The following is a 56,583-nucleotide window of genomic DNA, read 5'->3' on the forward strand; positions in this document are numbered from 1 at the left end:
TACCTACAACTGGCATCGTCCGCATGCCAGCCTCGACTACAAGCCGCCTATCTCCAGAATTCCGATGCCTGTGAACAACGTGCTGGCTTTACACACCTAGCTAACTGAAGCGGGCAATTTATTTCCATCCAGACAAAATCTCATCCTGCATTTATTTTTCATTCACAACTAAACTGTGATTGATTGCACTTCTAAGTTAGCTTATTTACTGAATGCAGTAAGCTAATGAATCCAGGACCGGGATTCGAGATCACCGCAACCATTTGATTTTAAAAGCGTGACTGCGGGCAACAAATCAGCGAGTTCAATGAGCCCAGTGCCCGCGCCAACCAATGCTAGGTCACGACTATCCGGGCAGATTTTTGAAACAACCCCATTGACGATTTCGATGCCTGATTTATTGCTGTTTCCATAGTAAACAATGGAAACCCAGCAATGACCTCCCTCCTCATTTCGCAACTAGAAGATTACGCCAGCCATCCCTTCGGCCTGCTCCACCTCAAAGGCCTGTCCATCGGGCGCCTACAGATCGATGAGGCTTGTCTTGGTCTAATTCTGGCGGACACCTCGATAGGGATGATCATCGCCAACGAGGACCGAACACAACATGACATCCCGCCCCCGCAGAAATTTCGACACCGCCTTCAAGCTGCAGGTGGTGCAGATGATCCGAGACCATGGCCTGAGCGTGGGCTAAGTGTGCCGCGACCTGGACGTGGTCGATAGCGCGGTGCGTCGCTGGCTGACTTAGTACGAGCCGAGCAGGCCGGCAGCCGGGACAAGGCAAGCCGCTGACACCCGAGCAGCAACGCATCCGTGAATTGGAGCGGGAGAACCAACGACTGCGTGAGGACAGCTTGCTAAAAAAAGCATCGGCCTTCTTCGCCCGGGAACTGAAGTGATCCAGCAGATGATCGATCAGTGGCAGGAGAAGGCCGAGACCGCCCGCCTGTGCCGACTTCTGGGCGTGAGTCGTTCGGAGCTGTATGCCGCCCGCCGGCGGCGGGCGGCACCGAGATCCTACTCGCTCGCGGCACCTTTGCAGGCCGCCTTCCTGGCCAGCGGTGGCACTACGGTAGCCGTCGGTTGAGCGCGAGCTTGAAAGCCCAGGGCCTGCCGGCCCGGCGCTACCGGGTGCGCCGGCTTATGAAGCAACAGGGTCTGACGGCGCGCTGGAAGCGCAAGTTCGTCCATACCACCGACAGCCGGCACGCGCTGCCGGTGGCGGACAACGTCCTGGACCGACGCCTCAACCCGGAGGCCCCCGATCAGGCCTGGGTGGTCGACATCACCTACATCCGCAGCGAGCGTGGCTGGCTGTACCTGGCTGCGGTGTTGGACCTGTATTCGCGCAAGGTGGTCGGCTGGGCGATGGCACCGAACACGCCGGCCGAACTGGTCTGTACCGCCTTGCAGATGGCCATCGCCCTGCGCCAGCCCAAGCCAGGCCTGATCGTGCACACCGACCGCGGCAGCCAATACGCCAGCCAAGCCCACCGCGACCTGCTGACCAAGCACAAGCTGGTCGCCAGCATGAGCCGCAAGGGCAACTGCTGGGACAGCGCGGTGATGGAGCGCTTCTTCCTGAATCTGAAGATGGAGCGGGTCTGGCAGCGCCGCTACGCCAACTACAGCGGAGCCATCGCCGACATTACCTACTACATCGTCGGCTTCTACAACACCCACTGGCTGCACTCCACCCTCGGCTATCAATCCCCGGCCGACTACGAGAACGCCACCGCCTGAAAATCCCTTATCTACGCGTCCACCAAAACTTGACCACGACGGTCCTTGGACAGCTTCGCCACGCGTTGATCCCTCAACAAACCGAAGAGACGAGCATAGCTGGCGGCGAGCAGAAGGGCGCGCACGCGGGCCAGCGGAAGGTCGTTCGTACGCAACGAGCGCTTGAGGAGATGGCAGCCGAAAACCGGCTTGAGGTCGAGAGGGACGCGCTGGCGAAACGCCCAGCGGCCGGACGAGGATCGAGACATGTGGTGAGGGATACGCATCGGGTTGTGACCCGATTTGTGTCCTGATTCGCCAACACTAAAATCGAAATTTATCTAATAAATCAGATAGATGCGCTGCATTGGCGGAGAGAGTGGGATTCGAACCCACGGAAGGTTTGACCCTTCGGCGGTTTTCAAGACCGCTGCCTTAAACCACTCGGCCATCTCTCCGTTGTTACTGCGCTCCCACACTACACCGCGCTTCGCGCTGTGCGGGTGGATCAGTGCTGGACCTGCGGGCCAGCCCCGCCTCAGGACATTGTCGCACGCGGTGCGCATTGCGCGATGCGCGGCGCGGGGGTCGGGGCGCAATCGCGGGCTTTGCGGTCGCAGTTGCGGCAATCCAGGCTCGAGGCTTCGATCAGCGGGGGCAGCTTCTCGGCCAGGAAGTCGATGAACACCCGGACCGCCGGCAGCAGGCCGCGGCGCGAGGCGAACACGGCGTGGGCGATGCCCTGCGGCAGGTGCCAGTCGGGCAGTACGACCTCGAGTTCGCCATTGCGCACGGCTTCGGCGCACAGGGTCTCGGGCAGCATCGTGATGCCCAGGCCCTGCTTGGCCAGCGCCATCAGCATCGGGAAGTCGAAGCCGGCGACGCGGGGCTTGAGCTCGACGCGACGGGTGGTGCCGTCGGCGGCCTGCAGGTCCCAGCGCTGCTTCACTTCGTCCTCGCCCATGCTCATCGTGGTGTGCTGGCTGAGTTCGTCCGGGTCCTTGGGGCGGCCCATGCGATCGAGATAGCCGGGGCTGGCGACCAGCAGTTCCTGGATCTGGCCGAAGCTGCGCATGACCAGGCTGCCGTCGTCATCGAGCTTGGCGCGCACGCGCACGGCAACGTCGAAGCCCTCGTTGATGACGTCCACGCGGCGGTTGCTGACGTGCAACTGCACGCGCACCTGCGGGTAGCGGGCCAGGAACTCGGGCAGCATCTGGGGAATCGACTGCTGGGCGATGCTCACCGGCACGCTCACGCGTACCAGGCCGCGCGGCTCGGCGCTGAGCCGGTCGACGACCTCACGCGCAGCGGTGGCCTCGGCCAGCATCGATTGCGCATGGCGGAACACGCTCTGGCCAACATCAGTGACGGCAAAGCGGCGGGTCGAGCGCTGCAGCAGGCGCACGCCCAGTTCGGTTTCCAACTGGCTGATGCGCCGGCTCAGCCGGGACTTCGGGATCCCGAGCGCTCGCTCGGCTGCGGCGAAGCCGCCATGCTCGACCACCATGGCGAAGTAATAGAGATCGTTGAGATCCTGCATGGGGAGCCGCCTTGCTATCAGGACAATAGGCGATATTGGACCACTTCCATCCTATTTCCACAACGAATTCCACCGGGCGGCTTCCCGGCGGTTCATCGCGGCCATGCGCCGTCGGCGCCCCGCCGCCGGCCTTCAGCCCAGGCGGGTGGCGCCGCCCATGTACGGCTGCAGCACCTCGGGGACTTCGATCGTGCCGTCGGGGTTCTGGAAGTTCTCCATGACCGCGATCAGCGTGCGGCCCACCGCGAGGCCCGAACCGTTGAGGGTGTGCACGAGTTCGGGCTTGCCGGTCTCGGGATTGCGCCAGCGCGCCTGCATGCGGCGGGCCTGGAAGTCGCCGCAGTTCGAGCACGAGGAGATCTCGCGGTAGGTCTGCTGCGAGGGCAGCCAGACTTCGAGGTCGTAGGTGCGGCGCGCGGCAAAGCCCATGTCGCCACTGCACAGCAGCATGCGGCGGTACGGCAGCCCGAGGCGCTCGAGCACGGTCTCGGCGCACCGGGTCATGCGTTCGAGTTCGGCGTCGCTGTCGGCCGGGCGCACCACCGAGACCATTTCCACCTTTTCGAACTGGTGCTGGCGGATCATGCCGCGGGTGTCGCGGCCATGGCTGCCGGCCTCGGACCGGAAACACAGCGAATGTGCGCTCATGCGCAGCGGCAACCGCTCGGCCTCGACGATCTCGTCGCGGACCAGGTTGGTCAGCGAGATCTCGGAGGTGGAGATCAGGTAGCGCTTCTGTTCGCCCAGCGCGGTGGCGAACATGTCTTCCTCGAACTTGGGCAGCTGACCGGTGCCGTAGAGGCTGTCGGCGTTGACGATCACCGGCACGCTGGTTTCCTCGTAGCCGTGTTCGCCGGTATGCAGATCGAGCATGAACTGGGCGAGCGCGCGATGCAGGCGCGCGAGCGGGCCGCGCAGCACCGTGAAGCGGGCGCCGCTGAGCTTGGCGGCGGCCTCGGCATCGAGCCAGCCGTCGCGGGCGCCGAGCTCGACGTGGTCGCGGACCGGGAAGTCGAAGCTGCGCGGCGTGCCCCAGCGCGCCCGCTCGACGTTGTCGGCCTCGTCGCGTCCCACCGGCACGCTGGCGTCGGGCAGGTTCGGCACGCTCAAGGTCAGCGCCTCGAGTTCGGCCTTGATGCCGTCCAGGCGGGATTCGCTGGCCTTGAGTTCGTCGCCGAAGCCGGCGACCTCGGCCAGCAGCGGGGCGACATCCTCGCCGCGCGCCTTGGCCTGGCCGATCGCCTTGCTGCGCGTGTTGCGCAGATTCTGCAGTTCCTGGGTGCGGACCTGGATCTGCTTGCGCTCGGCCTCCAGCGACTCGATGCGCGACACCGGCAGGTCGTACCCGCGGCTGTCGCGCAGGCGCGCGGCGGTGTCGGCGAGGTGTTGGCGCAGCAGGCTGGGATCGAGCATCGGGGCGTCGTCATCGAAAGCGGGAGCGGCATTATCGCCCGGATCGGCGATGCGCCGAAGCGGCGGCCGCGCGGCGGACGTGTGACAGAATCGGGCGCCCTGTCCGCTGGAGCCCGCCGTGTCCGCACCCTCGCCCGCCTCGCGCCCCCGCCACGCGGTTCGGCAATGGCTGCCGACCCGGCGCGCGTGGCTGATGATCGCGGCGGCCTGCGCGCTGGGCGGCCTGCTGTTCGCGGGGCTGTGGTGGCAGCAGCGCGACACGCGCACCTCGGCCGGCGACATCGCGATCGGCGGTCCGCCGGACGCACCCGATCGAACCGCCACGCCGTTGCCGGCCCCGCTGCCGGCCAGTGTGGACGGGGCCAGCGGACGCTTTGGCCCCTCTGAAAGCGCGCCCCAGGGGCCGCCTGCCACGATCTCGCCGCCGGTCGCGAGCGGGCCGGCACCAGCCCCGGCAGCGCCGCCGCCGGAGGCAACCACGCAGGCTGCCGACAGCACGCCCCGGCCACTGTCCGCGCCACAGCCGCGTTACCCCCGTGCATCGCTGCGGCGGGGTGAGACCGGCGATGTGATGTTGCGGGTACAGGTCGGGGCCGATGGCCGCGTGGCGGGCATCGATGTGATCGCCAGCAGCGGACACGCGCGCCTGGACCGCGCCGCCGTCAGCGCGGTCCGCCGCTGGCGCTTCGAACCGGCGATGCGCGCCGGTCAGCCGGTCCCCGGCGAGGTGCGCGTGCCGATCGCATTCTCCCCCGCAGACGAGTCCTGAGCCCCGCCCGTCGCTGACAAGCTCTCCACATCGGCGGTGGGAGGCTCGGCGCATCTTCCGGCGTGGAGCTACGACGATGAGCGATCCGATGCGGCGTCCTGACGATGTGCCCCCTCCGGCCGCCCCACCTCCGGAGCCGCCCCGCAAGGGCTCCAGCCCGCTGATCTGGATCCTGCTGCTGGTGGCGCTGGTGGCGCTGGGCTGGTACTTCCTGAGCAAGCGCGATATGCCGCAGAGCGAGCCGCTGCCGCCGCCACCGACGATCGGTGATGGCGTCACCCCGCCGGCCGAACGCGAGCCGACGCGGACGCCCGACCGGACCTCACGCCTGTCTGCGACCACCGCGCCTGCGGATCGTCCTGCCCGCGTGGTGGACCAGCCGCGTCCTGACTATCCGGCCGCGGCCCTGCGCAATCGCGAAGAGGGCTCGGTCACATTGCTCGTCCAAGTAGACGCCGCCGGCAAGCCGACCGATATCAGCGTCGAGCAGCGCAGCCGCTCGCGCGATCTCGATCGCGCCGCGATGGAAGCGGCGCGGAACTGGACCTTCGAACCGGCGATCCGCAACGGCAAGCCTGAGGCGAGTTCAGTCCGGGTCCCGGTCGACTTCACCCTCGAAGACCAGCCGGGCACCACCGCGCGCAACTGAGTGCGTCGCGACGTCGACGTCATCGGCCTGCTCCCCGTCACGGGGAGCAGGCTTCAACATCAGCATTGCCAACTCGGCGGGGGGTGACGGCGCTGCCGCGAGTCTGAAACAGCAGGCGTGACCTTGCACGCCGGCAGAACGCCGCCGAGCCCTCTCAGTCGCCCTGCAGGCCGAACCCGGCCCCGCGCGCCAGCCGCACGAACCCGGGGAACGATGTCGCGACGTTGGCGGTATCGCAAATCGCGACGTCGCCAGCTGCGCGCTGGGCGGCCACCGCAAACGCCATCGCGATGCGATGGTCGCCGTGACTCTCGACCTCACCACTGCCGAACACCACCCCGGCCCCGGCGCTGCCAGGAATCGTTGCGCCGTCGGGCGCTTCGTCGATCGCGATACCGAGCCTGCGCAGCCCGGTGGCCATCACTGCGATGCGGTCCGACTCCTTGACCCGCAGCTCGGCCGCACCCGTCACCCGGGTCGGCCCGTCGGCGCAGGCAGCGGCGACGAACAGCGCCGGGAATTCGTCGATCATGTCCGGCACGTGAACTTCCGGCACATCGATACCGCGCAGCGATGCGTGACGCACGCGCAGGTCGGCCACCGGCTCGCCGCCCTGCTCGCCGGCATTCGATGCCTCGATGTCCGCGCCCATCAGTCGCAGTACATGCAGCAGGCCGGTGCGGCGCGGGTTCATGCCGACCCGGCGCAGCAGCAGATCGGAGCCGGGCACGATCGACGCCGCCACCAGGAAGAACGCCGCCGACGAGAAGTCAGCCGGCACGTGCACGTCGGTCGCGCGCAGGCGATGGCCGCCGGACAGCCGTGCGAGCCCCGGCGAGAAGTCGATCGGCCAACCGAACGCGGCGAGCATGCGCTCGGTGTAGTCGCGGGTGGGCCGCGGCTCGTGGATCACCGTCTCACCGTCGGCATACAGGCCGGCAAGCAGCAGCGCCGACTTGACCTGGGCGCTGGCCAGCGCGTTCTCGTACTCGATGCCGGCCAGGCGCTGGCCGCCCTGCACGCGCAGCGGCGGCACCCCGCCTTCACCGGTGTCGATGCGCGCGCCCATGCGCGCCAAGGGCTCGGTGACGCGCCGCATCGGCCGCTTGGACAGCGACGCATCGCCGACCAGCTCGCTGTCGAAGGTCTGGCCGGCGAGCAAGCCGGCCAGCAGGCGCATGCCGGTGCCGGCATTGCCACAGTCGAGCGGACCGTCGGTGGCACGCAGACCATCGATGCCGACGCCGTGGACGACGCGCTCGCCGGTTGCAGGTGTCTCGATGGACACGCCCAGACGGCGGAAGATCGCCTCGGTGGCACGGGCATCTTCACCTTCGAGAAAGCCCGTAATGCGCGAGGTGCCGTCGGCCAGCGAGGCGAGCATGATCGCCCGGTGCGAGACCGACTTGTCGCCCGGCACATCGAGTTCGCCGCGCAGCGGCGCGCCGGCGGTGGCGATCCAGCGGGCGGCGCTCATGGCACAGCCACCGGGTAGGAGCCCAGCACTCGGACATCGCCGGCGAAGGCGTCGATCTCGCCCAGTGCGTCCTTGAGTGGGGACTCGTCGACATGGCCGGCGACGTCGATGAAGAAGGCGTACTGCCACAGCGCGCCGTGCGCGGGCCTGGATTCGATCCGGTTCATGCTGATGCCGCGCCGCGCCAGCGGCTCGAGGATGCGGTAGAGCGCGCCGGGCTGGTCGCGGATGAACACCATCAGCGAGGTACGGTCATTGCCCGACGGCGGAAAGGCGCCGCGGCCGATGACCAGAAAGCGCGTGGTGTTGTCGCTGCGGTCCTCGATCGGCCCCGCGATGACTTTCATGCCGTAGACGTGCGCAGCGTTCTCGCCGGCAATCGCCGCGGCATCGTCGGATTTCCGCGCCCGGCGCACGCCCTCGGCGTTGCTGACCACCGCGTGCTTCTCGGCCTGCGGCAGGTTCTGGCGCAGCCAGCCCTTGCACTGCGCCAGCGACAATCCATGCGAATACACCCGCTCGATCTCGTCGAGCCGGCCCGTGCGCGAGAGCAGATACTGGTGCACGCGCAGCTCGACCTCGCCGCAGATGCGCAGCGGCGAGGTCAGGAACAGGTCGAGCGTGGACTGGATCGTGCCCTGCCCGGAGTTTTCGACCGGCACCACACCGAAATCGGCATGGCCGGCGGCGACTTCGTCGAACACCTCTTCGATGCTCGCCAGCGGCAGACCCATCGCCGAGTGGCCGAACTGCTTGTGCACCGCCTGCTGGGAGAACGTGCCTTCCGGGCCCAGGTAGCCGATCTTCAGCGGCTCCTGCTGGGCCAGGCACGCCGACATGATCTCGCGGAACAGGCGCACCAGTTCGGTGTCCGACAACGGGCCATCGTTGCGGTCGACCACGCGGCGCAGCACCTGGGCTTCGCGCTCGGGTCGGTAGTAGTCGACAGCGGCGGCGAGCTTGCCCTTGGCCTTGCCGACCTGGCGCGCGAACTGCGCGCGTTCGGCGATCAGGGTCTGGATCTGGTGGTCGATGCCGTCGATCTGTGCGCGCACCGCGGCCAGGTCGGGCGGCGGTGCGGCTTTGTCGGCGGCTTTTTTCTTCGGCTTGGCGGCCATCAATGGTCTCTCAGAATCGATGCTGGGATACGGTCGCACAACGCTGGCGCCGACATACCGACGCCGTCCGTGACGCCGCAATGTCGGACGCTCGGGCCCCTGCCCGGCCCTCCATCGCCGGCTTCGCGGTCACTATCGATGCCGGACGACATCGGGGTGGCGGGCCGCTCATCCCCGCCGCTGCTGGAAATCCTGCATGTAGGCGACGAGCGCGCGGACGCCCTCGACCGGCATCGCGTTGTAAATCGACGCGCGCATGCCGCCGAGCACCCGGTGGCCCTTGAGCCCGATCAGCCCGGCCTCGCGCGCGCCGGCCAGGAAGTCGGCGTCGAGCGCGGGGTCAGTGAGGAAGAACGGCACGTTCATGCGCGAGCGCACCTCGCGCGCGACATCGTTGCGGTAGAAGCCGCCCGAGCCGTCGATGGCGGCATACAGCAGCCCGGCCTTCTCGTCGCTGCGGCGGTCGAACTCGGCGGTGCCGCCCTGGTCGAGCATCCAGCGGAACACCAGGCCGGCCAGGTACCAGTTCCAGGTCGGCGGGGTGTTGAGCATCGAGTCGTTGGCCAGATGCGAGGCGTAATTGAAGATGTCGGCGCGCGGCTGGCCGGCGCGCTCGAGCAGGTCGCGGCGCACGATGACGACCGACAGGCCGACCGGCCCGAGGTTCTTCTGGGCGCCGGCATAGATCAGGCCGTAGCGGCTGATGTCGATCGGCTCGGACGCGATGCTCGAGCTGAAATCGGCGAACAACGGGACATCGCCGGTGTCGGGCGCGGGCGCCCCCCAGGCCGGCCGATACTCGACGCCGTGGATGGTCTCGTTGGCGGTGATGTGCACGTAGGCGGCGCCCGGCGTCAGGCGCCAGGTCTCGCGCGCCGGGATCGTGCGGAAGCCATCGGCCTCGCCGCTGGCGGCGACATTGACCGCGACCGCCGGGGTGAGCTGACGCAGCGCCGTGCGTCCCCAATGGCCACTGACGACATAGTCGACGGTGTCGCCGGGCGCCGCGAAGTTCAGCGCGATCAGCGCCTGCTGGGTGGTCGCCCCGCCCTGCAGGAACAGCACCGCGTAATCGTCGGGCACCGCGAGCAGCGTCCGCAGATCGGCCTCGGCGCGCGTGGCCACGGCCATGAACTCCGGCCCGCGGTGGCTCATCTCGACAATCGAGGCGCCGGCATCGCCCCATTCCAGCATGTCGGCCTGGGCCTGTTTCAGCACGCTTTCAGGCAATGCCGCAGGTCCAGGGGCAAAGTTGTAGGCTCGCGCCATCGCTCGACTCCGCTCGTTCGCAGGCCGGCAAGTATGCCGCAGTGCAGCAGCCTTGACGCGCGGCCAATGGTTGCGATGGCAACGTATTCCGCGTTGCCCCATTTGCGGCGCGCACGCGCCAGGAGCCAGCGATGTCATTGCGCGACGCCTTGCGGATTCCCGAATCCGAAATCACCGACGAGGCGGTCTATCGCGACCGCCGTCGCCTGCTCGCGCTGCTGGCCGCGACCCCGGCGCTGGGTTTGGCCGGCTGCGCGGAGGCCGAACCGCCGCCGCCCAGCACCGCCCCGGTCACCCCGGCACAGGCGCGCAGCGGCTTTCGCACCGACGAGCCGCTGACCCGCTACGAGGACATCACCTCGTACAACAACTTCTACGAGTTCGGCACCGGCAAGGCCGACCCGTCGCGCGCGGCCAAGACCCTGCGCACGACGCCCTGGAGCGTCGAGTTGGCCGGCGAATGCGCCAAGCCCGGACGCATCGCGCTCGAAGACCTGCTGCGCGGCATCGCCAGCGAAGAGCGCATCTATCGCCTGCGCTGCGTGGAAGGCTGGTCGATGGTGATCCCGTGGACCGGCGTGCCGCTGGCCGCGGTGCTGCGCCGGTTCGAGCCCACCGCCAAGGCCAAGTACGTGGCGTTCACCACGCTGGCCGACCGCGAGCAAATGCCGGGCCTGCGCTTCCGCTCGATCCGCTGGCCGTATCGCGAGGGCCTGCGCATCGATGAGGCCATGCACCCGCTCGCGTTCCTGGCAACCGGCCTGTACGGCAAGGCGCTGCCGCAACAGAACGGCGCGCCGCTGCGACTGGTCGTGCCATGGAAGTACGGCTTCAAGAGCATCAAGTCGATCGTGCAGATCCGCTTCGTCGAACGCATGCCCAGTACAGCGTGGAACGACCTGCAGCCGTCGGAATACGGCTTCTTCAGCAACGTCAATCCGGCGGTCGACCACCCGCGTTGGAGCCAGAAGACCGAGCGCCGGATCGCCGGCACCAACCGATTGCTTGCCAACCGCATCGACACCCGTCCATTCAACGGCTATGCGGACCAGGTCGCCTCGCTCTACGCCGGCATGGATCTGCGCAAGTGGTATTGAGCCCAGCGCGCGCGCGCCAGCGCCGTGCGACACCGACCGGCATCGTCGCCGGCAAGGCGTTGGTGCACGCCTTGGCGCTCGCACCGCTGGCCTGGCTCGGCTGGCGTGTGTGGGGCGTGCTCGGCGGCGGCAACATCGACGCGCTCGGCGCCGAACCGGTGGTGGCGATCGAACACGAACTGGGCATCGGCGCACTGCGCCTGTTGCTGATCACGCTGGCGATCACGCCATTGCGTCAGCTCAGCGGATGGACCGCGCCGCTGCGCTTTCGGCGGATGCTCGGGCTGTACGCCTTCGCCTACGCCAGCCTGCATTTCGCTGCCTGGCTGGCGCTGGACCTGGTGGGCGACCTGTCGCAGGTGGCCACCGAAATCGCGCGCCGGCCCTACATCACCGTGGGCTTTCTGGCCTGGCTGCTGCTGGTGCCCTTGGCGGTGACCTCGACGCTTGGCTGGATGCGCCGGCTGGGCCGCAATTGGGGCCGCCTGCACCGCTTGGTCTACGCGATCGCCGCGCTGGCAGTGCTGCACTTCTGGTGGATCGTGAAATCCGACTGGCGCGAGCCCGCGCTCTACGCCGGGCTGCTGGCGTTGCTGCTGGGCTGGCGGGTGTGGAAGGCGCTGGCGCGGCGACGCGCCGCGGCGCGCTGACGGTCATCCGCAGCCGAAAGCGTCAGCGGCCAGACAGCAGGGCGGCACGGCGGCGCGCATGCTCGTCCGCATCGATCGCGCCTTCGCGATGCAGGCGGTCGAGCGCGGCCACCTGCGCCACCAGGCCCTCATCAAGGCGGGGTGGCGGCTTGCGCTGGCTGCGCACGATCGCCCAGACGACGATCCCGACCACGGCAGCGAAGATCGCGACCAGGAACAGCAGGATGAGCAGGTGCCAGATGCTGAAGGCGAGCATATCGATCGCTCCTTCGAAGACCGCGTACCCGCTCAGCTCGCGCCGAACAGGAACAGTGCACCCAGCGCCGCGGCCAGCAGCACCGCCGCAAGCAACAGCCAGGGCAACCGCAAGCGCCCGGTCGCCGGAACATCGAACGGATCGGGCCCATCGTCGAATTCGTCCGCCGGGCCGTGGCCGAAGGTGATCATGCCGCCGCGGGCCGGCGCTTCGACGACGAAGCGATGGTGGGCGTCGAACACGATCTGGTCGCCAGGCTGCAGCAGCGCGTCGCGCACCGTCTGGCCATTGACCACGCTGCCTTCCGCCGAGCCCAGGTCGATCAGCCGCACCCGATCGCCTACCCGCTCCAGGCGCGCATGGCGATCGGCGAAGCCGGGATCGTCGATGCGGATGTCGGCATCGGACTGGCGACCGATCAGGCGTGCGCGGTCGAGCGTGAAGCAGCGCCCGTGGTAGCGACCACCCAGCCCGCGCAGCACCATGCGCGGATCGGGATCGGCCGCATCGCCCTGCGGCACGTCTTCTGCGGACGGCGGCGCGGGCGGCTGCTCGGGAAGCAGACGCAACTCGTGCCCGGCAACGAAGATCGCATCGCCGGTGCGCAGCATCGCCACACGCTGAATCCGCCGCCCGTTGACGTGGACGCCGCCCGCGTCCTCGCCCACCGTCAGCCAGACGCCGCGGCGGTCGACGCACACCCGCACGCAGGCCGCCTCGGTCGACACCGGGCCGAGCCCGGCGCCGTCGGCGCGCAGGCCGATCCCGAGCTCGCCCGCATCGAGGGGCAGATCATCGGTCGAGGAACCGGGAAAACGCAGCTTGAGCGCAGTCATGCGGCGGAAATCTAGCACGAGCCACGCCGCGCGCCGCATCCGTCACTTGGTCGATGCGCCGCGGCGCCCCAGAATGAGCGCCCAATCCAGACAAAGCGACCGACATGTCCGGTATCGACATCACCCACCCCCACTCCCTGCCGCAAGCCGAGGCACGCAGCGCAGTCGAAGACGTCGCGCGCCTGCTGGCCGAGCGTTTCGACATGAAGTACGCGTGGAACGGCGACACGCTCAACTTCAACCGCTCCGGCGTCGACGGCGCGATCGCCTTGCTGCCCGACAGCCTGCACGTGACCGCCAAGCTGGGCTTCCTGCTCTCGGCGATGCGCGGCCCGATCGAGGCCGAGATCCGCCGCGTGCTGTCGGAGCGGTTCTGAGCGCAGGGACGGCGCTGGCGACACGCCTGCACGCGTGGCTTGTCGGCGCGTCGATTCGACCGTAGAATGCGCGTCCCGATCGCACCGGCAGCCTTGCGGCCCCGGCGAACAGACAGCGGAACGGCAACGTTCCCCAGTCCTGGCGACAGCGTTTCGGGCGGTTAGCTCAGCGGTAGAGCATTGCCTTCACACGGCAAGGGTCGCAGGTTCGAACCCTGCACCGCCCACCAGCAGTATCGGACAAGCCGGCCCAGTGCCGGCTTTTTCGTGTCCGACGCATGAGCATTTCGTACGCGTGGCAGCCCGTCGATGTCCGTCGCGTTCGGCATGTCGAGTTCACGATCGGCAACCATGGCAACACGCCGCGCTGCGTGCGCGCCGCGGCCCAGCGGTGCCGCGCGTAGAATTCCCACGACGGCGCCGCGGGCGCCTTGTGCGAAGTGGGTGTGCGCTTGACCGATCGTCTTCCTCCCTGGCTGCATGAGTGGCTCGACATCGTCGTGCCGGGCGGCCAGATCCTGCTGATCCTGCTCGCGGCCTGGCTGTTGCGCCTGCTCGGGCGGCGCCTGCTCGACCGCGTGGGACGCCGCTACACGTTGCCACCCGAAGCGGTGGTCGGCGCACGCCGGGTCATGACCTTCCTGATCTACGCGGCCGCGCTGCTGCTGGCGCTCGAGCGCATGGGCGTGTCGGGCACGGTGCTGTGGACCGCATTCACGGGCTTTGCGGCAGTGGGCGCGGTGGCGTTCTTCGCGGCCTGGAGCGTGCTGTCGAACATCTTCTGCACGATGCTGATCCTGACCACGCGGCCGTTCCGGCTCTACGACCATGTCGAGCTGCTGGAGAACGGCGAGAAACCGGGCCTGCGCGGCCAGGTCGTGGACATCAATCTGGTCTACACGACCTTGCGCGAGACCGACGACGGTGACGGCGCGGGCACCGTGCTGCAGGTGCCCAACAGTCTGTTCTTCCAACGGGCGCTGCGACGCTGGCGCGGCGGCGCCCTGCCCGAGCCCAAGGGCGTGGGCGCCAAGCGGGGCGATCCGCTCGACGTGTGACCCGGCGCATCGGACGCAAACCGCAAAAACCGGGGTCAGAGTGCAATTTCGCGAGCTGAAATTGCATTCTGACCCCGGTGTTTCCGACCCCGCTTTGCTCCCGGGGTGCCGGATGTCAGCCGACGACGGCCGAAACGACGATCTCGATCCGCCAGCCCGGGTCGGCCAGCCGTGCCTCGACGGTCGCGCGCGACGGCGCTTGGCCGGCGACCACCCAGCGGTCCCATTCGGCGTTCATGCCGGCAAAATCCGCGATGTCGGCCAGGTAGATCTGCGCTTGCAGGATGCGGGTCTTGTCGCTGCCGGCCTGCGCCAGCAGCGTGTCGATCGCGGCCAATACCTCGCGGGTCTGGACGCCGATATCGGCGCCGGCGGTCTCGGGCACCTGCCCCGCACAGTAGACGATGCCGTTGTGGATGCTGGCCTCGGACATGCGCGGGCCGGCGTCGATGCGCTGGATCATGGGGCGTTCCTGACATGAAGGCCGCCCACGGTAGCGATCGTGGGCGGCTCGCCGCAAGCACGGCGCGAGGCACGCGCATCAGCGCAACTGGCTGTCCTTGCTGCCGCGGCGGTTGTAGCCGGCCGATGCACGGTCCTCGTCATGCTGCGCCTGGCACTCGACGCACAGCCGCACACCGGGCACGGCGATGCGACGCGCTTCGGGGATCGGCGCATCGCATTCCTCGCAATGACGCAGGCCGGGGCCGCGGCGCAGCTGGCTGCGCGCGCGCTCGATCGCGTCCTTGACGGTCGCATCGATCTGATCCTGCACCGCACCGTCGCTTGCCCATCCGGTCGCCATGGCCGAGTCCTGCTGTTCGCAACGTCTGCCCAGGAGCCTAGCAGTGCGCCTGTGGTTGGGGGATGAGTGCCGGCGGCCGGCATAATGGCGCGATGTCCGATGCGCCCCGCTCCCCTGCTCCCTCCCGCCTGGCGATCGTCGGCGGCGGTCCTGCGGGATTGTTCGCAGCTGAGGTCGCCCGCGCCGCAGGCGTGGAGGTCGACCTGTTCGATGCCAAGGGCTCGGTCGGGCGCAAGTTCCTGATCGCCGGCAAGGGCGGGTTGAACTTGACCCACGCCGAGCCCAGGCCGGCGTTCGACGCCCGCTACGGCGCGCGCGCGGACGCGGTCGGGCGCTGGCTCGACACCTTCGATGCGCAGGCGCTGCGCGACTGGGCGAAGGCGCGCGGGGTGGCGACCTTCGTCGGCAGTTCTGGGCGGGTGTTCCCGGAGGATCTCAAGGCCGCGCCGTTGTTGCGCGGCTGGGTGCGGCAACTGCGCGAGGACGGCGTGCGCTTCCATGTCCAGCATCGCTGGACCGGCTGGGATGCCGACGATCGGCTGAACTTCGCGACACCACAGGGGCCGCAGACGCATGCGGCCGACGCGGTGCTGCTGGCGATGGGCGGCGGCAGTTGGCCCGAGCTGGGCTCCGACGGCGCATGGCAGAGCCTGCTCGCGGCACGCGGCATCGAAGTCGCGCCGCTGGTGCCGGCCAATTGCGGATTCGATATCGGCTGGAGCGCCCACCTGGCGCAGCGCCATGCCGGTGCACCGCTCAAGCCGGTGATCCTGCACTGGCGCGCGGCCGACGGCACGCCGCAGGCGTTGCAGGGCGAGTGCGTGCTCACGACGACTGGCATCGAAGGCAGCGCCATCTACGCGATCTCGAGTGCGCTGCGCGACACGATCGTGCGCGACGGCCACGCCCGGCTCGAGATCGACCTCGCGCCGGGACGCGATGCCGCGCGTCTGCAGCGCGATCTCGAACGCCCGCGCGGGCGCCGCAGCATCGGCGAGCACCTGCGCCGGGCGACCGGCCTGGATGCCGCCAAGACCGCGCTGCTGTTCGAACGGCTCGATCGCGATGCGCTGGGCGATGCCGCGCGCGTGGCCGCGGTGATCAAGCGGCTGCCGCTGATCCTGCGCGCCCCGCGCCCGCTGGCCGAGGCCATCTCCAGCGCGGGTGGCGTCCATTTCGAGGCGCTCGACGAGGCGCTGATGCTGCGCGCGTTGCCGGGCACGTTCGTTGCCGGCGAGATGATCGACTGGGAAGCGCCGACCGGCGGCTATCTGCTGACCGCATGCTTTGCCAGCGGCCGGCGCGCCGCGCAGGGCGCGCTGGACTGGCTGCAGCGCACGCGCTGAGCGCGTCGCCGGCCCGGCTCAACCGATGCCGGTTGCGCGTTCGGCGGCCGGACGCCCGTACAGGAAGCCTTGGCCGTACTGGCAACCCAGCCCTGCGAGCAGATCGCGTTGCTGCGCGGTCTCGATGCCTTCGGCGATGGTGTCGATGCCCAGCGTCGCCGCCAGTGCCAGGATCGCGCGCACCAGCGCCAGGCTTTCGGCGTGCATCTCTCCCCCCAGCCCGAGCACGAAGCTCTGGTCGATCTTCAGCGCCTGGATCGGAAAGCGGTGCAGATACGACAACGCCGAGAAGCCGGTTCCGAAGTCGTCGAGCAGCGCCAGCACGCCATGACTGCGCAGCACGTTGAGCATGCGCAGCGCACGCGGCGCATCGTCGAGCAGCGCGACCTCGGTGATCTCGATCCGCAGCCGGCGCGGGTCGGCGCCGGCCTCGTCGATCAGCCGCAGCAGCCGCTCGACGAAGTCCTCGGAGCGGAAGTGTCGCGGCGAGACATTGATCGAGACGTAGCCGGTACCGCCATCGGCCGCCATGTGCCGGAAGACCTGGCGGTACATCAACCAGTCGACCTGCTCGATCAGCCCGCTGTCCTCACCGACGCCGATGAACTCGGCCGGCGACAGCAGCCCGTGCACCTCGTGCCGCCAGCGCAGCAAGGCCTCGTGGCCGACAACCGCGCCATCGGCCAGGCGCACGATCGGCTGGAAGTGCGGCTCGAACGCGTCCTGCAGAATCGCCCGGCGCAGGTCGGCCTCCAGATCCAGCAGGCGCATGGCCTCGGCCCGCATTGCCTCGTCGAAGCGCTCGCTGCGATCGCGGCCGCAGGCCTTGGCCCGGTACATCGCCGCGTCCGCGTCGCGCAGCACGCCATCGCCGTCCACGTACTCGGGATGGGACATCGCGATGCCGATGCTCGCCGACGGGAACAGTTCGCGCCCAGCGACCCAGACCGGTTTGGCCAGCGCCGCCAGCAGCGCACTCGCCCGGCGATCGGCGATTCCCGGATCGTCGACGCCGCCGAGCAGGATCGCGAACTCGTCGCCGCCCAGCCGTGCGGCGATGTCGTCGGGGCCCAGCCAGGCGGTGATGCGCTGGGCGATCTCGACCAGCATGGCGTCGCCGGCCGCATGGCCGACGCTGTCGTTGACCAGCTTGAAGCGGTCCAGGTCGAGGAACAGCACCGCGAACGCGGCCCGCCCGCCCTCGCGCAGCGGCGACAGCGCGGCATCCAGGCGTTCGAGCAGTTGCACGCGGTTGGGTAAGCCGGTCAACGGATCGTGGCGCGCCTGATGGACCAGGCGTTGCTGGGCGCGGATGCGCTCGCCGATCTGCGCGCGCAACTCGCGGTTGGCGCGTTCCAGTTCGCGGGTGCGCGCCTCGACGCGAAACTCCAGTTCCGTGTGCGCGGCCTTGAGCTGTTCCTGCGCGCGCTTGCGGTCCATCGCGCTGTCGATGTGATGGGCGACGAAGGTCAGCAGCGCCTGGTCATTGGGCGAGAACGCGATCTGCGGGTCGTAGCTCTGCACTGCGATCACTCCGACCGGCCGGCCGTCGCGACCGAGCGGCACGCCCAGCCAGCATTGCGCGTGGCTGCCGTGACTGCGCAGCGCCCCGGCCGCTTCCAGCCGCCGGATGTCCTCGTGCATGGCCAGCAACGGCGCGCCGGTTGCGATCACATACTCGGTCAAGCCGTCGCCGCGCGGCCGCGCCCGGCGAACCGCATCGCGCTCGTCGATCGAGTACGGAAATTCCAGCCGGGTGCCGTCGGGGCTGAGCATGGCGATGTAGAAATTGCGCGCGTACAGCAGTTCGCCGACGATCGCATGCAGGTCCGCGTAGAAACGCTCCAGGCTGCCGGGGGCTGCCGACAGTTCGCTGATCCGATACAGCGCACGCTGCAAGGTGCCAGCGCGCTCGCGCTCGACAATCTGGGCCTGCAGTCCGCGGTTGGCGGTCTGCAGTTCCTGCGTGCGCGAGGCGACCCGCCGCTCGAGCTCGGCCTGGGCACGCTTGCGGTCGAGCGCAGTCAGAATGTGCTGGGCGACGAACTCCAGCAGCGCCCGGTCCTCATCGCGGTAGCGGTCAGGCTGGTCGTAACTCTGCACCACGAGCGCCCCGCAGATGCGCCCGTCGCGGCGCAGCGGTACGCCGAGCCAATCGGCGCTGTCGGGGCCGTGCAGCGTGTCGCTGTCGGGGAGGCCGTACTGGGCGCGCAATGCGGCCGACGGGCCCAGCATCGGCTGCCCCTCGCGCAGCAGCACAGTGGTCAGACTGTCGGGCATCTGCGCGATGGACAGTTCCTGCTGCGGATCGGCCTGCCAGGGATCGCGTTCGTCGACGAAGTACAGGAAGCGCAACGTCTCGCGCAGATCGTCGTAGAGCACGATGTAGAAGTTCTCGGCCGTGGTCAGCCGGCCGACGACGGCATGGATGCGCGCCAGCACCTCATCCATGTCCAGTGTGGAACTGGCCAGCTCGGCGATTTCATAAAGCGCCTGCTGCAGCCGTTCGGCCCGGCGCATCGACTCGAGCCGGCGCTCGGCGCGCGCCAACGCCAGCGCACCGGCCACGCCGTGCAGGGCCGCGGGCAACCAGGCCGCGGCGGCAGCGTCATCGCCCGCGGCGACCTGAATCGCGATCGCGAGTCGGCCGTCGTCCTGCACCATTGCACGAGCGTAACGTCGCAGGCCGGCCGGCGCCGTCGTATCGCCCTCGGTGCCCGCGTGCAGGGTCGCATCCGCCAGTGCAGCCAGGTCGCCCGGCGCATGGCCGGAGGTCAGCACACCGCTGCCGGACGCGTGCGATGCCCAGGTCACGGCCACCGCCGCACCCGCAGGCGCCGTCGCGATGACGGCGCGGAGCGGCGCTTCGGCGTCGTCGGCGGCAACGGCCGCGTTCATGCGATGGCAGACAGGCACGGTGCTCGACGATTCAGATCCTGCGGCAGCATACCCAAAAGCGCGACCATTGCCGCAGCCGCAGCCGCAACCCCATTGGCCGCGTCCGCGCGTTGTCCAGGGCATGGCCACCCTTGCCCGCCCCTGCCGCACGGCGCCTACGGGCTTCACGCCCGGCGCCGCGCCACGTACTCTGCGATGCATGCACGATGTCGCCAGCCAGCAGGAGCCCCCCGGCGACGACGCCCTGATGCTGGCATGGACCGCGGGCGACGTCGCCGCGTTCGAAACGCTGTATCAGCGCCATCGCGACAAGCTCTACCGCTTCCTGGTGCGCCAGGTGCGCAACCCCGCGCTGGCCGAAGAAATCTTCCAGGATGTCTGGCAGCGGGTCATTGCGGCGCGCGAAGGCTGGCGACCCGATGCGCTGTTCGCCACCTGGCTCTACCGCATCGCCCACAATCGCCTGACCGACCACTGGCGCGCCGCGCAGCATCGCCCGCCGCCGCCCGAAGACGCCGAGCTGCGGACGGCGCGCATCGTCGACCCGGACGATCCGGAGCGGCAGTTGTCGCAGTTCGAGCAGCGGCGCGGCCTGCAGCTCGCACTCGATGCGCTGCCAGACGAACAGCGCGAGGTCGTGCTGCTGCGACTCGAACACGAGCTCACGCTCGAAGAGATCGGCCGGATCACCGGCGTCGGCCGCGAGACGGTGAAATCGCGGCTGCGATACGCGATGGACAAACTGCGCGCGACCTTGACCCCATGAACAGCCCCGACCGCGAACCGCTGACGCCCGAGGAACAGTGGCTAGCCGACCGGCTGGCCTCGGGCCAGGCCGTGCCGTCCCCGGCGGTCGATGCGGCGATCCTGGCCGCCGCGCGCCACGCCGCGCAGGACGCGACCGGACCTGCGCATGCCCTCGCCTCCACGGCGCCCGCACGCACGGCCCCGCGCCGACGCCGTCGCTGGCCGGTGGCGTTCGGTGCAGCTGCGTCGCTGGCGATGGCGGTCGGCGTCGCGTGGCAACTGCGGCCAGTGCCGGAAACACCGCATGCGCCCTGGGCCGAGCGGACGGACGACGCGCATGACACCGCGCCGGCGGCGGCACGCAGCACCCCGGCCCCTGCCGTGGCGCGAGTGCCGGCCCCGGCACACGAGACAGCGGCGGCGATGTCCGCGCAGGACGCGCCGCAACAGCCAGCAGCCTCGGCCGCCGTCGAGGCGCCCGCCGTCGCTGCTCGCGAGGCGCAGACGCCGGTCGCCGGCCTGCCGCTGCCTGACGCGCGCCAGGCTGCCGGTTGGGGCCCGGCGCGCGGCGCCGAATCCGCCGCCACCGCCTACGGCAACCGCGTGACGACGCCAGAGCCATCGGCGCAGCGCGATGCGGCCGCCGAAGCCGACCGGGCATCGGCGGCCCCGCCGATGGCTGCACGTGCCCAGCCCCAGGCGATGGCGATCATCGAGGACCTGCCCGACGATGCGCCGCCGGCGTCGGCCGACGCGCCGGAGGTGCGCGAGGCCTGGCTGGCGCGCGTACGCGAACTGCTCGATGCCGGCGACATCGGCGCTGCCCGTGCCAGCCTTACGGAGTTCCACCGCCGCCATCCGCAGGCCGAACTGCCGCCCGACCTGCGCGCGCTGCTGGATTGAGATCGCGATGCCGCTCGACACCCTGGCCGCGACCGCCAGCCACGTCCTCGAGGTCAAGCACAGCCGCTTCGTCGCCCATGCCGCGCCGATTACCGTCGCCGACGATGCGGCGGCGTTCCTGCAACAGGTGGCGGTGCCCGATGCCACGCACAACTGCTGGGCCTGGCGGCTGGGCGACCAGTACCGCTCCAGCGATGACGGCGAGCCCGCCGGCACCGCCGGCCGCCCGATTCTGGCGGCGATCGACGGCCAGGGATTCGACCGGGTGGCCGTGGTCGTCGTGCGCTGGTTCGGCGGCATCAAGCTCGGAGCCGGCGGCCTGGTCCGTGCTTACGGCGGCTGCGCCGCCGAGTGCCTGCGGACCGCGCCGCGCGTGCCGCTGATCGAGACCTGCATCCTGCAGTTGCGTGCGCCCTTCGATACCCTGGGCGCGTTGCATGCCGCGCTGCCGGCCGCCGCCGCGCACAAGCTCGACGAGCGTTTCGACGCCGACGGCGCGCTGTTGCGTGTCGAATTGCCCTTGGATCGTGTCGCCGACTTGAAAACCCGGCTGCGCGATGCCACCCGAAACCGTATCCGCATCGACGACAATGCCTGATGGCCTTCCGATCCCGTTCCACCGTGGCTGAGCCCGGCAAACCGAAGGTGCGCATCGGTGCACTGAAGACCTTGTGGCCCTTCGTCATGCGTCAGCGCGGGCTGTTCATCGCCTGGCTGATCGCGCTGGCGGCCTCGTCGCTGGCCACGCTGAGCCTGCCACTGGCGGTGCGGCGCATGATCGACCACGGTTTCACCGGCGGCGACCAGATCGACACCGCATTCGCCTTGCTGCTGGTCGTCGCGGTAGCGCTGGCCTTGGCGACGGCCGCGCGGTTCTTTTTCGTCTCGCTGCTGGGCGAGCGCGTGGTCGCCGATCTGCGCAACCGTTTCTACGGGCACCTGCTGGACCTGGATCAGGCGTTCTTCGAGCAGAACCGCAGTGGCGACCTGGTCTCGCGCCTGAGCGCGGACACCGAGCTGCTGCGCTCGGTCGTCGGCACGACCATGTCGGTCGCGCTGCGCAGCGTGGTGATGGTGCTGGGCAGCCTGACGATGCTGGTGGTCACCAGTCCGCGCCTGGCGGCCTACACGCTGGTGGGCATTCCGCTGTTCGTGCTGCCGCTGGTGCTGGGCGGGCGCAAGCTGGAGAAGGTCTCGCGGCAGAGTCAGGACCGCATCGCCGATGCGAACGCGCTGGCCAACGAGACGCTGGGCGCGATCCGCACGGTGCAGGCGCATGCGCGCGAACCCTACGAGCGCGGCCGTTTCGGCGATGCCGTGCGCACTTCGGTCGCGACCGCGCGCCGGCGCATCGGCTTGCAGGCAATCATCACCGCGATCGCGATCACGCTGATCTTCGGCGCGGTCACCGTGGTGCTGTGGTCGGGCGCGCACGACGTGGTGGCCGGGCGGATGAGCGCCGGCACGCTGGGCCAGTTCGTGCTCTACGCGCTGTTCGGCGCCGGCTCGGTCGGTGCGCTGGCCGAGGTCTGGAACGACCTGCAGCGCGCAGCCGGCGGCATGGGCCGGATCTCGGAATTGCTCGACGAATCGCCATCGATCCGCGCACCGGCCACGCCCGCCACGATCGTCCAGCCTGCGCGCGGCGCGCTGCGCTTCGACGGCGTCACCTTCCATTACCCCAGCCGGCCCGACAGCCCGGCGCTCGATGGCTTCACGCTGCATGTCGCGCCGGGCGAAACGGTGGCGCTCGTCGGTCCTTCGGGCGCGGGCAAGAGCACGGTGCTGTCGCTGCTGCTGCGCTTCCACGACCCGGAGACCGGGGCATTGTCGATCGACGGTGTGGACCTGCGCACGCTCGACCCCGCGGCTCTGCGCGAGCTGATCGCGATGGTCCCGCAGCACCCGACGATCTTCGCCGCCAGTGCCCGCGACAACATCCGCTATGGCCGGCTCGATGCGACCGACGCCGAGGTCGAGGCCGCGGCGCGCGCGGCCGAGGCGCACGAGTTCATTGTCGACCTCCCGGAAGGCTATGACGCCCAGCTGGGCGAGCGCGGCGCGCGACTGTCGGGCGGTCAGCAACAGCGGATCGCGATTGCACGCGCGTTGCTGCGCGATGCGCCGATCCTGCTGCTCGACGAGGCGACCTCGGCGCTCGATGCACAAAGCGAGCACGCGGTGCAGCACGCGCTCGCGCGCCTGATGCAGGGCCGCACCACGCTGGTCATCGCGCATCGGCTGGCGACCATCCTCAAGGCCGATCGCATCGTCGTGCTCGACCGCGGGCGGATCGTCGCCCAGGGCACGCATGCCGAACTGCTGGCCCAGGGCGGCCTCTACGCGGAGTTGGCCAAGCTGCAGTTCATCGACTGAAGCCGCGCCGCGGCGCGGCTGCCGGCACTGCCCCTCAGGCCGGCAGCACGCGCGCCAGCGGCGCGTCGAGATCGATTCCCCGCTCGAGCGTGCCGAGCGCCAGGGCGTGGGCGCAGGCCAGCCGACTGGCGCAGAACGTCGCGGCGATCGGACTGTTCGCGCGCAGCAGTACCGCGCCCTGCAGCACCAGCGCGGTCGCCTCGACCAACCGCCGCGCCTGCGGCTCGGCGTCCTGCGGCGCACGCGCCACGTCGGCGAGTTGATCCGCAAGCCGGTCGGCGGCCGCGTCGAACGCCGCATGCATGCCCCGCGCGCCCTCGATCTGCGCCTGCAGCGCCGCGGCCACGCCCGGTTCGCGCGTCAGCGCACGCAGCACGTCCAGACATTGCAGGTTGCCACTGCCCTCCCAGATCGAGTTCAGCGGTGCCTGCCGGTACAGACGCGGCAGGATCGATTCCTCGATGTAGCCCGCACCGCCAAGGCATTCCTGCGCCTCGTTGACGACCGCCGGCGCGCGTCGGCACAGCCAGTACTTGCCGATCGCCGTGGCTACGCGCGCGAAGGCCGCCTGCGCCGGATCGCGGCCTGCCGCATCGACCGCACCGGCCACGCGCAGCGCCAGTGCGACCGCCGCCTCGGCTTCGATCGCGAGATCGGCGAGCACGTTGCGCATCAGCGGCTGCTCGGCGAGCACGCGGCCGAACGCCCGCCGGTGACGGGTATGGTGCAGCGCCTGGGCCAGCGCCATGCGCATCTGCGCGGCCGCCGCGAGCATGCAATCGAGCCGGGTCAGCATCACCATCTCCAGGATCGTCGCGACGCCGCGGCCCGCCTCGCCCACGCGCAGCGCCCAGGCGCGGTCGAACTCGATCTCGGCCGAGGCATTGCTCCAGTCGCCGAGCTTGTCCTTGAGCCGCATCAGCCGGAAGTCGTTGCGCTCGCCGCCCGGTCGCCGCCGGGGCATCAGAAAACACGTCGGCCCCGCCTCGGCCTGCGCCAGCACCAGAAACCCGTCGGACATGGGTGCCGAGAAGAACCACTTGTGGCCGCGCAGCGTGTAGGCGCCCTCCTCGCGCGTCGGGGTCGCTCGCGTGCTGTTGCTCCGCACATCGCTGCCGCCCTGTTTCTCGGTCATGCCCATGCCCAGGGTGACGCCCACCTTGTCGTCGATCGGCACATCGCGGGCGTCATAGCGCATCGTCGCGACCTTGTCGGCCCAGGCGCGCAAATGCGGCGCGCGGCGCAGCACAGGGACCGCAGCGTGGGTCATCGTCAACGGGCAGCTGGTCCCGGCGTCGGCCTGGTGATGCAGATACGCCAGCGCGGCGCGCGCCACATGTGCGCCGGGCACCGGCTGCGCCCATGACAGGCCGGCCACGCCCTGGCCGATGGCCGCCTCCATCAACTGGTGGTAGGCGGGGTGGAACTCGACGCGGTCGATGCGGTGGCCGAAGCGGTCGTGCGTGCGCAGCCGCGGACGGTCGCGGTTGGCGTCGAAGCCCGCGGCGTAGAGCGCATCGCCAGCGAGCGCGCCGTAGCGCGCCAGTCGATCGGCGAAGGCGTCGCCGCCTTCGCGCGCCACCGCTTCGCGCAATGCAACATCGTCGTGCCAGAGGTCGCGCGGCGCGAACTCCGGCGGCTGGTTGTCGACCTCGTGGGTGGCGTCTGTGCTCATGGCGCGCGTCTCCATCCTCGGACCTGCACCGATTCTCGCGCATGCCAGGCGTGCCGGTCAGGCCATCGACGACTCGGCCCTCGCTCCGTCGAGCGTGTCGGCCGGAGCCTGCAATGCATCGACGAAAGCCGGCGCCAACGCCAGCGCACCGAACGCGCCGCGCTGGGTGCCGCTGAGCACCCGCAGCATGTGCCCACGCCCGCCGGGCATGCGCCCCATCGGCAGGAATGCGACATCGCGCGCCCGCGCGACCAGATCACGATCGGACTGGAACACGGGAGTCAGCCACCGGCTCCAGAACTGGTAGATCCCGACGTGCCGCGCGCGAAGCTGCTGGTAGGCAGGCAATGCATCGGCAGGCGCGTGCAGGCGCAGCGCGTCGCGGAGCGCCTCGGCATCGAGCAGTGCCATGTTCACGCCCTGCCCCAACTGCGGACTCATCGCATGCGCCGCATCGCCGAGCAGCACCCAACGGCCACGATGCCAGCGCCGCAGCGCGACATCGCGATAGCTCGCGCGCGCCAACTGCGCATGCGTCGTGGTCGTATCGAGCAAAGCCGCCGCCTCGGGCCAGATCGCAGCGACCTCGTCGCGCCAACGGTCGAGCGCGGTCGCCTGCCAATCGGCAAATCCGGCGATCGGCAGGCTCCAGAAGAAACTCAGCCTTGGCTCGGGATCGCCCGGCCTGCCGCCGACCGGCAGCAGGCCGACCATCCGGCGCGCGGCGACATAGCGCTGCCGCAGTTCGGCGGCGAACGGCCAGTCGCGTGCGGCCATCAGGCACCACAAGGCGCCCCACGGATAGACCCGGTCGTGACGCACGCCGCCGATCCGGGCACGCAGCCGGGACGCCGCACCGTCGGCGACGACGACCAGGTCGAATGGCCCATGGCGCTGGCCGGCCTCGTCGACCAGCCAGCGGTCGTCGGCCTCGTCGGGGCCGGTCACGGTGACGCCGGGATGCAAGGCGGTGCGGTCGTTCCAGGCGTGGTCGAGCAGTTCGAACAGCGCGCCGCGCTGCATGCCCAGGCCATACAGGCGCGGGTCGAGCCCGGCGTAGCGCATGTCCATGACCGCGCGGCCGCAAGGCGTTTCGCCAAACAGCCGATCCACGCGTGCGCCATGGCGCAACACCTGCGGCAACAGACCCATGCGCCAGAGCACCTGCAGGCCGCTGGGCTGCAGCAGGAAGCCGGCGCCCACCGGTCCGGGCGCGGGCGCACGCTCGTAGACCTCGACCCGGTGGCCATCGCGTGCGAGCAGCACCGCCGATGCCTGCCCGGCGGTGCCGTAGCCGACGATGGCGATGCGCAGCGGTCGGCGCGTGGACACGGGCATCACAGTCATGACACGAATGGGGCAATCGCGGCGCGACAGCATACGACCGATGGGCTCACAGACCACGCGCCACTTGTCTGCCTTTCGCGCGAGCGCACACGAAGTACTTGTCTTAAAAGTCGAAGGCGCGCTTGACTTCGGATGGACAACGGCCTGCCGGCCGGAAGCCGCTCTTCCCTCGGCAAGGCATCCTGCCTTGACTCGGGCGCGCGCCGTCCCTGGCGCGCTCGACGCGGCCACCGACCGTCAGTCCGCTGCTGCGGACATTGGCAGCCCGACTTCGGTTGGATACGGAGTCGCCTGCCTGAAGAAGGCGCGCACTGTCGGCCTCAGTGCGTCGTGCTGGTCGGGGATTGCGATAGCGGGCCATGGATGGCCCGCGGCGGCGAGTCAGCCAGGATGGCTGACCGAGCCGGGGAGCATTCCCCGGCCGGCGCGACGCGCGTCCCGAAGAAGAGCCGCCTGATAGAGCCGGCAGACGCAAGCTCCCCTGACTTTTGGTTACGAACGAACAAAAAAGGGCCGCCCCGCGAACGGGACGGCCCTTGGGTCATGCCACCGCGTGCGTCAGTGCGCCTGCGGTGTCTCGTTGCGCGTCTGGTGCGCGGCGATCGCCTTGGGATCGGGCTCGTCCATCTTGTCGCCCAGCACGCGCCGGACGATGACGAAGAACACCGGGATCAGCAGCAGGCCCAGGAACGTGGCGAACAGCATGCCGCCGATCACGCCGGTGCCCAGCGCGTGACGTGCGTTGGAGCCGGCACCGGTCGACAACGCCATCGGCGTCACACCCAGGATGAACGCGAACGAGGTCATCAGGATCGGCCGCAGGCGCAGTCGCGCGGCCTCGACCGTGGCCTCGCGCAGGGTCTTGCCCTCTGCCCGTTGCTGGACCGCGAACTCCACGATCAGGATCGCGTTCTTCGCCGCCAGACCGATCACGGTGATCATGCCGATCTGGAAGAACAGGTCGTTCGACAGCCCCGGACGCAGCATCGTGAACACCACCGCGCCGAGGATGCCCAGCGGCACCACCAGCAGCACCGCCACCGGGATCGACCAGCTCTCGTAGAGCGCGGCCAGACACAGGAACACCACGACCACCGACAGCACCAGCAGCAGCGTCTGCGTGTTGCCGGCGATGATCTCCTGGTAGGACATGCCTGCCCAGTCGAAGCCGAAGCCCGGTGGCAATTCGTCGTTGACGATGCCCTCCATCGCCGCCATCGCCTCACCGGTGCTGCGACCGGGCGCCTGCGCGCCGACGATGTTGACCGCCGAGTAGCCGTTGTAGCGGCTCAGCGACGGCGAGGCAGTGCCCCAGTCGGCCGAGACCACGTTGCTCAGCGGCACCATCGCGGGCTGGCCGTTGGCGGCCGTGCCCGGCGCCGGCGTGTAGAAGCGCTCGAACGACTCCGGCCCCGTGCGGTAAGGCGCGTCGGCGCGGATGTTCACCCGCTTGATGCGTCCCTCGGAGAAGTAGTCGTTGACGTACACCGGCGCGAGCATCAGCTGGATCGCGTTGTAGACGTCCTGTACCGACAGGCCCATCGCCTGCGCCTGCACGCGGTCGACGTGCAGGCCGAGCTGGGGCGCGGCCTCAAGCGTGTTCGGACGCACGCCGACCACGGTGTCGGACTTGCCCGCCGCACTCGCCAGCAGCTTGTTGCGGGCTTCGGTCAGTGCCGCCTGGCCCTGGCCGGTGCGGTCCTGCAGGTACATGTCGAAGCCGCCGAACTGGCCCAGGCCCTGGATCGTCGGCAGGTTGACGACGAAGATCTGCGCTTCGGGCACCGCGCCGTAGAGCATGCCGTTGGCCTGGTTGACGAACTCGTCGATGCTGACGTCGCGCTCGTCCCAGTGCTCGAGCTCGACGAACGCCATGCCGACGTTCTCGCCCATGCCCACGAAGCTGAAGCCCGAGACCTGCAGGATGTTCTTGAAGCCGGGCACGCCGCCCGTCCGCTCGCCGGTCTCCGGATTCTCCTGGCCGCGGAAGGTCTGATAGACGCGCTCCATCACCGCCTGCGTACGCTGCAGGCTGGCGCCAGGCGGCAACTGCACGATCACCATCGCGTAGCCCTGGTCCTCCTCGGGCACGAAGCTGCTCGGCAGCCGGGCGTACAGCAGGCCGCAGATCAGCGCCAGCAACACGAACAGCATCATCCAGCGCGGCGAATGCTTGACGACGCTGGTGATGTGGCCGACGTAGGTGTCGTTGACACGGTCGTAGTACTTGTTGAAAACGCGGAACACCACGTTCTCGCGCTTGTTGCCATGCGGCTCGTGCTGCTTGAGGAACGTCGCACACAGGGCCGGGGTGAAGCCCAGGGCGAGGAAGGCCGAGAAGCCCATCGACACCGCGATGGTGATCGCGAACTGCTTGTAGATCTCGCCGGAGGCGCCGCCCTGCAGCGCGCTGGGAATGAACACCGCGGCCAGCACGACGGTGATCGCGACCACCGCACCGGTGATCTGGCTCATCGCCTTGATCGTCGCCTCGCGCGGCGGCAGGTGCTCTTCGGCCATGATGCGCTCGACGTTCTCGATCACCACGATCGCATCGTCGACCACGATGCCGATCGACAGCACCATCGCGAACAAGGTCAGCTGGTTGACCGTGAAGCCCAGCGCACTCAGGCCCAGGAACGTACCCAGCAGCGCGACCGGAATCACCAGCGTCGGGATGATCGTCGCGCGCAGGTTCTGCAGGAACAGCAGCATCACCAGGAACACCAGGATCACCGCTTCGATCAGCGTCTTGACCACTTCCTTGATCGAGATCGTCACGAACGTGGTGCTGTCGAACGGCTTGAACCATTCCACGCCGGGCGGGAACGTCGCCGACAGTTCGTCGAGCCGCGCTGTCACCGCCTCGGCCACGCCGAGCGCGTTGGCGCCGGGCTGGAGCATGATCGCGACCGCGCCGGTCGGCTGCCCGTTGTACTTGGTGTCGAAGCCATAGCTCGACGGGCCGAAGTCGACCCGCGCCACATCGCCCAGGCGCACCACCGCGCCATTGGCGTCGGTGCGCAGGATGATGTCGCGGAACTGGTCAGGCGTGCTGAAGCGGCCTTCGCCCGACACCGTCGCGCTGAAGCCCACGCCTTCGGGCGCGGGATCGGAACCGATCGAGCCGGCGGCGAACTGCACGTTCTGGCCGCGGACCGCGGCCAGCACCTCGGTCGCCGACAGGCCGTAGCCCTGCAACTTGTCGGGGTTGAGCCAGATGTTCATCGCATACTCGGCACCGAAGTGCTGGGTATTGCCGACGCCGGGCACACGCGCGAGCTGCTCGAGCACGCGGGCTGCGATCAGGTCGTTGATCGCGTTGCGGTCCATCGACGGATCGCTCGAACGCAGGCCCACGACCATCAGAAAGCCGGTGTTTTCCTTGGCGACGACCACGCCCTGCTGGACCACCTCGCTGGGCAGTCGCGGCGTGGCCAGGGCGACCTTGTTCTGGACCTGGACCTGGGCGATGTCGCTGTCGGTGCCGGTCTCGAAGGTCAGCGTGACGCTGGCCCGGCCGTTGGCGCTGGACGTGGAACTGAAGTACAGCAGGTTGTCGATACCGGTGAGCTGCTGCTCGATGACCTGGGTCACCGCCTGCTCGGTGGTCTGCGCGTCCGCGCCGGGATAGGTCGCCGAGATGGTCACCTGGGGCGGTGCCACCGATGGATACGACTCGACGCCCATGTTCAGCAGCGCGATCAGGCCGCTGAGCGAGATCAGGATCGAGACGACCCAGGCGAAGACCGGGTGGTTGATGAAAAACTTGGGCATGGGATCAGTCCTGGTCGGCGGCGTCCGCGGCCGGCGCATCGGCGGCCGGCGCCGCTGCAGCCGGGGCCTGCGCGCCCGCCGGCGGCGTGGCAGCGTTGTCCGGCGTGGCCGCAGCGGCCTGTGCCGGCTTCGGGCTCACCGGCGCACCGACCTGGGCGCGCTGCAGGCCCACGGTGATCACCCGGTCGCCAGCCGACAGGCCGGCATCGACGATCCAGTTGCCGCCATCGGCGCGCACCACATTGATGTCCTTGCGCACGACCTTGTCGTCGGGGCCGGCGACCAGCACGAAGGCGCTGGTCGCGTCGCGCTGCACGGCAGCCTGCGGCACCACGTAGATGCCGTCCTGGCGGCCCATGTCGGCGACCAGGGTCACATAGGTGCCCGGCAGCAGCCGGCGATCGGGATTGGGCACGGTCGCGCGCAGCGCGATCGCGCCGGTGGCCGGGTCGACGACATCGGCCGAGAAATCCAGGGTGCCGGTGTGCTCGTAGATCGTGCCGTCCTGCAGCCGCACCTGCACCGAGGCCTGGTCGCTGCGGTCGACCTGCTTGGCGCGAAGCGCCTGCATGTCCGACACGCTCATCGAGAAGTTCACGTACAGCGGGTCGATCTGGTCGACCGTGGTCAGCAGCGTCACGTCGCCCTGCCCGACCAGTGCACCTTCGGTGACCTGCTGCTTGCCGGCGCGGCCTGAGATCGGCGCGCGCACGGTGGCGTAGCCCAGATTGATCTGCGCACTGCGCACCGAGGCCCGGGCCGCTTCCAGCGACGCCTGCGCGCTGCGCTCGGTCGCCAGTGCGTTGTCGAGGTCGGACTTGGAGATGAAGTCCGTGGGCGCGAGCTGACGCGCACGGTCGGCGGCGGTCTTGGCATTGGTGTACTGCGCCTGCGCCTGGGCTTCGGCGGCCTGCGCGTTGCCGAGGGCGGCCTGCAGCTGCGCCGGATCGATCACGAACAGCACGTCGCCTTCCTTCACGTCGCTGCCTTCGGTGTAGACGCGGCGCTCGAGCACGCCGGGCACCCGGGCGCGGACGTCGGCGCTGCGGAACGGCGCGAGTCGGCCGACCAGGTCCTGGCGCAGCGGCTGCGCACCCGGCTGGACGGTCAGCACTTCGACCTCGGGGGGCGGCGGAGCGGCCTGCTCCTGTTGATTGCCACAGGCGGAGAGCGCCGCGGCGAGCACGGCAATGGACAGGATTCGGCGCATGGGAAGCCCTGGGGGAGGAGTCGAACGGGATTTACTATACCGGCCAGTATAGCTAATTCCATGTCCGGTTCGCACCGTGCAGGAAGTCATTCACCGGGCGATGGCCATCGGCATTCCGTGAACCTTGCTCACGGAATGAACCTGATTCACAATGCGCCGCCACCGCGATTCGGATCCCGATGTCCGTTCCCAGCCCCACCATCGCCCGACGTCAGCGCGAGATCGCCGAGCGCGAGGTCGCGCTGCTCGATGTCGCCCAGGCGCAGATCCAGCGTGACGGGCTGATGTCGTTGCAGATGGCGCGCGTGGCCGAGGAATGCGGCTATGCGATCGGCACGCTGTACCGGCACTTCGCCAGCAAGGAAGACCTGCTGGTGGCGCTGGCCACACGCAACTGCATGAGCCGGGTGGAACTGTTCGAGCGCGCAGCACAGTGGTCCGGCCCTACCCGGGAGCGGATGCTGGCCGTGGTGCTGGCCGATCTTCTGATCATGCGCGAGCAGCCTGAGCATTTCCGGCTGGCGCAGTTCGTCTGGACCGACATGGTCTGGGGCGCGGCCTCGGCCGAAAGTCGACGTCGGGCGCTGGAGGCCTTCACGCCCCTGAGCGATCTGATCGACGGCATCGCCGCCGAGGCCCGCGCGAACGGTGAATTGCCGGCCTCCACGCTGCCGATCCCGGCGCTGACGATGGGGCCGTGGATGATGTCGGTCGGCCTGCAGGCGCTGGTCCAGCAGCGCGACCTGGTGGACCCGGCCGTGATCGGCCATCCCTACCGGCTGCTGATCCGGCACCTGCAGTACCTGTTCAACGGCTACGGCTGGCAGCCGCTGGTCGACGCCGGCGACGACGCTGCGCTCGACGCGCTGATCGACCGGGTCAGCCGCGAGGTCTTCGATACCGACTGGTCCAGCATCGCCCCCGCATTGCCCTGCCCTCCTTCCTACGCCTGACGGAACACCCCATGTCCAGGACCGAGCCCCGACGCGCCCCGCGTCCCCGCCTCCGCATGTTCGTCGTGCTGCTGATCACCTTGCTGGTGTTCGGTGGCGTCTTCCTCGCCAAGTTCCTGTCGGGACGCGCGGTCAACGCGTTCTTCGACGACATGCCGCAGCCGCCGGTCGCGATCACCACGTTCGATGCCGCCGAACAGGAGTGGACGACGCCGCTCGAAGCGGTCGGCACCCTGGTCGCGGTCAACGGCACCGATGTCACCACCGAGGCCGGCGGCGTGGTCCGCCGGCTGTCGTTCGAACCCGGCCAGCCGGTCAAGGCCGGCACGGTGCTGGTCGAGCTCAACACCGACAACGAACTGGCGGTGCTGCGCTCGAGCGAGGCGGCCGCCAAGCTGGCGGCAGTCCAGCGCGACCGCTGGCGCCAGCTCGGCAGCGATCAACTGGTCTCGCAGGCGGAAGTCGAACAGCGCAGCACCGAGGCGGCAACTGCGCAGGCCCAGGTCGACGCACAACGGGCGCTGATCGCGCAGAAAACCATCCGCGCACCGTTCGACGGCGTACTGGGCATCCGCAAGGTCAACCTGGGCCAGTACCTCGCGCCGGGGGCTGCGATCGTCAGCCTGCAGCAGCTCGATCCGATCTTCCTGAACTTCGCCCTGCCCGAGCAGCAGCTCACGCGCATCCAGGAAGGCGCGACCATCGAGGCGCGCGTCGACGCACTGCCGGACATGCGCTTTACCGGCACGATCACCGCGATCGAACCGGCGGTCGACCCAAACACGCGCAATTTCCAGGTGCAGGCGACCCTGGCCAATCCGGACGGCCAACTGCGCCCGGGCGCATTCGCGCGGGTCGGCCTGGCGGTCGGCGGTGCGCAGAAGGTGGTCGTGATCCCGCAGACGGCGGTCAGCTTCAACCCCTACGGCAACGCGGTCTACGTGGTCTCGGAGCAGCGCGGCGACGCGAATGCGGACGCGCCCAAGGACGGCGAACAGGGACCGACGCTGACCGTGCGCCAGCGCTTCGTGACCACCGGCCCCACGCGCGGCGACATGATCGCAGTGACCGAGGGCCTGAAGCCCGGCGAGCGCGTGGCCACCAGCGGCCTGCTGAAGCTGCGCAACGATGCCGTGGTGACGATCAACAACCGCGTCCAGCCGTCCGCCGACGAAGCGCCGACCCCCGAGAACCGCTGACGCCGCGCGGGCTCCAGCCCGCCCCGCTCCCTGGCCCGCGCCGCGATGCGCGGGGGAGACCGAGATGACATTCACCGACATCTTCATCCGCAAACCGGTGCTGGCGATGGTCGTCAGCCTGTTCATCCTGCTGTTCGGCCTGCGCGCGTTCTCCGAACTCAACGTGCGCCAGTATCCAGAGCTGCAGAACGCGGTCGTCAACATCAGTACGACCTACTTCGGTGCCGACGCCGACCTGATCCAGGGCTTCATCACCACGCCGCTCGAGCGCGAGGTCGCCAGCGCCGAAGGCATCGACTACCTCACCTCGACCAGTTCGGCCGGCGTGAGCGTGATCCAGGCCTACATCCGCCTGGACTACGACCCCAACGAAGCGCTCACCCAGATCGCGGCCAAGGTCAACAAGCTGCGCAGCGAGCTGCCGGCCGAGTCCGAGGACCCGGTCATCGACCTGCAGCAGGGCCAGCAGGTCGCGGCGATGTATGTCTCGTTCGCCAGCGCCACGCTCAACGACAACCAGATCACCGACTACCTCACGCGTGCAGTCGAGCCGAAGATCGCAACGATCCCGGGCGTGCAGCGCGCCGAGATCATGGGCCCGGGCGCATTCGCGATGCGTGTGTGGCTCAAGCCCGACCGCATGACCGCGCTGGGTGTCACCGCCAGCGACGTGCACGCCGCGCTGCAGGCCAACAACGTGCTCTCGGCGCTGGGTTCGACCAAGGGTCAGATGGTGGCGGTCGATCTCACCGCGCGCACCGATCTGCGCACGCCCGAGGAGTTCCGGGCGCTGGTGGTGCGCGAGGCCGACGGCGCGATCGTGCGCCTGGGCGACATCGCCGATGTCGCACTGGGTTCGGAGAACTACGGTTCGTCGGTGCGCATCAACGGCGCCTCGGCGACGTTCATGGGCATCTATGTCTCCCCCGATGCCAATGCGCTGGATGTGATCGCCGACGTGCGCCGGGCCTGGGACAACGAGATCGTGCCGCAGTTGCCCGAAGGCATCGAGGCGTCGATCCCCTACGACAGCACCGAGTCGATCCAGGATGGCATCAACGAGGTCATCCGCACGATCATCGAGGCGGTGATCATCGTGATCGTGGTTATCTACCTGTTCCTGGGCTCGCTGCGCAGCGTGCTGATCCCGGCGATCACCGTGCCGCTGTCGCTGGTCGGCGCGCTGTTTCTGATGCTGCTGATGGGCTTCACGATCAACCTGCTGACACTGCTGGCGATGGTGCTGGCGATCGGCATCGTGGTCGACGATGCGATCATCGTGCTGGAGAACATCCACCGCCATATCGAGGAAGGCATGACGCCGTTCGATGCCTCGATCCGCGGCGCGCGCGAGCTGGCGTGGCCGGTCGTGGCCATGACCACGACGCTGGTGGCGGTGTATCTGCCGATCGGCTTCCAGGGCGGGCTGACCGGCGTGCTGTTCACCGAGTTCGCGTTCACGCTGGCCGGCTCGGTGCTGCTGTCGGGCGTGATCGCGCTGACGCTCACGCCGATGATGTGCGCCAAGATCCTCAAGCCGCACGGCGAGTCCAGCAAGAGCCGGCTCGAGCAATGGCTCGATCAGCGCTTCGACAAGCTCCAGCACGGTTACCAGCGCCGCCTGCACGGCGCGCTGGAGACCCGTGGGGTGATCCTGGCCTTTGGCGCGGTGGTGCTGGTGTCGTGCGCATTTCTGTACATCGGCGCGCCCAAGGAGCCGGCGCCTATGGAGGACGAAGGCTTCGTTTTCGCGATCGGCAGCGCGGACGCGGCGAGTACGCTGGACTACGTCGAGCGCTACACCGAAGAAATGTCCGACGTGGTGAAGCAGATCCCGGAGATCAACGACTTCTTCCTGTTCAACGGCGGCATGGGCGGCATGGGCGGCAGCAACAGCGCGATGGGCGGCTTCGTGCTCAAGCCCTGGAGCCAGCGCGACCGCTCCACCAACCAGGTGCTGCAGCAGGACCTGCAGCCCAAGCTCGCCGAGATCACCGGCCTGAACATCTTCGCGCTGGTGCCACCGTCGCTGCCATCTGCCGGCGGCGACGGCGGCGGCGAGTTCCTGATCGGCGGCATCGGCTCGCTGGCGCAGCTGTCGGAGATCGCCGACGAAGTCGTCGCGCGCGCCCAGGAAAGCCGGCGTTTCATCTTCCTGGACAAGGACCTGAAGATCGACAAGCCGCGCGTGGAAGTGCAGATCGACCGCGACAAGGCGGCGCTGCTGGGCATCGACATGCGCACGCTGGCGGCCGACATGAGCGCATTGCTGGCCGGCGGCTACGTCAACCGCTTCGCGATGCAGAACCGCTCCTACCGCGTGATCCCGCAGGTACAGCGTGCCGACCGGCTCAACGCCGAACAGCTCGGCAACTACTACACCCGCACCCGCAGCGGCGAACTGATCCCGCTCTCGACGGTGGTCTCGTTCAAGGAGAGCGCGCAGCCGCAGTCGCTCAAGCGCTTCCAGCAGCTCAATGCGGTGGGCATCACCTTCGCGCCGCGTCCGGGCGTGACCAAGGGCGAGGCACTGCGGGTGCTCGACGAGATTGCCGCCGACGTGCTGCCGCAGGGTTACAGCGTGGACTACGCCGGCGAGTCGCGGCAGTTCAAGCAGGAAGGCACGACGATGCTGATCACGCTGGCATTCGCGCTGGTGATCATCTTCCTGGTGCTGGCCGCGCAGTTCGAAAGCTTCCGCGACGCGCTGATCATGCTGATCACCGTGCCGATGGCGATCAGCGGCGCGCTGCTGGTGCTCAACGCGCTGGGCCTGGTGTCGGGCATCCTGCAGTTTGCCGGCATCGAGGCTTTCCCCGGCATGTCGATCAACATCTACACGCAGGTGGGCCTGGTCACCCTGGTGGGCGTGATCTCCAAGCACGGCATCCTGATCGTGGAGTTCGCCAACAAGCTGCAGATCAACGAGGGCCTGAGCAAGGCCGAAGCGATCGAGCAGGCCGCCGCGATCCGCCTGCGGCCGGTGCTGATGACGACCGCCGCGCTGGTGTTCGCGATGGTGCCGTTGCTGATCGCCAGCGGTCCGGGTGCGGCGGCGCGCTTCTCGATGGGCCTGGTGATCGCCGCCGGCATGTCGATCGGCACCGCGTTCACGCTGTTCGTGCTGCCGGCGTTCTACCTGCTGCTGGCGCGCGACCACAGCCACGACCGCGGCGCGGTGGCCGCCACGGATGCCGACGGGCACGACGGCGACCCGGCGACGCCGGTGCCGCAGGGGCACTGAGTACGCGGGGCCTCCGCGACGCATGCCGCGGAGGCCCCGCCACCGATCAGGGGCGGCGCGGCAGCGCGTCGATCCAGGCCGGATCGAGCACCAGAGCGCCCGCCTCGGCGCTGCCCCCGTCGCCGACAAACGGCAGCACGCCCAGGCACGGCGCAGGCAATGCGTCGGCGAGCAGGCCGAGATAGTCGTCGGCGCGCGAGAACTCAGGATCGATCCGGTTGCCGACCCAGCCGACGAGCCGGCAGCCGTCGGCCGCGATCGCGCGCGCGGTCAGGCGGGCATGGCTCAGGCAGCCGAGCCGGAGCCCGACCACCAGCACCACCGCGCCCCCCAACCACCGCGCCAGGTCCGCGTGCTCGATGCCCTCGGCAAGTGGCGCGGCCCAGCCACCGGCGCCCTCGACCAACACCACGTCGGCCGTGGCAGCGAGCCGTGCGTGCGCGGCGTGCAGCACCTCGGCCTCGACGACCACGCCAGCCGCGCGTGCGGCCAGGGTCGGCGCAGTCGCTTCGGGCAGCGCCACCGGGTTGACGTCTGCGTATGCCGGACGGGGCCGGCTGGCCGCCTGCAGCGCCAGCGCATCCTCATTGCGCCAGCCGCCGTCCTGCCAATCGCAGCCGCTGGCGACCGGCTTCATGCCGACCGCGCGGCGGCCGTCGGCGCGCAAGGCCTGCAGCAGCGCCACGCTGGCGTGGGTCTTGCCGATGCCGGTATCGGTCCCGGTGACCAGGCACGTGCGCGCGCTCATACAGCTGCGCCTATCGGGACACCTGCGACGGCGCGGCCGGGCGGGTGCGACCCCGCTGCTACACTGCGCGACATGTTCACTTCCACACCTCTGAGCGGCAGCAAGGCCGACCAGTATGCCGCGCTCGCGGCGCAGGCCCGCGCCCTGCTGCACGGCGAATCCGATCCCATCGCCAATGCCGCGAACCTCTCGGCACTGGTCTACCACGCCCTGCCCGACCTCAACTGGGTCGGCTTCTATTTCTACGACGGGACCGAACTGGTCGTCGGGCCGTTCCAGGGCCTGCCGGCCTGTGTGCGCATTCCGCTCGACAAGGGCGTGTGTGGCGCCGCGGCGCGCACCCGGCAGACCCAGCGCATCGACGACGTGCATGCCTTTCCGGGCCACATCGCCTGCGATGCCGCGTCGCGATCGGAAGTCGTCGTGCCGCTGGTCGACGGCGACCGCCTGATCGGCGTCTTCGATCTCGACAGTCCACTGCCGGCTCGGTTCGACGCCGACGACCAGGCCGGGCTCGAGGCGCTCGCGCAGCTCTACGTCGAGCACGCGCGTTGAGCGCGCCGAAGCTGCGCAACCTCGGACCGAGGTCGGCAGCATGGCTGCGGCAGGTCGGGCTGCGCACGCGCGAGGATCTGGAGGCCGCGGGCGCGGTCGAGGCCTTCGTGCGCGTGCGACGGGCGGGCTTTCGGCCCAGCCTCAACCTGCTGTACTCGATCGAGGGCGCGCTATTGGACTGCCACTGGCAGGAGGTCCCCGAGGCGCGTCGTCTGCAACTGGCCGAGGCCGCCGAAGCGGCCACCGCGCAACTGCCCGATCCGCGCGCGCGGACCGCGGCCGGCCCGGTCACCACGATCGTGCATGACACCGCCGATCGCGACGATGCGATGCCGGACGACACCGAGCGCTGAGCCGGCGAAACGCTGGCGTACAATCGCGCCTGCTTCGCGGTGACCCGGCCTGCCCGGGTTGAAACGGGAAGCCGGTGACGGGCGCTGCGAGGCGACCCCATTCCGGCACTGCCCCCGCAACGGTAAGCGTGTGCAAGCGTCGCTTCTCGCCACTGTGCCTGTGCACGGGAAGGCGCGACGCCCGGGCTTGGAACGCCCACACGCAAGTCCGGAGACCGGCCTCGAAGTTCCACCTGATTGCGATGCGGCGGGCATTGCGACGACGTTCCGGGCGCCTGTGCGCCTGGACGGCGGTCTGTGCGCGCCCGTTCCCGCGATCTTCGCCAGCCCGCCCGCCGCGCGCTCGATGCGCGCGCGCAAGGAGACCGCAATGCCGTTCCGCACCCTGACCGTGGCGATCGCCACCGCCCTGCTCGCCCCGTCGGCGCTCGCCGCCCCCAGCGAACTCGACACCGTGCTCGTCACCGCCAACCGGACCCAGACCGCGCTGGCCGACACCCTCGTGCCGGCACAGATCATCGACCGCGAGGCCATCGAGCGCAGCCAGGCGCGCGACCTGCCGGAACTGCTGCGCGGCCGCGCCGGTCTCCAGATCGGCAACAGCGGCGGCCCCGGCAAACTGACCTCGATCTTCCTGCGCGGCGCCGAATCCGACCACGTGCTGGTGCTGGTCGATGGCGTGCGTATCGGCAGCGCGACTGCCGGCATGCCGGCGATCCAGGACCTGCCGGTCGACCAGATCGAGCGCGTGGAGATCGTGCGCGGCCCGCGTTCGAGCCTGTATGGCTCGGAAGCGATCGGCGGCGTCATCCAGATCTTCACCCGCCGCCACGACGGCGCAGTCTCGCCGCACGCACGGATCGGCGCCGGCAGCCACGGCTTGCGCGAAGCCAGCGCCGGCATCGGCGGCCGCAGCGGCCGGGGCTGGTTCGGCGTCGATGCGGCGTTCCAGCGCACCGATGGCATCGACGCCTGCCGCGGCTCGGCCGCGTTGTTCCAGGGCTGCTTCGTCGACGAGCCCGACCGCGACGGCTATCGCAACCGTTCGTTGAACCTGCGCGCTGGCGTCCAGCTGACCGACGCGCTGCGCCTGGAAGGCCACGCGCTGCATGCCGACGCATTCAACCAGTTCGACGGCAGCCTCTTCGGGGGCAACGAGGCCGACACCGTGCAGCAGGTGGCGGGCGGGACGCTGACCTATGCGCCTTCGGACATCGTGCGCCTGACCGCGCAGGCGGGCCGCGCCTACGACAAGTCGAGCACCTACTTCCGCGATGCCGACACCGGCACGCGCAGCGATGTGGGCCGCATCGACACCCGCCGCGACACCGCCTCGGTGCAGGCCGACTTCGGCCTGGCGCCGACCCAGGGCCTGAGCCTGGGCTTCGACTGGCAGGCCGACGAGGTCGACAGCGCCACCCGCTACGCGGTGACGGCGCGCGACAACTACGCGACATTCGTCGAGTACCGCGGCCGCTTCGGGGCGCATCGCCTGCAGGCGAGCCTGCGCCACGACGACAACGAGCAGTTCGGCGGTCACGGCACCGGCAGTCTGGGCTGGGGCATGGACCTGGCCCATGGCCTCCGCCTCACCGCCAGCGCTGGCACCGGCTTCAAGGCCCCGACCTTCAACGACCTGTACTACCCTGGCTCCGAGAGTCCGGACCTGAAGCCGGAACGCGCCAAGAGCGTGAACTTGGGGCTCTCGCAGCACGCAGCCCAGTGGCGCTGGTCGTTCGATGTCTTCGAAAGCCGCATCGACGATCTGATCGTGTTCGTCTATCCGCCGCCGGACTATGTCGGTCGCGGCAGCAACATCGACGAGGCCCGCATCCGTGGCGCCGAACTGACGTTCGCGACCACCCTCGCCGGCTGGGATCTGTCGACCGAACTGAGTCACGTCGACCCGCGCGACCGCAGCGAGGGCGATGACCGCGACAACCTGCTCGCCCGACGCGCGCGCAACAGCGGCCGACTCGACATCGACCGCAGCTTCGGCGATCTGCGCATCGGCACCACGCTGCGCGGCGCCGGCAGTCGCTACGACAATCCCGCCAACACCCTCCGCGTTGGCGGCTACGGCACGCTCGACCTGCGCGCAGCGTGGGCATTCGCACCGGCCTGGACGCTCGAGGCGCGGGCGACCAACCTGCTCGACAAGGACTACGAGACGGTGGCGTGGTATCGCCAGCCCGGACGCGAGTACGGACTGGCGCTGCGCTGGCAGCCGCCCGCGCGCTGAGGCAACACCGGTCGCGGGCGGGCGCATCCATACCGCCCGCGACCTGGCCGCATCGCCCCGGCATCGGCGAGACTGTCGGCCGGCACCATCTTCGCAGGGACAGCAATGCGCATATTCGTCATCGGCGCGTCGGGCGGCGTGGGCACGCGGCTGGTCGCGCAGGCGGTGGCACGCGGCCACCGTGTCACCGCACAGACGCGATCGGCGGATCGGCTCACCGCCACGCCGGGCATCGACATCGCCGTCGGCCGGCCCGACGACACCGGCTTCCTGGCCGAGCGCATGGCCGCGCACGACGCGGTGGTGATGAGCCTGGGTGTCGGCAGCCCGGGGCCGACCACCGTGTTCTCCGACGCGACGCGTGCCGCGATCGCGGCGATGCACGCCACTGGCGTGCGGCGCCTGGTCGCGATCACCGGCGTGGGCACGGGCGAGACACGCGGACACGGCGGCTGGCTGTACAACCGCCTCATCTTTCCGCTCGTCACCCGCCACCGCTATGCCGACAAGGAGCGCCAGGAGGCGTTGATCCAGGCGTCGGGGCTGGACTGGACGCTGGTGCGGCCCGCGCCGTTCACCGCGCGCCGCGGACGCGGCGACTGGCAGGTCGCGCTGTCCGTGCCGCCGTCGCTGCAACTGCGCTCGGTCACCCGGGACGAGGTCGCCGGTTTCGTGATCGATTGCCTCGAATCCGGCGACTTCCTCCACTGCACGCCGTTCATCGGGCGATCGCACTGAGCTCAAGGCGGGCGTGTGCGCTGCGCAACCGGGTCGAGCGCAGCGCGCCGCAGATCAGTGCCCCACCTCGGCGTCCATATCCGCGATCGCCGCATCGGCGATATGCGCCATCAGCCCGCTGCGGCCGGGCGCGACCTCGGCGGCCAGCACGTGGCGGTCGGGATAGTCGCCGCCGTTCTGCGCGCGGAACGCGATCGGCGCCTGCTCGAACAACCCGGCCAGCCGCAACCGCCATGCCTGCGACGCCGACGCCAGGCCCGCCGCATCGAGAGTACCCGCGCCGTAGACCGCGAACGTGGGCAGCACCTGCATGCCCGGAAAGAACAGGGCGCCGTGGGTGATCGGAAACAGCAACTGCTCCAGCGGGCCGTTGATGCCCCGGGGCGAGTAGTCGATCTCGGGGCCGCCGACCGACACCGCGAGCAATGCTCGCTTGCCCGCAAACCCACCGTCTCCGTAGCGGTAGGCGTTGCCGGCGTCACGATAGCCGTAGGCCAGCCCGTAGGCCCAGACCCGGTCGATCCAGCCCTTCATGATCGCGGGCATGCCGAACCACCACAGCGGGAAATGCAGGATCACCGCATCGGCCGCCATCAGCTTGCGTTGCTCGGCCACCACATCGGGCGTCTGGTGGTCGTTGGCAAAGGCATGGCGCGATTCGGCCACGAACGACAAGCGCTCGGGATCGACGCGATCGGGAAAGTCGTCGGCATCGAACACCGCCTTCCAGTTGGCCGCATACAGATCGGAGTGCGTCACCGTGTGGCCTTGCGCGGACAGACATTCGGCCGAGATATCGACCAGGCGACGGGTCATCGAAGTCGGTTCGGGATGGGCATGGACCAGCAGGACGTGCATCGGCGCAGCTCACAGGAGGACTGCGCGCAAGGTAGCCAGCGACCCCCTATAGTTGAAATGGATTCTCGCCATTCCAGGTATCGTCATGCGCAATACCTTGCAAGGCCTCGACCTCAACCTGCTGCGCACGCTCGACGCGTTGCTGGTCGAGCACAACGTAACCCGCGCGGCGCAGCGGCTGCATCTGGCGCAGCCGACCATCAGCGCGCAGCTCGCACGGTTGCGGGACTTCTTTGACGATCCGTTGCTGTTGCCAGGACCGCGGGGCATGCGCCCGACCGCACGTGCCGACGCGCTGCGCGAACCGCTGCGGCAGGCGCTGGCGGCGCTGGCGCAGGCGGTCGCACCCGCCCCACCCTTCACGCCTGCCCTTGCCCGCCAGACCTGGCGCGTCGCTGCCTTCGACTACGGCGTGCTGACGGTGCTCGGCCCGGCGCTGGCCACACTGCGGGCCGCCGCGCCCGGCATGCGCCTGGCGGTCGTGCAACGGCCGCCGGGACAGATGGCCACCAGTGCGGCGCAGGATGAGATCGACCTCGCCTTCCTGACCGATACCGAGGCGCCGCCCACGCTGCGCTGGCGCCGCATGTTCACCGAGCGCTACGTGCTGGTCGGGCGCGCCGGCCATCCCGGGTTGAAGCGTCGCCCCACGCTGGCGCAGTTCTGCAAGCTCGACCATGCGATCGTCTCGCCGGATGGCGGCGGCTTCGAGGGTGCGACCGACCGCGCGCTCGCCGCGCGCGGCATGGCCCGTCGCGTCGTGCTGTCGGTGCCGCAGTTCCTGGCGATGCCGGCATTGCTGGAGAGCACCGACCTGGTGGCGATGCTGCCGTCACGCCTGGTCCAGGCGAACCCGGCGCTGCGGGTGGTCGCCCCGCCGATCGACATTCCCGGCTTCGACCTGCTGATGCTCTGGCCCGAACGCGTCCATCGCGACCCGGCGCACCAGTGGCTGCGTGCGCACATCGCCGGCGCGGGCTGACACTGTTAGCGCGGCAGGTCCGCGCGTGGCGGCCCCGTCGCATGTCAGGCCACGGCGCCTGCCGACAGCCCTGTCTGCGTCGCGATCGCCGTGCATTCGCTCCGAGCATCGACGCACCATTGGTGTGACCAATTGACCGCGACTCGGTCCTGTTGACGATGAATGCGCAAGAATCGTTAGACTCTCGCCTGCGATCCGTCTATTTTCCGTTGATTGGTCGCACCAATTTATGGTGCGTGCTCAACGCAGATGGGCGAACCCTCACGGTTGATCGCAACCCACCGCGACGATGCCCGGCATCGTCATCCGCTGCAGGCGACCTGACATGGACGAGTCCCGAATGCGCATTCCCCCTCCCGCCACCCGCCCAGACACCATTGGCGCGCGTCGCTTGCGTTTGTCCGACCAGGTTGCAGACCGCGTGCTGGCGCTGATCGACGCGCGCCAGTTGCGTCCTGGCGACCGCCTGCCGGCCGAACGCGCACTCGCGCTCGAACTGGGCGTGTCGCGGACCGTCTTGCGCGAGGCGATCGCCCGCCTGGCCAGCCAGGGCGTGCTGTATGCGCGCCAGGGCGGCGGCACCTATTTGTGCACGCACGGCGCCGACGCATCGCCGCGCATCGCACCGCTGCAGCCGTTCCTCGGCGTGTTCCGCAGCGATCCGGAGTACCGCTACGACGTGCTCGAGATCCGGCACGGGCTGGAGGGCATGGCCTCCTGGCATGCCGCGCTGCGCGCGACCGACGACGACCGCGCACGAATCGCCGATGCCTTCGACGCGATGGCGGCGCTGCATGGTCGCCACGATCCGGCCGGCGAAGCGCGCGCCGATGCCGCGTTCCATCTGTCGATCGCCGAGGCCTCGCACAATCTGGTGCTGCTGCAGGTCATGCGCGGGATGTTCGAGTTGCTGCAGACCAACATTTCGCAGAGCCGGGAAACGCTCTATGTCTCGGCGCGCACGTTCGAGCCGCTGTTGCTGCAGCACCGGGCGATGCGCGACGCCGTGCTGTCTGGCGACCCCGAAGGCGCCCGCGCCGCCGCACACACCCATCTGGCCTTCGTGCACACCTCGCTGCGCGAACTCGACGAGAACGAGGCACGCCGCGCCCGCGCCTCGCGCCTGCCCCCCTCGCACGCCTGAAGGCTGCCGTCATGATCATCGCCGCCTCGACCGACTACCGCGCCGCCGCCCAGCGACGGCTGCCACCGTTCCTGTTCCACTACATCGACGGCGGCGCCTATGCCGAACAGACCCTGCGCCGCAACGTTGCTGATCTGGAAGGCATCGCGCTGCGCCAGCGCGTGCTGCGCGACGTCGCCGAGCTGGACCTGTCGACCGAACTGTTCGGCGAGCGGCTGGCGTTCCCCGCGGCGCTCGCGCCGGTCGGACTGAGCGGCATGTACGCACGCCGCGGCGAGGTCCAGGCCGCACGCGCGGCGGCCTCGCGCGGCATCCCGTTCACGCTGTCGACGGTGTCGGTGTGTGCGATCGAGGAAGTCGCACCGGCGATCGACCGGCCGATGTGGTTCCAGTTGTACGTGCTGCGCGACCGCGGCTTCATGCGCGCCGCGCTCGAACGCGCACAGGCCGCCGGTTGCACCACGCTGGTATTCACGGTCGACATGCCCACGCCCGGCGCGCGCTACCGCGACGCGCACTCGGGCATGAGTGGCCCCAACGCGGCGCTGCGCCGTCTGTGGCAGGCCGCTACCCATCCACGCTGGGCCTGGGACGTCGGCCTGCGTGGGCGGCCGCACGACCTGGGCAACATCTCCGCCTACCGCGGCGCCGCGACCGGACTGTCCGACTACATCGGCTGGCTGGGCGCGAACTTCGACCCGTCGATCTCGTGGAAGGACCTGGAGTGGATCCGCGCGTTCTGGCGCGGGCCGATGGTCATCAAGGGCATCCTCGACCCCGACGATGCGCGCGACGCGGTCCGCTTCGGTGCCGATGGCATCGTCGTCTCCAACCACGGCGGACGCCAGCTCGACGGCGTGCTGTCGACCGCGCATGCACTGCCGGCGATTGCCGACGCGGTCGGCGGGTCGCTGAAGATCCTCGCCGATTCGGGCGTGCGCAGCGGGCTGGACATCGTGCGGATGCTGGCACTGGGCGCCAATGCGGTGTTGCTGGGCCGCGCGTTCGTCTACGCGCTGGCCGCGGCCGGCCAGGCCGGGGTGGCGCACCTGCTCGACCTGCTGCAGCAGGAGATGCGCGTGGCGATGACGCTGACCGGCACGCGCGACATCGCGGCCATCGGCCCCGACACGCTGGCGGCACCGCCAAGATGAGCGCACATGCCGACGTGCCGGCCCTGCTCGACCGGCTGCGCGGCATCGTCGGCCATGGTCACGTACTGACCGGCGCGCGAGCGACGCGGCGCTATCGCAAGGGCTACCGCTTCGGCGACGGACCGGTGCTCGCGGTCGTTCGCCCGGGCAGCCTGGTGGACCTGTGGCACGTGCTGCAGGCAGTCTTCGACGCTGGCGCGATCGTGCTCATGCAGGCGGCCAATACCGGCCTGACTGGCGGCTCGACGCCCGACGGCGATGACTACGACCGCGGCATCGTGCTGGTCAACACGCTGCGGCTGGTGGGCATCCAATTGCTGGACGGCGGTCGCCAGGTGGTCTGCCTGCCCGGCGCGACGCTCGACCGGTTGGAGCAGGCGCTCGCACCGCTCGACCGCGAGCCGCATTCGGTGATCGGCTCGTCGTGTATCGGCGCCTCGGTGCTCGGCGGTGTGTGCAACAACTCCGGCGGCGCGCTGGTGCGCCGCGGTCCGGCCTACACCGAACTGGCGCTGTTTGCGCAGCGCGACGCCGACGGCAGGCTGCGGCTGGTCAACCATCTGGGCATCGAGCTGGGCGACGACCCCGAAACGATGCTCGCGCGACTGGAGGCCGGCAACTATCGGACCTGCGACGTCCACGACCCGCCGGACCGCGTCGCCTCCGACCGGCGCTACGCGCACGACGTACGCGACGTCGATGCGCCCACACCGGCACGCTATAACGCCGATCCCGCACGACTGCACGAGGCCTCCGGCTCCGCCGGCCGGCTGGCGGTGTTCGCGGTGCGGCTCGACACCTTCCCGCGCGAGCCGGCGACCGTGTTCTACATCGGCAGCAACGACCCTGACGACCTCACCGCGATCCGCCGTCACCTGCTGAGCATGCCGGGCGACCTGCCGATCGCCGGCGAGTACGTGCACCGCGATGCATTCGACATCGGCGCGCAGTACGGCAAGGACGTGTTCCTGCTGATCGACCGCTTCGGCACCGACAAGGTTCCGGCGGCGTTCGCGCTCAAGAGCCGGGTCGACGGCGTGCTCGAGCGTATCGGCCTGCGCGGCGCCAGCGACCGGGCGCTGCAGGCGCTGGTCTCGCTGCTGCCCGACCACCTGCCGCGCCGGCTGCGCGACTTCCGCGACCGCTATGCGCACCATCTGCTGCTCAAGGTCGGCACCACGCAGACGGCCGCGACCGAGGCGTTCCTGGATCGCCATTTCGCCGCCGGTACATCGGGCAGCTGGTTCCGCTGTACCGCCGACGAGGGCCGCAAGGCCTTCCTGCATCGCTTCGCGATCGCTGGCGCGGCGGTCCGCTACCGCGAGGTGCATCGGCGCCAGGTCGCCGACATCGTCGCGCTCGACATCGCACTGCGCCGCAACGATCGCGACTGGGTCGAGACGCTGCCGCCCGCGATCGCGTCCGTACTCGCCACCCGGCTGTACTACGGGCACTTCCTGTGCCATGTCTTCCACCAGGACTACATCGTCAAGGCCGGCCACGACCCGCTGGCGATCGAGCATGCGATGTGGGCCCTGCTCGACGCACGCGGCGCCGAGTACCCGGCCGAACACAATGTCGGCCATCTCTACCCCGCCAAGCCGGCGCTGGCCGCGTTCTATCGCGCGCTCGACCCGACCAACAGTTTCAACCCAGGCATCGGCCACACCCCCAGAGGGGCGCACTGGACCGACTGCGACGGTCCACGATGAGCGAGCGCCCGTCGCGCTGCTGACCCCCAGCGCGACAGTCGCCGCGCCGGACTGCTTCGCGACCACACCGCGCGGCTTGATGGCGTCAGACGGCGACGTAGCCCCCATCCACCAGCAACTCGGCACCTGCGACGTAGCTGCTCTCGGTCGATGCCAGGAACAGAACGGCACGTGCGATCTCATCGGGTTGCCCCAACCGTCCGAGCGGCACCGCCTGAACCAACGTGTCCTCGAATCCCGGTTGGGCATCCAGGAAGCCACGGATCAGACGTGTCTCGGTGCCGCCGGGTGCGATGGTGTTGACGCGAATGCCCCGTTCTTTCAGATCGACCGTCCAACTGCGCGCCAGCGAGCGGACCGCCGCCTTGCTGGCGTTGTAGAGCGACTGGTCGGGAATGCCCTTGCTGCCGGCTGACGAGCCCATCAGCACGACCGCGCCGCCCGCCGCCATCAGCGGCAACGCCTTCTGCACGGTGAAGATCAGACCTTTGAGATTGACGCCGAGCATGCGATCGACATGCGCCTCGTCGATCGTCTCGAGCGGCATGCTCTCGTGAATGCCCGCATTGGCGAAGACGACATCGACCTTGCCATGGTCGTGCTGGATCCGGGCATAGAGCCGGTCCAGATCGGCGGAACTGGCGACATCCCCCTGCACGCCAATGGCGCCGTGGCCGATGGCCGTCACCGCCTCGTCGAGCAGCGGCTGGCGGCGCCCCGTGATGTACACCTGCGCACCTTCCGCGGCGAAGTGCCGGGCCGTGACCAGACCGATGCCATCGCTGCCTCCGGTGATGACGACCACCTTGTTCTCGAATCGCTTGTTCATGTCTTCGGCCCTTGCCGTAAGTGGAGGATTCCTCCGATTAAGATATGGAGGTATCCTCCACTTGGCAAGTGGCGAGACGAGAAAAATGACCGATCCCTCCCCGCTGCGCGCAGACGCGCAACGCAACCGCGAACGCATCCTCGCCGCGGCCGAAGCCGTTTTTCTGGAGAAAGGGGCCGGCGCTTCGCTGGAAGACGTGGCCAAACGCGCCGGCGTCGGCATCGGCACGCTGTATCGCCGCTTCCCGACACGCGAAGCCCTGCTGGCAGCCGCGTGTAGCGCGCGCTTCGTGTCCCTGGCCGAGTCGAGCCATGCACGCAGTGCAGCGCTCGATCCCAACAGCGCGTTGCGCGCGTATCTCGAGGACCTGGTCGCGGACACCAACCTCTACCGCGACCTGGCGGCCTCGCTGGGAACGGTGCTCCAGAAAGGCGGCACGCCCGGCTGCGATGCCATGACCGCAGAAGGACAGCGCTTGCTCCGCCGTGCGCAGGACGCCGGTACGATCCGCCGCGATGTCAGCTTCGATGATCTGGTGTATGTGGCGACCGCGATATCGCTTGCCGCAGAGCAGGACGCGTCATCGAAATCGCGCACGCCCCACATGATCGACCTGTTGCTCAACGGCATCGGCGCACGTTGATCGATGCCCATGGCCTCACCAGCCTGCATTGCGCAGCCTCTACAAGGAAAAGCCCCGCTGGCGCGGGGCTTTTCTGTGACTGCGTGCGAGCGCAGTCAGGCGACCGGCGCCACACCCAAGGCCTGCGCCCCCTTCGGTCCCTGCGTCACCTCGTAGCTCACCCGCTGCCCCTCCTGCAGCGAGCGGAAGCCGCTCGAGTTGATCGCCGAGAAATGGACGAACACGTCCGCACTGCCGTCCTCGGGCGCAATGAACCCGAATCCCTTCGCATCGTTGAACCACTTCACTGTGCCGTATTGCATGAACGTCTGACCTCGTCTGGATACGTGATACCGGCCTGCCTGCAAGGGGCGGCCGGCGGGTCGAGTATGCAAAGCATGCAACCGCCGTGGCAATCAAGACGCGAGCAACGCCCGCAACAGGGCCGGAATGCCGGACGAGGCCGCAGCGACGTTGGCCAGCACGTCCTCGAAGGTGATGACCTCGTCGACCTCGGGGCCGGCGCCGGCCGCCCAGTTGGCGACGATGGCCAGGCACGCATAGTCCAGACCGAGCTCACGCGCCAGACCCGCCTCGGGCATGCCGGTCATGCCGACCAGGTCGCAGCCGTCGCGGCGCAGGCGCGCGATCTCGGCGCGGGTTTCCAGCCGCGGGCCCTGGGTGGCCCCATAGCAGCCGCCATCGACCAGCGCCACGCCCGCGCGCCCGGCCGCAGCGACGACCGCCCGCCGCAGCGCCGGCGTGTACGGATCGCCGAAATCGACGTGCAGTACCTCGCTGCCCTCTTCCTCGCAGTAGGTCGACACCCGGCCCCAGGTGTAATCGATCAATTGGTCGGGGCAGGCCAGCACGCGCGGTCCGAATCGTTCGGTGATGCCGCCCACGGTATTGAGCGCGAGCACGCGCGAGGCACCCAGCGCCTGCAGCGCGGCGAGATTGGCGCGGTAGTTGATGCGGTGCGGCGGCAGCGAGTGGCCCTCGCCGTGGCGCGCCAGGAATGCGACGCGGCGGCCGTCCAGGGTGCCGATCCGCACCGGACCGGACAGGCCGCCGTAGCGCGTCACCGGTTGGTGCGCCTCGACATCCTGCAGCTCGGCCAGCGCGTACAGCCCGGTACCGCCGATCACGGCCAGGTCGATGGATGCGGTCATCGCGATATCTCGTCAGGCGCCGGGCGACGCGGGACCGGGATGATAGCGCCTGGCCGCCGCTGCCCCGGTGCAGTGCCGGGGCGGTCCGATGCTCAGTCGGCGAGTGCGTAGATCCCCGGCAGGTTGCGTCCCTGCTCGTGGAAATCCATGCCGTAGCCGAACACGTAGCGGTCGGGCACTTCGACGCCGACGTAGTCGGCTTCCACGCCCTCGACGCAGCGGTCGTGCACCTTGACCGCGAGCACCGCGACGCGGACCTCGCTCGCCCCCTGGTCCTCGCACCAGTGCCGCACGGCCTTGAGCGTATGGCCTTCGTCGAGGATGTCATCGACCAGCAGCACACGCCGACCCTGCAGCGGCGTGGCCGGACGATGCAGCCAGGCCAGACCCGACCCGGTGGTCGCGCCGCGGTAGCGGGTGGCATGCAGATAGTCGAACTGCAGATCCAGCTCGCGCTCGCCCAGCGCGAACGCCAGTTGCGCGGCGAACGGCATGCCGCCGTGCATCACCGTGATGAACAGCGGCGGCACCTCGTCGTCGCCGTAGTCGTCGGCGATGCCGTCGGCCATCGCTTCGATCGCCTCGTCGAGCACGTCGCGGTCGAACAGCAGATCCGCGCTGTCGAGCACGTCGTCGAGCCGGGGGATGTTCATGCGATGTCTCCGTTGCGATGGGCAGTTGCGGCGAGCGCGCCGTCCCAGCCGAGGGGGCCGCGACCGATCAGGCCGGTCAGCGCCATGGTGTTGAGCGCGCGGCCTTCGACGGCGGCGAGCGATTCGGCGACGAGCTCGGGATGGCAGACCAGCACCACGTCGCAGCCGGCATCGAGGTGCGCATCGACGCGCGCCTTGATGCCGCCGGCCGAGAACGCGGCGGCCATGCCGATGTCGTCGGAGAACACGACGCCGCGAAAGCCCAGCTCACCGCGCAGGATGGTCTCGATCCAGCGCGGCGAGTACCCCGCCGGCTCCGGCGCGACCTGCGGATAGGTCACGTGCGCGAGCATCACCGCGTCGGCGCCAGCGTCGATGCCGGCGACGAACGGCACCAGGTCGTGCGCGCGAATCTCCTCGAGGCTGCGACGATCGACCGCCTGGTCGAAGTGGGTGTCCTCGCGGACCGAGCCGTGGCCCGGGAAGTGCTTGAGCGTGGCCGCCATGCCCGCCTCGTGCATGCCGTCGACGTAGGCGCGCGTCAGCGCAGCGACGATCTGCGGATCGTCCGAGAACGCTCGGTCGCCGATCGCGAGGTTGCCATGGCCGACATCGACCACCGGCGCGAAGCTCAGGTCGACCCCGCTGCCGCGCACTTCCTCGGCCATGCGCCGCGCATGCGCGCGCGCCTGGACGAGCGCCGCATCGGGATCGGTCCGGTACTGCACGCCGAAGCCGGCCAGCGGCGGCAGCGCCGTGTAACCGTCCACGAAGCGCTGCACGCGGCCGCCTTCCTGATCGACGCAGATCAGCTGCGGGCGCGGCGCGGCCTCACGGATCGCGGCGGCCAGTTCTGCGATCTGCGCGCGCGAAGCAACGTTGCGCTTGAACAGGATCACGCCGGCGCAGGCATCGTGCTGCAGCCAGTCGCGCTCCTGCGCGGTGAGTTCGGTGCCGGCCACGCCGATCACGAGCATTGCGGACATCTCCATCGAGCGCGCCGGGCGGCGCAGACGGGCATTGTCGCAGATGCGCGCATCGCGCCGGGCGTGCGCACCACGGTGTTCAGGCGCAGCCGTCCGGCCCGCAAGCGGCACCGGCTGCCGACGCAGGTGCTGCGGCGGCCAGCGCCTGGCGCAAGGTCGCGGCGAGTTGCTCGGGCGGCTGCGCGCCCTGCACCGCCAGCCGCCCATCGAAGACGAAGGTCGGCACGGCGCGGATGCCCATCGCCTGGGCCTGCGCGATCTGTGCCCGCACCTCGGCCTCGCCTTCGTCGCCGGCCAACAAGGCTCGCACGCGCGCCGCGTCGAGTCCACCGGCTGCACCCGCCTCCACCAGCACCTCGGTATCGGCCAGATTGCGGCCTTGCGCGAAGTGGGCGTGGAACAACGCCTCACCGACCGCGTCGGGGTCGCCCTCGCGCGCGGCCAGCGCCAGCAGCCGGTGCGCCGGCAGCGTGGTCACACGGACCTGGCCGCGATCGAAATTGAACGGCAGGCCTTCGGCGCGGGCGGTGGCCTGGGTCTGCGCCAGCAACTGCGCGGTGCGCTCGGCGCCGCCGAACTTGCGCGCATAGGCCTCGCGCAGCGGCACCGGCGTGGCGTCGGCGTCGGGGTCGAGCAGGAAGGGATACCAATGGATGTCGATCGTCGGCGCGTCGTCGCCCAGCAGGGCGATGGCGCGTTGCAGGCGGCGCTTGCCGATCCAGCACCAGGGACAGACGACGTCGGACCAGATATCGATTCTCATGCGCGCATCATGCGCCGGTCACCGGCCGCGCGCGTGCCTCAATCGCGTTCCGCAGCGTCCCAGCGGGAGAACGGATGCGCGGCGAGCGCCAGGTTGTAGTAGCGCTTGTGGTCGGTGACCTCCTCGCCCAGCCACTCGGGCCGCGCGAAGGCCTCGCTGGCGTCGTCCAGCTCGATCTCGGCCACGACCAGCCCGGCGTTGTCGCCGAGGAACTCGTCGACCTCCCACAGGTGGTCGCCGTGCTGCACCAGATGTCGGCGCTTCTCGACCCGGCCGCCGACACACAGCGTCAGCAGCGCGTGCGCATCGGCGATCGGCAGCGGCAGCTCGAACTCCTGCCGGGTATGCCCGATCGCGCGCGACTTGATGTTCACGAACGCCGCCTCGCCCTCGATGCGCACCCGCACCGAGGCCTTCTGCGCCCCACTGTCGAGCGCGGCCATGTCATTGAGGTAGCCCTGCGCCATCGGCACCACCGCATGCGCGGCATTGCGCCACGCGTCGGACGTCACCAGGAACTTGCGTTCGATTTCGACTGCCATGGCGCTACGTCCTCTCGAACACCGCGATCGATTCGACGTGCGCGGTCTGCGGGAACATGTCCATCACCCCGGCGTCGATGAGCCGCCAGCCGCGCTCGTTGACCAGATAGCCGGCATCGCGCGCCAGCGACGCTGGGTGGCAGCTGACGTAGACGATGCGGGCGAAACGTTCGAGCGGCAGTTGGCGCAGCACATCGATCGCGCCCGAGCGCGGCGGGTCGAGCAGCAGCTTGTCGAAGCCCTGACGCATCCACGGCGCGCCGCGCTGGTCCTGGGTCAGATCGGCGGCATGGAACTGCGCGTTGTCCAGGCCGTTGTGCGCGGCGTTCTCCCGCGCGCGCGCAACCAGCCCGGCCTCGCCCTCGACACCAACGACCTCGCGCACGCGACGCGCCAGCGGCAGCGTGAAGTTGCCCAGACCGCAGAACAGGTCGAGCACACGGTCGTCGGGTTGCACGTCCAGCAGGTCGAGCGTGCGCGCGATCATCGTGCCGTTGAGACCCGCATTGACCTGGATGAAATCCAGCGGCCGGAACTTCAGCTCCACATCCCAGGCCTCGAGCCGGAACGCCAGCGCCGGCGCCTGCGGCCACAGCGGATGCACGCTGTCGTTGCCGCCCGGCTGCAGGAAGATCGCCATCCGCTGCTGCTGGCCGAAGGCGGTCAGCGCCGCCAGGTCGCGCTCGCCCAGCGGCTGCAGATGGCGGAACACCAGCGCCACGCCGTCGAACTCGGGGGTCGGGTCGCCAGCGATGAATTCGATCTGCGGAATGTCGCCGCGGCCATCGAGGCCGTCGACCAGCGCGCACAGCGCCGGGATCGCGGCGCCGATCGGCGGGATCACGGTGTGGCATTCGTGCAGGTCGGCGACGAAGCGCGGATCGCGCTCGCGGAAGCCCACCAGCGTCTTGTCCTTCTTCTCCACGCGCCGCACCGAGAAGCGGCCCTTGCGGCGGTAGCCCCAGGCGCGGTCGACCAGCGGTGCCATCCAGCGCTGCGGCGTGACATGACCGATGCGCTCGAAGTTCTCGCGCAGCACGCGTTGCTTGGCCTGGATCTGCTGCTCGGCGTCGAGATGCTGCAATACGCAGCCGCCACAGACGCCGAAATGCGCGCAGCGCGGCGCAATCCGGTGTTCGGAAGGCCGCAGCACCTCGAGCGTCACCGCCTCGTCAAAGCTGCGCGAGCGCGCGGTGCGCTGGGCGACGACCTGCTCGCCCGGCAGCGCCCCGGCGACGAATACGGCCTTGCCGTCGGGCAGCCGCGCGACACCGCGGCCATCGTGGGTCAGGTCGAGGATGTCGACCTGGAAAGGAGTCTGATCGAGGCGTTTGCGGGCCACGTGGCGAAGGCTGCGGGCGGAAAGGCCGCGTATTGTCGCAGAAGCCGGCACTCCGTCGGACCGGGCCGGCGAAACCTACGATGCGCGATTGGCTTCGGATGGGCAGCGACCTGCCGGCCGGAAGCCGCTTTTCCCTCGGCAAGGCATCCTGCCTTGACTCGGGCGCGCGCCATCCATGGCGCGCTCGACGCGGCCACCAGCCGGCAGGTCGCTGCCATGGACGGTTGCAACCCGACTTCGGGTAGACGCAGAAGGAAAGCTGAGGTCAACCGGGGTCAGAGTGCAGTTTCGCGAGGCGAAACTGCACTCTGACCCCGGGTTTGAATCCCGGTTCTGCAGCGAGGCGCGCCCGAGTCAAGGCAGGTCAGCATGGAGTGCGCGGCATGCCGCGACTCCATGCGAACGCTACGCGTGCTTCGCGTAGCCGGACCGCGCAGCGGACTTGCCGAGGGGAAAGCGGCTTCCGGCCGGCAGGCCGCCACCCATCCGAAGCCGAACCCGTTCCGTACTCGAGAAGAGCTTACTTCTGCGTCCAGGTCCCGCCCTGCTGATACCACCAGCCCGGACGCGCGCTCTGGATCCACTGGCGCGCGAACACGTCGCGGATCTGCGACTCCCATTCGGGATGACCGTTGGCAACCGCGATCTCGCGGTACACCGCCTGGCGGTCGCGGTTGTCGTCGGCGACCGCGGTGTTGACCGCGACCCGGTCCTTGATCGGCAATTGCGAGGCATCGCGGACCACGATCAGGCCATTGCTGCCGAAGCCGAGCGCACCGGAATCGAAATGCGGCCGCAGCGTGCCGTTGAAACGCTGCTCCATGCGCGACTGGATCGCCTGGATCGCCGGCGTGCGGATCGTGACATCCGGGGTCTGCGCCTGGGCGGTGCCGATGCCCAGCAGCATCCACGGATCGAAGCCCGTGCCGCGCTGGGCCATGCCGCCGCCCGGCGTCGTCGACGGCGCAGGCGGCTGCGCGGCCGGCGTGTCGCCGATCACGTTCTCGACGAACTCGCGCGCCGCCTCCTTGGCCTCGGCGGCGGGAAAATAGACGTTGATCGTCACGCATGCAGTCAGTGCGAGCGCGGCCACGGCCGGCAATCCCATCCAACGCGCCATCGGGTGTTCTCCTGTCTCGATACGGGGCGTGGCGCTCAGTCGATGACCGGAGCCACGTCGCCGCCAGCGGCGGCAGCCAGGCGCTCGACCAACGTCGGCCAGTCGACGTCGCGGTTGTAACCGACGACGTCGAGCCGCGGCAGGCCCGCGCCGTCGACGATAGTAAAGGCGTTGCCCGCTGAATGCAGGCCGCCCATTGCGCAGACCTGATTGCGCAGCCGGCAGGAGATGCCGATGCCGCGATAGCCGAAGTCGTCGAACAGCGCGATTGCCTTGCCCTGCAGGCTGGTGACGAACGAGGCGTCGCCGACGCTGGAGATGTCCTGCACCGCCCGCTGGCTGATGCGCTGACGCACCCCGGGCGTGCGTTCGGTGTGCAGCTCGGCATCGAATGCGGTGGCGCCCCAGTCGACCAGGCGCAGCCCGTCGATCCGTCCGTGCAGGCGCCCTTCGATGCTGCCGAAGCCGAACACGCCGGTCAGCGCCTGCAGATCCAGCCCCTGCAACGCCAGGTCGCTGGTCACCGTCGGCGCGACCCCGAACGGCCGCTCGATCGACAACGACGACACATCGATGCGGCCATCGAAGAGCTGCATCGCCAACCCGCCCTCGAAGTCGATCCGGTTGTCTGCATAGCGCACCGTCGGGATGTGGCCGCTCAGGCGGCCTTCGAATGCCGGCCAGGCCAACGCCTGCGCCAGCCGACCGATGTCCAGGCCGTCGAGCCGCAATGCGGTGCGCATCCGCAGGCCGTCGCCGTCGCGCTCCGCGTGCCCGGGCAGTTCCAGCGCCAGCGCCTCGAACCCGACCTCGCCGCCGAGGAACGACAGCGCGACCGGCTCGCGCAACCGCAGACGCCCCCCCGCGCTTTCCAGACTCCAGGCCGCCGCATCGAACGGCATGCCGTACAGCGCCCCGCCTTGCCAGGCGAAGGTGCTGTGCACCGGCGTGGACGCCGAATAGCGCAGCGCGCCGTGCATGCGGTCGAAGCGGAACCGCGCCTGCGCATCGCCGATGTCCAGGCCGCGCAAGCGCAGGTCCGCCGTGCGCAACACGCCGCCGGCCAACGCCAGCGACGCGTCGAACCCGCCCTGCAGCGATAGCCCCGACAGCCCAGCCGGGCCGAGCCAGCCGGATAGATAGCGCGCCGGCAGCGCATGGGCATCTCGGCTGGTCGCATCGAGCGAGAGCACCTGCAGTGCGCCGTCAGCCGACAGCGCACCGGCGCCGTCAAGCTGCAGCGTATCGCCGTCGTGCCAGGCCAGACGCGGCAACGCCCAACCGCCGTCGGCCCGGCGCTGGAGGTCGAGGCCGATCCCGATCGGCGCGGGTGGCAAGGCCAGATACGCCG

At 69.4% G+C, this 56,583-nt stretch carries 49 protein-coding genes, 2 tRNA genes, 2 pseudogenes and 1 riboswitch (1 of these 54 only partly in view); of the genes and pseudogenes, 25 read left to right on the plus strand and 28 right to left on the minus strand.

Features of this window, described 5'->3' with window-relative positions:
• The first annotated feature begins 607 nt into the window (after positions 1-607).
• Positions 608-1,746, plus strand: a pseudogene (locus tag FHW73_RS08490) (IS3 family transposase).
• Between the two features lie 11 nt (positions 1,747-1,757).
• On the opposite strand, the gene FHW73_RS08495 reads toward FHW73_RS08490, so the two are convergent.
• The 4 genes and pseudogenes from FHW73_RS08495 to serS form a co-directional block, all read right to left on the minus strand.
• Positions 1,758-1,994: a DUF6538 domain-containing protein gene (locus FHW73_RS08495; RefSeq protein WP_183426287.1), complete on the minus strand. Its 237-nt coding sequence runs from the start codon at positions 1,992-1,994 to the stop codon at positions 1,758-1,760.
• A gap of 99 nt (positions 1,995-2,093) precedes the next feature.
• Positions 2,094-2,183, minus strand: a tRNA-Ser gene (locus tag FHW73_RS08500).
• Positions 2,184-2,341: 158 nt separating this feature from the next.
• Positions 2,342-3,268, minus strand: a pseudogene (locus FHW73_RS08505) (LysR family transcriptional regulator); the annotation flags it as partial.
• Positions 3,269-3,400: 132 nt separating this feature from the next.
• Positions 3,401-4,681, minus strand: a complete 1,281-nt coding sequence (gene serS / locus FHW73_RS08510; RefSeq protein WP_183426289.1) for a serine--tRNA ligase — start codon at positions 4,679-4,681, stop codon at positions 3,401-3,403.
• Positions 4,682-4,799: 118 nt separating this feature from the next.
• Here serS and FHW73_RS08515 point away from each other — a divergent pair, with 118 nt between their 5' ends.
• Positions 4,800-5,450 carry an energy transducer TonB gene (locus FHW73_RS08515; RefSeq protein WP_183426290.1) on the plus strand — a complete coding sequence of 217 codons (651 nt, stop codon included), beginning with the start codon at positions 4,800-4,802 and terminating at the stop codon, positions 5,448-5,450.
• A 76-nt stretch (positions 5,451-5,526) separates the two neighbouring features.
• On the plus strand, positions 5,527-6,099 hold the full coding sequence (locus tag FHW73_RS08520) for an energy transducer TonB (protein ID WP_183426291.1): 573 nt from the start codon (positions 5,527-5,529) through the stop codon (positions 6,097-6,099).
• 154 nt (positions 6,100-6,253) lie between these two features.
• Here the strand turns inward: FHW73_RS08520 and aroA are convergent, their stop codons facing one another.
• The 3 genes from aroA to serC all read right to left on the minus strand — a co-directional run bounded on the left by aroA (position 6,254) and on the right by serC (position 9,963).
• On the minus strand, positions 6,254-7,576 hold the full coding sequence (gene aroA / locus FHW73_RS08525; RefSeq protein WP_183426292.1) for a 3-phosphoshikimate 1-carboxyvinyltransferase: 1,323 nt from the start codon (positions 7,574-7,576) through the stop codon (positions 6,254-6,256).
• Complete coding sequence (gene pheA, locus FHW73_RS08530; protein ID WP_183426293.1) at positions 7,573-8,694, minus strand: prephenate dehydratase; 1,122 nt, start codon at positions 8,692-8,694, stop codon at positions 7,573-7,575. The genes aroA and pheA overlap by 4 nt, the downstream gene beginning before the upstream one ends.
• 168 nt (positions 8,695-8,862) lie before the next feature.
• On the minus strand, positions 8,863-9,963 hold the full coding sequence (gene serC / locus FHW73_RS08535) for a 3-phosphoserine/phosphohydroxythreonine transaminase (protein ID WP_183426294.1): 1,101 nt from the start codon (positions 9,961-9,963) through the stop codon (positions 8,863-8,865).
• A 131-nt stretch (positions 9,964-10,094) separates the two neighbouring features.
• Between serC and msrP the strand changes: the two genes are divergently transcribed.
• Positions 10,095-11,060, plus strand: coding sequence for a protein-methionine-sulfoxide reductase catalytic subunit MsrP (gene msrP, locus FHW73_RS08540; RefSeq protein WP_183426295.1), 966 nt, complete (start codon positions 10,095-10,097; stop codon positions 11,058-11,060).
• Between the two features lie 41 nt (positions 11,061-11,101).
• Positions 11,102-11,710 carry a protein-methionine-sulfoxide reductase heme-binding subunit MsrQ gene (locus FHW73_RS08545; protein WP_183426528.1) on the plus strand — a complete coding sequence of 203 codons (609 nt, stop codon included), beginning with the start codon at positions 11,102-11,104 and terminating at the stop codon, positions 11,708-11,710.
• Between the two features lie 22 nt (positions 11,711-11,732).
• Here the strand turns inward: FHW73_RS08545 and FHW73_RS08550 are convergent, their stop codons facing one another.
• Both FHW73_RS08550 and FHW73_RS08555 read right to left on the minus strand, forming a co-directional pair.
• Positions 11,733-11,966 carry a hypothetical protein gene (locus tag FHW73_RS08550; RefSeq protein ID WP_183426296.1) on the minus strand — a complete coding sequence of 78 codons (234 nt, stop codon included), beginning with the start codon at positions 11,964-11,966 and terminating at the stop codon, positions 11,733-11,735.
• Between the two features lie 32 nt (positions 11,967-11,998).
• A complete protein-coding gene (locus tag FHW73_RS08555; protein WP_183426297.1) occupies positions 11,999-12,802 on the minus strand; it encodes an FHA domain-containing protein in 804 nt (267 codons plus the stop codon).
• A gap of 104 nt (positions 12,803-12,906) precedes the next feature.
• Here FHW73_RS08555 and FHW73_RS08560 point away from each other — a divergent pair, with 104 nt between their 5' ends.
• The 3 genes from FHW73_RS08560 (at position 12,907) to FHW73_RS08570 (ending at position 14,237) form a co-directional block, all read left to right on the plus strand.
• Positions 12,907-13,179 carry a polyhydroxyalkanoic acid system family protein gene (locus FHW73_RS08560; RefSeq protein ID WP_183426298.1) on the plus strand — a complete coding sequence of 91 codons (273 nt, stop codon included), beginning with the start codon at positions 12,907-12,909 and terminating at the stop codon, positions 13,177-13,179.
• A 155-nt stretch (positions 13,180-13,334) separates the two neighbouring features.
• Positions 13,335-13,409 (plus strand) — tRNA-Val (locus FHW73_RS08565).
• Positions 13,410-13,619: 210 nt separating this feature from the next.
• Positions 13,620-14,237 (plus strand): mechanosensitive ion channel domain-containing protein, encoded by a 618-nt coding sequence (locus tag FHW73_RS08570; RefSeq protein ID WP_183426529.1) that lies wholly within the window; start codon positions 13,620-13,622, stop codon positions 14,235-14,237.
• 115 nt (positions 14,238-14,352) lie between these two features.
• Here the strand turns inward: FHW73_RS08570 and FHW73_RS08575 are convergent, their stop codons facing one another.
• Both FHW73_RS08575 and FHW73_RS08580 read right to left on the minus strand, forming a co-directional pair.
• Positions 14,353-14,700, minus strand: a complete 348-nt coding sequence (locus FHW73_RS08575) for a RidA family protein (protein ID WP_183426299.1) — start codon at positions 14,698-14,700, stop codon at positions 14,353-14,355.
• Positions 14,701-14,778: 78 nt separating this feature from the next.
• Complete coding sequence (locus FHW73_RS08580; protein ID WP_183426300.1) at positions 14,779-15,042, minus strand: DksA/TraR family C4-type zinc finger protein; 264 nt, start codon at positions 15,040-15,042, stop codon at positions 14,779-14,781.
• Positions 15,043-15,134: 92 nt separating this feature from the next.
• Here FHW73_RS08580 and FHW73_RS08585 point away from each other — a divergent pair, with 92 nt between their 5' ends.
• The gene (locus FHW73_RS08585; RefSeq protein WP_183426301.1) at positions 15,135-16,388 is read left to right on the plus strand and encodes a TIGR03862 family flavoprotein; all 1,254 of its coding nucleotides are present in this window, start codon (positions 15,135-15,137) and stop codon (positions 16,386-16,388) included.
• A gap of 18 nt (positions 16,389-16,406) precedes the next feature.
• On the opposite strand, the gene FHW73_RS08590 is transcribed toward FHW73_RS08585, so the two are convergent.
• Complete coding sequence (locus FHW73_RS08590; RefSeq protein ID WP_183426302.1) at positions 16,407-19,286, minus strand: GGDEF and EAL domain-containing protein; 2,880 nt, start codon at positions 19,284-19,286, stop codon at positions 16,407-16,409.
• Between the two features lie 199 nt (positions 19,287-19,485).
• Between FHW73_RS08590 and FHW73_RS08595 the strand changes: the two genes are divergently transcribed.
• From FHW73_RS08595 to FHW73_RS08610, 4 genes are read left to right on the plus strand one after another with little or no spacing between them, the layout of a single operon-like run.
• Positions 19,486-20,052 (plus strand): RNA polymerase sigma factor, encoded by a 567-nt coding sequence (locus FHW73_RS08595; protein ID WP_183426303.1) that lies wholly within the window; start codon positions 19,486-19,488, stop codon positions 20,050-20,052.
• Positions 20,049-20,936, plus strand: coding sequence for a hypothetical protein (locus FHW73_RS08600; protein WP_183426304.1), 888 nt, complete (start codon positions 20,049-20,051; stop codon positions 20,934-20,936). The genes FHW73_RS08595 and FHW73_RS08600 overlap by 4 nt, the downstream gene beginning before the upstream one ends.
• Positions 20,937-20,943: 7 nt before the next feature.
• Positions 20,944-21,534 carry a YigZ family protein gene (locus FHW73_RS08605; RefSeq protein WP_183426305.1) on the plus strand — a complete coding sequence of 197 codons (591 nt, stop codon included), beginning with the start codon at positions 20,944-20,946 and terminating at the stop codon, positions 21,532-21,534.
• The gene (locus tag FHW73_RS08610) at positions 21,534-23,312 is read left to right on the plus strand and encodes an ABC transporter transmembrane domain-containing protein (protein ID WP_183426306.1); all 1,779 of its coding nucleotides are present in this window, start codon (positions 21,534-21,536) and stop codon (positions 23,310-23,312) included. The genes FHW73_RS08605 and FHW73_RS08610 overlap by 1 nt, the downstream gene beginning before the upstream one ends.
• Positions 23,313-23,346: 34 nt before the next feature.
• Here FHW73_RS08610 and FHW73_RS08615 read toward each other — a convergent pair whose 3' ends face one another.
• The 4 genes from FHW73_RS08615 to FHW73_RS08630 form a co-directional block, all read right to left on the minus strand.
• Positions 23,347-25,002: an acyl-CoA dehydrogenase family protein gene (locus tag FHW73_RS08615; RefSeq protein ID WP_183426307.1), complete on the minus strand. Its 1,656-nt coding sequence runs from the start codon at positions 25,000-25,002 to the stop codon at positions 23,347-23,349.
• Positions 25,003-25,044: 42 nt separating this feature from the next.
• Entirely contained in the window at positions 25,045-26,325 is a 1,281-nt protein-coding gene (locus FHW73_RS08620) for an NAD(P)/FAD-dependent oxidoreductase (protein WP_183426530.1), read from the minus strand.
• 567 nt (positions 26,326-26,892) lie between these two features.
• On the minus strand, positions 26,893-30,111 hold the full coding sequence (locus FHW73_RS08625) for a multidrug efflux RND transporter permease subunit (protein ID WP_183426308.1): 3,219 nt from the start codon (positions 30,109-30,111) through the stop codon (positions 26,893-26,895).
• 4 nt (positions 30,112-30,115) lie between these two features.
• Positions 30,116-31,321, minus strand: coding sequence for an efflux RND transporter periplasmic adaptor subunit (locus tag FHW73_RS08630; protein WP_183426309.1), 1,206 nt, complete (start codon positions 31,319-31,321; stop codon positions 30,116-30,118).
• Positions 31,322-31,500: 179 nt separating this feature from the next.
• On the opposite strand from FHW73_RS08630, the gene FHW73_RS08635 reads away from it, so the two are divergent.
• The 3 genes from FHW73_RS08635 (at position 31,501) to FHW73_RS08645 (ending at position 36,717) form a co-directional block, all read left to right on the plus strand.
• Complete coding sequence (locus tag FHW73_RS08635) at positions 31,501-32,274, plus strand: TetR/AcrR family transcriptional regulator (RefSeq protein WP_183426310.1); 774 nt, start codon at positions 31,501-31,503, stop codon at positions 32,272-32,274.
• An 11-nt stretch (positions 32,275-32,285) separates the two neighbouring features.
• Positions 32,286-33,473: an efflux RND transporter periplasmic adaptor subunit gene (locus FHW73_RS08640; RefSeq protein WP_183426311.1), complete on the plus strand. Its 1,188-nt coding sequence runs from the start codon at positions 32,286-32,288 to the stop codon at positions 33,471-33,473.
• A gap of 64 nt (positions 33,474-33,537) precedes the next feature.
• Positions 33,538-36,717, plus strand: coding sequence for an efflux RND transporter permease subunit (locus FHW73_RS08645; protein ID WP_183426312.1), 3,180 nt, complete (start codon positions 33,538-33,540; stop codon positions 36,715-36,717).
• 46 nt (positions 36,718-36,763) lie between these two features.
• Here FHW73_RS08645 and bioD read toward each other — a convergent pair whose 3' ends face one another.
• Entirely contained in the window at positions 36,764-37,465 is a 702-nt protein-coding gene (bioD, locus tag FHW73_RS08650; RefSeq protein ID WP_183426313.1) for a dethiobiotin synthase, read from the minus strand.
• A gap of 72 nt (positions 37,466-37,537) precedes the next feature.
• Here bioD and FHW73_RS08655 point away from each other — a divergent pair, with 72 nt between their 5' ends.
• From FHW73_RS08655 to FHW73_RS08670, 4 genes are all read left to right on the plus strand, one after another.
• Positions 37,538-38,020, plus strand: a complete 483-nt coding sequence (locus FHW73_RS08655; protein WP_183426314.1) for a GAF domain-containing protein — start codon at positions 37,538-37,540, stop codon at positions 38,018-38,020.
• Positions 38,017-38,373 (plus strand): TfoX/Sxy family protein, encoded by a 357-nt coding sequence (locus FHW73_RS08660; RefSeq protein WP_183426315.1) that lies wholly within the window; start codon positions 38,017-38,019, stop codon positions 38,371-38,373. The genes FHW73_RS08655 and FHW73_RS08660 overlap by 4 nt, the downstream gene beginning before the upstream one ends.
• Before the next feature lie 20 nt (positions 38,374-38,393).
• A riboswitch (cobalamin riboswitch) is annotated at positions 38,394-38,612 on the plus strand.
• 131 nt (positions 38,613-38,743) lie between these two features.
• Positions 38,744-40,615 carry a TonB-dependent vitamin B12 receptor gene (btuB, locus tag FHW73_RS08665; protein ID WP_183426316.1) on the plus strand — a complete coding sequence of 624 codons (1,872 nt, stop codon included), beginning with the start codon at positions 38,744-38,746 and terminating at the stop codon, positions 40,613-40,615.
• A 105-nt stretch (positions 40,616-40,720) separates the two neighbouring features.
• The gene (locus FHW73_RS08670) at positions 40,721-41,353 is read left to right on the plus strand and encodes an NAD(P)H-binding protein (RefSeq protein ID WP_183426317.1); all 633 of its coding nucleotides are present in this window, start codon (positions 40,721-40,723) and stop codon (positions 41,351-41,353) included.
• A gap of 54 nt (positions 41,354-41,407) precedes the next feature.
• Here FHW73_RS08670 and FHW73_RS08675 read toward each other — a convergent pair whose 3' ends face one another.
• Positions 41,408-42,211 carry an NAD(P)H-dependent oxidoreductase gene (locus FHW73_RS08675; protein WP_183426318.1) on the minus strand — a complete coding sequence of 268 codons (804 nt, stop codon included), beginning with the start codon at positions 42,209-42,211 and terminating at the stop codon, positions 41,408-41,410.
• A gap of 85 nt (positions 42,212-42,296) precedes the next feature.
• On the opposite strand from FHW73_RS08675, the gene FHW73_RS08680 reads away from it, so the two are divergent.
• The 4 genes from FHW73_RS08680 to dld all read left to right on the plus strand — a co-directional run bounded on the left by FHW73_RS08680 (position 42,297) and on the right by dld (position 47,203).
• On the plus strand, positions 42,297-43,193 hold the full coding sequence (locus tag FHW73_RS08680; RefSeq protein WP_183426319.1) for a LysR family transcriptional regulator: 897 nt from the start codon (positions 42,297-42,299) through the stop codon (positions 43,191-43,193).
• Positions 43,194-43,584: 391 nt separating this feature from the next.
• The gene (lldR, locus tag FHW73_RS08685; RefSeq protein WP_255492867.1) at positions 43,585-44,337 is read left to right on the plus strand and encodes a transcriptional regulator LldR; all 753 of its coding nucleotides are present in this window, start codon (positions 43,585-43,587) and stop codon (positions 44,335-44,337) included.
• Positions 44,338-44,348: 11 nt separating this feature from the next.
• The gene (gene lldD / locus FHW73_RS08690) at positions 44,349-45,491 is read left to right on the plus strand and encodes an FMN-dependent L-lactate dehydrogenase LldD (RefSeq protein WP_183426321.1); all 1,143 of its coding nucleotides are present in this window, start codon (positions 44,349-44,351) and stop codon (positions 45,489-45,491) included.
• Positions 45,488-47,203, plus strand: coding sequence for a D-lactate dehydrogenase (gene dld / locus FHW73_RS08695; protein WP_183426322.1), 1,716 nt, complete (start codon positions 45,488-45,490; stop codon positions 47,201-47,203). The genes lldD and dld overlap by 4 nt, the downstream gene beginning before the upstream one ends.
• An 85-nt stretch (positions 47,204-47,288) precedes the next feature.
• Here the strand turns inward: dld and FHW73_RS08700 are convergent, their stop codons facing one another.
• Complete coding sequence (locus tag FHW73_RS08700; protein ID WP_183426323.1) at positions 47,289-48,032, minus strand: glucose 1-dehydrogenase; 744 nt, start codon at positions 48,030-48,032, stop codon at positions 47,289-47,291.
• A gap of 85 nt (positions 48,033-48,117) precedes the next feature.
• Here FHW73_RS08700 and FHW73_RS08705 point away from each other — a divergent pair, with 85 nt between their 5' ends.
• Positions 48,118-48,675, plus strand: coding sequence for a TetR/AcrR family transcriptional regulator (locus tag FHW73_RS08705; protein WP_183426531.1), 558 nt, complete (start codon positions 48,118-48,120; stop codon positions 48,673-48,675).
• Positions 48,676-48,770: 95 nt separating this feature from the next.
• On the opposite strand, the gene FHW73_RS08710 is transcribed toward FHW73_RS08705, so the two are convergent.
• From FHW73_RS08710 to FHW73_RS08750, 9 genes are all read right to left on the minus strand, one after another.
• Positions 48,771-48,977 (minus strand): cold-shock protein, encoded by a 207-nt coding sequence (locus FHW73_RS08710; RefSeq protein WP_183426324.1) that lies wholly within the window; start codon positions 48,975-48,977, stop codon positions 48,771-48,773.
• 93 nt (positions 48,978-49,070) lie between these two features.
• Entirely contained in the window at positions 49,071-49,826 is a 756-nt protein-coding gene (locus FHW73_RS08715; RefSeq protein WP_183426325.1) for an S-methyl-5'-thioinosine phosphorylase, read from the minus strand.
• A 92-nt stretch (positions 49,827-49,918) separates the two neighbouring features.
• Positions 49,919-50,479 carry a hypoxanthine-guanine phosphoribosyltransferase gene (locus tag FHW73_RS08720; RefSeq protein ID WP_183426326.1) on the minus strand — a complete coding sequence of 187 codons (561 nt, stop codon included), beginning with the start codon at positions 50,477-50,479 and terminating at the stop codon, positions 49,919-49,921.
• Positions 50,476-51,456, minus strand: a complete 981-nt coding sequence (nagZ, locus tag FHW73_RS08725) for a beta-N-acetylhexosaminidase (protein ID WP_183426532.1) — start codon at positions 51,454-51,456, stop codon at positions 50,476-50,478. Before nagZ ends, FHW73_RS08720 begins: the two co-directional genes overlap by 4 nt.
• 88 nt (positions 51,457-51,544) lie before the next feature.
• Positions 51,545-52,228, minus strand: coding sequence for a DsbA family oxidoreductase (locus FHW73_RS08730; RefSeq protein ID WP_183426327.1), 684 nt, complete (start codon positions 52,226-52,228; stop codon positions 51,545-51,547).
• Positions 52,229-52,266: 38 nt separating this feature from the next.
• On the minus strand, positions 52,267-52,770 hold the full coding sequence (locus FHW73_RS08735; RefSeq protein ID WP_183426328.1) for a CYTH domain-containing protein: 504 nt from the start codon (positions 52,768-52,770) through the stop codon (positions 52,267-52,269).
• Positions 52,771-52,774: 4 nt separating this feature from the next.
• Positions 52,775-54,112: a 23S rRNA (uracil(1939)-C(5))-methyltransferase RlmD gene (gene rlmD, locus FHW73_RS08740; RefSeq protein ID WP_183426329.1), complete on the minus strand. Its 1,338-nt coding sequence runs from the start codon at positions 54,110-54,112 to the stop codon at positions 52,775-52,777.
• Positions 54,113-54,632: 520 nt separating this feature from the next.
• On the minus strand, positions 54,633-55,232 hold the full coding sequence (locus FHW73_RS08745) for a YdbL family protein (RefSeq protein ID WP_183426330.1): 600 nt from the start codon (positions 55,230-55,232) through the stop codon (positions 54,633-54,635).
• Between the two features lie 35 nt (positions 55,233-55,267).
• On the minus strand, positions 55,268-56,583 hold the 3' portion of the coding sequence (locus FHW73_RS08750; RefSeq protein ID WP_183426331.1) for a DUF748 domain-containing protein. 721 nt of this gene lie beyond the right edge of the window; the window shows 1,316 of its 2,037 coding nt (coding positions 722-2,037); its start codon lies beyond the right edge, outside the window; it ends in the stop codon at positions 55,268-55,270.

The sequence above is a fragment of the Luteimonas sp. RC10 genome (assembly GCF_014192745.1).
In the GTDB taxonomy this organism is placed as follows: domain Bacteria; phylum Pseudomonadota; class Gammaproteobacteria; order Xanthomonadales; family Xanthomonadaceae; genus Luteimonas.

Excerpts from the sequence above, each read along its gene's own strand:
- FHW73_RS08495 (WP_183426287.1), bottom strand. The coding sequence starts at position 1,994 with ATGTCTCGATCCTCGTCCGGCCGCTGGGCGTTTCGCCAGCGCGTCCCT.
- serS (WP_183426289.1), bottom strand. The coding sequence starts at position 4,681 with ATGCTCGATCCCAGCCTGCTGCGCCAACACCTCGCCGACACCGCCGCG.
- FHW73_RS08520 (WP_183426291.1), top strand. The coding sequence starts at position 5,527 with ATGAGCGATCCGATGCGGCGTCCTGACGATGTGCCCCCTCCGGCCGCC.
- aroA (WP_183426292.1), bottom strand. The coding sequence starts at position 7,576 with ATGAGCGCCGCCCGCTGGATCGCCACCGCCGGCGCGCCGCTGCGCGGC.
- pheA (WP_183426293.1), bottom strand. The coding sequence starts at position 8,694 with ATGGCCGCCAAGCCGAAGAAAAAAGCCGCCGACAAAGCCGCACCGCCG.
- serC (WP_183426294.1), bottom strand. The coding sequence starts at position 9,963 with ATGGCGCGAGCCTACAACTTTGCCCCTGGACCTGCGGCATTGCCTGAA.
- msrP (WP_183426295.1), top strand. The coding sequence starts at position 10,095 with ATGTCATTGCGCGACGCCTTGCGGATTCCCGAATCCGAAATCACCGAC.
- FHW73_RS08550 (WP_183426296.1), bottom strand. The coding sequence starts at position 11,966 with ATGCTCGCCTTCAGCATCTGGCACCTGCTCATCCTGCTGTTCCTGGTC.
- FHW73_RS08555 (WP_183426297.1), bottom strand. The coding sequence starts at position 12,802 with ATGACTGCGCTCAAGCTGCGTTTTCCCGGTTCCTCGACCGATGATCTG.
- FHW73_RS08560 (WP_183426298.1), top strand. The coding sequence starts at position 12,907 with ATGTCCGGTATCGACATCACCCACCCCCACTCCCTGCCGCAAGCCGAG.
- FHW73_RS08575 (WP_183426299.1), bottom strand. The coding sequence starts at position 14,700 with ATGATCCAGCGCATCGACGCCGGCCCGCGCATGTCCGAGGCCAGCATC.
- FHW73_RS08580 (WP_183426300.1), bottom strand. The coding sequence starts at position 15,042 with ATGGCGACCGGATGGGCAAGCGACGGTGCGGTGCAGGATCAGATCGAT.
- FHW73_RS08585 (WP_183426301.1), top strand. The coding sequence starts at position 15,135 with ATGTCCGATGCGCCCCGCTCCCCTGCTCCCTCCCGCCTGGCGATCGTC.
- FHW73_RS08590 (WP_183426302.1), bottom strand. The coding sequence starts at position 19,286 with ATGAACGCGGCCGTTGCCGCCGACGACGCCGAAGCGCCGCTCCGCGCC.
- FHW73_RS08595 (WP_183426303.1), top strand. The coding sequence starts at position 19,486 with ATGCACGATGTCGCCAGCCAGCAGGAGCCCCCCGGCGACGACGCCCTG.
- FHW73_RS08600 (WP_183426304.1), top strand. The coding sequence starts at position 20,049 with ATGAACAGCCCCGACCGCGAACCGCTGACGCCCGAGGAACAGTGGCTA.
- FHW73_RS08605 (WP_183426305.1), top strand. The coding sequence starts at position 20,944 with ATGCCGCTCGACACCCTGGCCGCGACCGCCAGCCACGTCCTCGAGGTC.
- FHW73_RS08610 (WP_183426306.1), top strand. The coding sequence starts at position 21,534 with ATGGCCTTCCGATCCCGTTCCACCGTGGCTGAGCCCGGCAAACCGAAG.
- FHW73_RS08615 (WP_183426307.1), bottom strand. The coding sequence starts at position 25,002 with ATGGAGACGCGCGCCATGAGCACAGACGCCACCCACGAGGTCGACAAC.
- FHW73_RS08620 (WP_183426530.1), bottom strand. The coding sequence starts at position 26,325 with ATGCCCGTGTCCACGCGCCGACCGCTGCGCATCGCCATCGTCGGCTAC.
- FHW73_RS08625 (WP_183426308.1), bottom strand. The coding sequence starts at position 30,111 with ATGCCCAAGTTTTTCATCAACCACCCGGTCTTCGCCTGGGTCGTCTCG.
- FHW73_RS08630 (WP_183426309.1), bottom strand. The coding sequence starts at position 31,321 with ATGCGCCGAATCCTGTCCATTGCCGTGCTCGCCGCGGCGCTCTCCGCC.
- FHW73_RS08635 (WP_183426310.1), top strand. The coding sequence starts at position 31,501 with ATGTCCGTTCCCAGCCCCACCATCGCCCGACGTCAGCGCGAGATCGCC.
- FHW73_RS08640 (WP_183426311.1), top strand. The coding sequence starts at position 32,286 with ATGTCCAGGACCGAGCCCCGACGCGCCCCGCGTCCCCGCCTCCGCATG.
- FHW73_RS08645 (WP_183426312.1), top strand. The coding sequence starts at position 33,538 with ATGACATTCACCGACATCTTCATCCGCAAACCGGTGCTGGCGATGGTC.
- bioD (WP_183426313.1), bottom strand. The coding sequence starts at position 37,465 with ATGAGCGCGCGCACGTGCCTGGTCACCGGGACCGATACCGGCATCGGC.
- FHW73_RS08655 (WP_183426314.1), top strand. The coding sequence starts at position 37,538 with ATGTTCACTTCCACACCTCTGAGCGGCAGCAAGGCCGACCAGTATGCC.
- btuB (WP_183426316.1), top strand. The coding sequence starts at position 38,744 with ATGCCGTTCCGCACCCTGACCGTGGCGATCGCCACCGCCCTGCTCGCC.
- FHW73_RS08670 (WP_183426317.1), top strand. The coding sequence starts at position 40,721 with ATGCGCATATTCGTCATCGGCGCGTCGGGCGGCGTGGGCACGCGGCTG.
- FHW73_RS08675 (WP_183426318.1), bottom strand. The coding sequence starts at position 42,211 with ATGCACGTCCTGCTGGTCCATGCCCATCCCGAACCGACTTCGATGACC.
- FHW73_RS08680 (WP_183426319.1), top strand. The coding sequence starts at position 42,297 with ATGCGCAATACCTTGCAAGGCCTCGACCTCAACCTGCTGCGCACGCTC.
- lldD (WP_183426321.1), top strand. The coding sequence starts at position 44,349 with ATGATCATCGCCGCCTCGACCGACTACCGCGCCGCCGCCCAGCGACGG.
- dld (WP_183426322.1), top strand. The coding sequence starts at position 45,488 with ATGAGCGCACATGCCGACGTGCCGGCCCTGCTCGACCGGCTGCGCGGC.
- FHW73_RS08700 (WP_183426323.1), bottom strand. The coding sequence starts at position 48,032 with ATGAACAAGCGATTCGAGAACAAGGTGGTCGTCATCACCGGAGGCAGC.
- FHW73_RS08705 (WP_183426531.1), top strand. The coding sequence starts at position 48,118 with ATGACCGATCCCTCCCCGCTGCGCGCAGACGCGCAACGCAACCGCGAA.
- FHW73_RS08710 (WP_183426324.1), bottom strand. The coding sequence starts at position 48,977 with ATGCAATACGGCACAGTGAAGTGGTTCAACGATGCGAAGGGATTCGGG.
- FHW73_RS08715 (WP_183426325.1), bottom strand. The coding sequence starts at position 49,826 with ATGACCGCATCCATCGACCTGGCCGTGATCGGCGGTACCGGGCTGTAC.
- FHW73_RS08720 (WP_183426326.1), bottom strand. The coding sequence starts at position 50,479 with ATGAACATCCCCCGGCTCGACGACGTGCTCGACAGCGCGGATCTGCTG.
- nagZ (WP_183426532.1), bottom strand. The coding sequence starts at position 51,456 with ATGCTCGTGATCGGCGTGGCCGGCACCGAACTCACCGCGCAGGAGCGC.
- FHW73_RS08730 (WP_183426327.1), bottom strand. The coding sequence starts at position 52,228 with ATGAGAATCGATATCTGGTCCGACGTCGTCTGTCCCTGGTGCTGGATC.
- FHW73_RS08735 (WP_183426328.1), bottom strand. The coding sequence starts at position 52,770 with ATGGCAGTCGAAATCGAACGCAAGTTCCTGGTGACGTCCGACGCGTGG.
- FHW73_RS08745 (WP_183426330.1), bottom strand. The coding sequence starts at position 55,232 with ATGGCGCGTTGGATGGGATTGCCGGCCGTGGCCGCGCTCGCACTGACT.